This window comes from Affinirhizobium lemnae (assembly GCF_022968395.1).
Lineage (GTDB): Bacteria > Pseudomonadota > Alphaproteobacteria > Rhizobiales > Rhizobiaceae > Neorhizobium > Neorhizobium lemnae.
Genome location: NZ_JALJQZ010000005.1, coordinates 114413 through 171586, shown reverse-complemented (window position 1 = coordinate 171586; position 57174 = coordinate 114413). Strand labels below are relative to the sequence as shown.

Annotated in this window: 55 protein-coding genes (2 of these 55 only partly in view); 37 read left to right on the top strand and 18 right to left on the bottom strand. The window is 58.1% G+C overall.

From position 1 onward, the window contains the following. The 5 genes in view from coxB to MUU53_RS05245 are tightly spaced (at most 4 nt apart) and all read left to right on the top strand, a layout consistent with a single transcriptional unit that may run on beyond the window. On the top strand, window positions 1-873 hold the 3' portion of the coding sequence (coxB, locus tag MUU53_RS05265; RefSeq protein ID WP_247259947.1) for a cytochrome c oxidase subunit II. It extends 177 nt beyond the left edge of the window; only the last 873 of its 1050 coding nucleotides appear in the window; the start codon falls outside the window, past its left edge; it ends in the stop codon at window positions 871-873. Next, the gene (ctaD, locus tag MUU53_RS05260; protein WP_247259946.1) at window positions 870-3389 is read left to right on the top strand and encodes a cytochrome c oxidase subunit I; all 2520 of its coding nucleotides are present in this window, start codon (window positions 870-872) and stop codon (window positions 3387-3389) included. The genes coxB and ctaD overlap by 4 nt, the downstream gene beginning before the upstream one ends. Before the next feature lie 4 nt (window positions 3390-3393). Further along, the gene (locus tag MUU53_RS05255) at window positions 3394-3777 is read left to right on the top strand and encodes a hypothetical protein (RefSeq protein WP_247259945.1); all 384 of its coding nucleotides are present in this window, start codon (window positions 3394-3396) and stop codon (window positions 3775-3777) included. Further along, a complete protein-coding gene (locus MUU53_RS05250; protein WP_247259944.1) occupies window positions 3774-4415 on the top strand; it encodes a cytochrome c oxidase assembly protein in 642 nt (213 codons plus the stop codon). Before MUU53_RS05255 ends, MUU53_RS05250 begins: the two co-directional genes overlap by 4 nt. After that, on the top strand, window positions 4415-5464 hold the full coding sequence (locus MUU53_RS05245) for a c-type cytochrome (protein ID WP_247259943.1): 1050 nt from the start codon (window positions 4415-4417) through the stop codon (window positions 5462-5464). Before MUU53_RS05250 ends, MUU53_RS05245 begins: the two co-directional genes overlap by 1 nt. Window positions 5465-5686: 222 nt before the next feature. Here the strand turns inward: MUU53_RS05245 and MUU53_RS05240 are convergent, their stop codons facing one another. Beyond that, complete coding sequence (locus MUU53_RS05240) at window positions 5687-5953, bottom strand: hypothetical protein (RefSeq protein WP_247259942.1); 267 nt, start codon at window positions 5951-5953, stop codon at window positions 5687-5689. 119 nt (window positions 5954-6072) lie between these two features. On the opposite strand from MUU53_RS05240, the gene MUU53_RS05235 reads away from it, so the two are divergent. Beyond that, window positions 6073-6348, top strand: a complete 276-nt coding sequence (locus MUU53_RS05235; protein ID WP_247259941.1) for a hypothetical protein — start codon at window positions 6073-6075, stop codon at window positions 6346-6348. Between the two features lie 288 nt (window positions 6349-6636). Then, window positions 6637-8718, top strand: coding sequence for a glycogen debranching protein GlgX (gene glgX, locus MUU53_RS05230; RefSeq protein WP_247259940.1), 2082 nt, complete (start codon window positions 6637-6639; stop codon window positions 8716-8718). A 57-nt stretch (window positions 8719-8775) separates the two neighbouring features. Here the strand turns inward: glgX and glgA are convergent, their stop codons facing one another. Together glgA and MUU53_RS05220 are read right to left on the bottom strand one after the other, a co-directional pair. After that, window positions 8776-10242 (bottom strand): glycogen synthase GlgA, encoded by a 1467-nt coding sequence (gene glgA / locus MUU53_RS05225; RefSeq protein WP_247259939.1) that lies wholly within the window; start codon window positions 10240-10242, stop codon window positions 8776-8778. A gap of 310 nt (window positions 10243-10552) precedes the next feature. Continuing rightward, complete coding sequence (locus tag MUU53_RS05220; protein WP_247259938.1) at window positions 10553-10876, bottom strand: DUF2934 domain-containing protein; 324 nt, start codon at window positions 10874-10876, stop codon at window positions 10553-10555. A gap of 174 nt (window positions 10877-11050) precedes the next feature. On the opposite strand from MUU53_RS05220, the gene MUU53_RS05215 reads away from it, so the two are divergent. After that, window positions 11051-11272 (top strand): hypothetical protein, encoded by a 222-nt coding sequence (locus MUU53_RS05215; protein ID WP_247259937.1) that lies wholly within the window; start codon window positions 11051-11053, stop codon window positions 11270-11272. 47 nt (window positions 11273-11319) lie between these two features. On the opposite strand, the gene MUU53_RS05210 is transcribed toward MUU53_RS05215, so the two are convergent. The 3 genes from MUU53_RS05210 to MUU53_RS05200 all read right to left on the bottom strand — a co-directional run bounded on the left by MUU53_RS05210 (window position 11320) and on the right by MUU53_RS05200 (window position 12686). Continuing rightward, on the bottom strand, window positions 11320-11817 hold the full coding sequence (locus MUU53_RS05210; RefSeq protein ID WP_062555856.1) for a YciE/YciF ferroxidase family protein: 498 nt from the start codon (window positions 11815-11817) through the stop codon (window positions 11320-11322). Between the two features lie 155 nt (window positions 11818-11972). Then, window positions 11973-12149, bottom strand: coding sequence for a hypothetical protein (locus MUU53_RS05205; protein WP_247259936.1), 177 nt, complete (start codon window positions 12147-12149; stop codon window positions 11973-11975). Window positions 12150-12314: 165 nt separating this feature from the next. Continuing rightward, on the bottom strand, window positions 12315-12686 hold the full coding sequence (locus MUU53_RS05200) for a hypothetical protein (protein WP_247259935.1): 372 nt from the start codon (window positions 12684-12686) through the stop codon (window positions 12315-12317). Between the two features lie 166 nt (window positions 12687-12852). Between MUU53_RS05200 and ku (MUU53_RS05195) the strand changes: the two genes are divergently transcribed. After that, window positions 12853-13659 carry a non-homologous end joining protein Ku gene (ku, locus tag MUU53_RS05195; protein ID WP_247259934.1) on the top strand — a complete coding sequence of 269 codons (807 nt, stop codon included), beginning with the start codon at window positions 12853-12855 and terminating at the stop codon, window positions 13657-13659. A 3-nt stretch (window positions 13660-13662) separates the two neighbouring features. On the opposite strand, the gene ligD is transcribed toward ku (MUU53_RS05195), so the two are convergent. Both ligD and ku (MUU53_RS05185) read right to left on the bottom strand, forming a co-directional pair. After that, window positions 13663-16149 (bottom strand): DNA ligase D, encoded by a 2487-nt coding sequence (gene ligD, locus MUU53_RS05190; protein ID WP_247259933.1) that lies wholly within the window; start codon window positions 16147-16149, stop codon window positions 13663-13665. A 3-nt stretch (window positions 16150-16152) separates the two neighbouring features. Further along, the gene (ku, locus tag MUU53_RS05185; RefSeq protein ID WP_247259932.1) at window positions 16153-17025 is read right to left on the bottom strand and encodes a non-homologous end joining protein Ku; all 873 of its coding nucleotides are present in this window, start codon (window positions 17023-17025) and stop codon (window positions 16153-16155) included. A 193-nt stretch (window positions 17026-17218) separates the two neighbouring features. Between ku (MUU53_RS05185) and MUU53_RS05180 the strand changes: the two genes are divergently transcribed. Both MUU53_RS05180 and MUU53_RS05175 read left to right on the top strand, forming a co-directional pair. Continuing rightward, window positions 17219-17722, top strand: coding sequence for a sigma-70 family RNA polymerase sigma factor (locus MUU53_RS05180; RefSeq protein ID WP_247259931.1), 504 nt, complete (start codon window positions 17219-17221; stop codon window positions 17720-17722). Window positions 17723-17850: 128 nt separating this feature from the next. After that, window positions 17851-20199: a glucose/quinate/shikimate family membrane-bound PQQ-dependent dehydrogenase gene (locus tag MUU53_RS05175; RefSeq protein ID WP_247259930.1), complete on the top strand. Its 2349-nt coding sequence runs from the start codon at window positions 17851-17853 to the stop codon at window positions 20197-20199. 72 nt (window positions 20200-20271) lie between these two features. Here the strand turns inward: MUU53_RS05175 and MUU53_RS05170 are convergent, their stop codons facing one another. Continuing rightward, window positions 20272-20547 carry a BON domain-containing protein gene (locus tag MUU53_RS05170; RefSeq protein ID WP_247259929.1) on the bottom strand — a complete coding sequence of 92 codons (276 nt, stop codon included), beginning with the start codon at window positions 20545-20547 and terminating at the stop codon, window positions 20272-20274. A 55-nt stretch (window positions 20548-20602) separates the two neighbouring features. Next, complete coding sequence (locus tag MUU53_RS05165; protein WP_247259928.1) at window positions 20603-22144, bottom strand: PAS domain-containing sensor histidine kinase; 1542 nt, start codon at window positions 22142-22144, stop codon at window positions 20603-20605. A gap of 150 nt (window positions 22145-22294) precedes the next feature. Here MUU53_RS05165 and MUU53_RS05160 point away from each other — a divergent pair, with 150 nt between their 5' ends. The 7 genes from MUU53_RS05160 (at window position 22295) to MUU53_RS05130 (ending at window position 31256) form a co-directional block, all read left to right on the top strand. Beyond that, complete coding sequence (locus MUU53_RS05160; protein ID WP_247259927.1) at window positions 22295-22900, top strand: TetR/AcrR family transcriptional regulator; 606 nt, start codon at window positions 22295-22297, stop codon at window positions 22898-22900. A 37-nt stretch (window positions 22901-22937) separates the two neighbouring features. Further along, window positions 22938-24071 (top strand): efflux RND transporter periplasmic adaptor subunit, encoded by a 1134-nt coding sequence (locus MUU53_RS05155; RefSeq protein WP_247259926.1) that lies wholly within the window; start codon window positions 22938-22940, stop codon window positions 24069-24071. Between the two features lie 26 nt (window positions 24072-24097). Beyond that, a complete protein-coding gene (locus MUU53_RS05150) occupies window positions 24098-27247 on the top strand; it encodes an efflux RND transporter permease subunit (protein WP_165134536.1) in 3150 nt (1049 codons plus the stop codon). Window positions 27248-27456: 209 nt separating this feature from the next. Further along, complete coding sequence (gene cysP, locus MUU53_RS05145) at window positions 27457-28443, top strand: thiosulfate ABC transporter substrate-binding protein CysP (RefSeq protein WP_247259925.1); 987 nt, start codon at window positions 27457-27459, stop codon at window positions 28441-28443. Between the two features lie 76 nt (window positions 28444-28519). Further along, window positions 28520-29341: a sulfate ABC transporter permease subunit CysT gene (gene cysT / locus MUU53_RS05140; RefSeq protein WP_062555980.1), complete on the top strand. Its 822-nt coding sequence runs from the start codon at window positions 28520-28522 to the stop codon at window positions 29339-29341. 2 nt (window positions 29342-29343) lie between these two features. Next, the gene (gene cysW, locus MUU53_RS05135) at window positions 29344-30225 is read left to right on the top strand and encodes a sulfate ABC transporter permease subunit CysW (RefSeq protein WP_247259924.1); all 882 of its coding nucleotides are present in this window, start codon (window positions 29344-29346) and stop codon (window positions 30223-30225) included. A 5-nt stretch (window positions 30226-30230) separates the two neighbouring features. Next, a complete protein-coding gene (locus MUU53_RS05130) occupies window positions 30231-31256 on the top strand; it encodes a sulfate/molybdate ABC transporter ATP-binding protein (RefSeq protein WP_247259923.1) in 1026 nt (341 codons plus the stop codon). Window positions 31257-31339: 83 nt separating this feature from the next. Here MUU53_RS05130 and MUU53_RS05125 read toward each other — a convergent pair whose 3' ends face one another. Together MUU53_RS05125 and MUU53_RS05120 are read right to left on the bottom strand one after the other, a co-directional pair. Then, on the bottom strand, window positions 31340-32776 hold the full coding sequence (locus tag MUU53_RS05125) for an NAD-dependent succinate-semialdehyde dehydrogenase (protein ID WP_247259922.1): 1437 nt from the start codon (window positions 32774-32776) through the stop codon (window positions 31340-31342). A 207-nt stretch (window positions 32777-32983) separates the two neighbouring features. After that, window positions 32984-34171: an acyl-CoA dehydrogenase gene (locus MUU53_RS05120; RefSeq protein WP_247259921.1), complete on the bottom strand. Its 1188-nt coding sequence runs from the start codon at window positions 34169-34171 to the stop codon at window positions 32984-32986. Window positions 34172-34270: 99 nt separating this feature from the next. On the opposite strand from MUU53_RS05120, the gene MUU53_RS05115 reads away from it, so the two are divergent. The 16 genes from MUU53_RS05115 to MUU53_RS05040 all read left to right on the top strand — a co-directional run bounded on the left by MUU53_RS05115 (window position 34271) and on the right by MUU53_RS05040 (window position 49753). Next, a complete protein-coding gene (locus MUU53_RS05115; RefSeq protein ID WP_247259920.1) occupies window positions 34271-35188 on the top strand; it encodes a LysR family transcriptional regulator in 918 nt (305 codons plus the stop codon). Window positions 35189-35220: 32 nt separating this feature from the next. Further along, a complete protein-coding gene (locus MUU53_RS05110) occupies window positions 35221-35895 on the top strand; it encodes a phosphoribosyltransferase (RefSeq protein ID WP_247259919.1) in 675 nt (224 codons plus the stop codon). Window positions 35896-35977: 82 nt separating this feature from the next. Next, window positions 35978-37024 (top strand): dipeptidase, encoded by a 1047-nt coding sequence (locus MUU53_RS05105; RefSeq protein WP_247259918.1) that lies wholly within the window; start codon window positions 35978-35980, stop codon window positions 37022-37024. A 54-nt stretch (window positions 37025-37078) separates the two neighbouring features. Continuing rightward, on the top strand, window positions 37079-38716 hold the full coding sequence (locus MUU53_RS05100; protein WP_247259917.1) for an ABC transporter substrate-binding protein: 1638 nt from the start codon (window positions 37079-37081) through the stop codon (window positions 38714-38716). Between the two features lie 11 nt (window positions 38717-38727). Beyond that, window positions 38728-39795, top strand: coding sequence for an ABC transporter permease (locus tag MUU53_RS05095; protein ID WP_247259916.1), 1068 nt, complete (start codon window positions 38728-38730; stop codon window positions 39793-39795). Further along, a complete protein-coding gene (locus MUU53_RS05090; RefSeq protein ID WP_247259915.1) occupies window positions 39792-40724 on the top strand; it encodes an ABC transporter permease in 933 nt (310 codons plus the stop codon). The genes MUU53_RS05095 and MUU53_RS05090 overlap by 4 nt, the downstream gene beginning before the upstream one ends. Continuing rightward, window positions 40721-41554, top strand: coding sequence for an ABC transporter ATP-binding protein (locus tag MUU53_RS05085; protein ID WP_247259914.1), 834 nt, complete (start codon window positions 40721-40723; stop codon window positions 41552-41554). The genes MUU53_RS05090 and MUU53_RS05085 overlap by 4 nt, the downstream gene beginning before the upstream one ends. Further along, window positions 41551-42306 (top strand): ABC transporter ATP-binding protein, encoded by a 756-nt coding sequence (locus tag MUU53_RS05080; RefSeq protein WP_247259913.1) that lies wholly within the window; start codon window positions 41551-41553, stop codon window positions 42304-42306. Before MUU53_RS05085 ends, MUU53_RS05080 begins: the two co-directional genes overlap by 4 nt. A gap of 30 nt (window positions 42307-42336) precedes the next feature. Further along, window positions 42337-43269, top strand: a complete 933-nt coding sequence (locus tag MUU53_RS05075) for a LysR family transcriptional regulator (RefSeq protein ID WP_247259912.1) — start codon at window positions 42337-42339, stop codon at window positions 43267-43269. 133 nt (window positions 43270-43402) lie between these two features. Next, window positions 43403-44935: an ABC transporter substrate-binding protein gene (locus tag MUU53_RS05070; RefSeq protein ID WP_247259911.1), complete on the top strand. Its 1533-nt coding sequence runs from the start codon at window positions 43403-43405 to the stop codon at window positions 44933-44935. 114 nt (window positions 44936-45049) lie between these two features. Next, window positions 45050-46000 carry an ABC transporter permease gene (locus MUU53_RS05065; protein WP_247259959.1) on the top strand — a complete coding sequence of 317 codons (951 nt, stop codon included), beginning with the start codon at window positions 45050-45052 and terminating at the stop codon, window positions 45998-46000. After that, a complete protein-coding gene (locus MUU53_RS05060; RefSeq protein WP_247259910.1) occupies window positions 46000-46818 on the top strand; it encodes an ABC transporter permease in 819 nt (272 codons plus the stop codon). Before MUU53_RS05065 ends, MUU53_RS05060 begins: the two co-directional genes overlap by 1 nt. 23 nt (window positions 46819-46841) lie before the next feature. After that, window positions 46842-48236 carry an amidase gene (locus tag MUU53_RS05055; protein WP_247259909.1) on the top strand — a complete coding sequence of 465 codons (1395 nt, stop codon included), beginning with the start codon at window positions 46842-46844 and terminating at the stop codon, window positions 48234-48236. A 206-nt stretch (window positions 48237-48442) separates the two neighbouring features. Then, window positions 48443-48769, top strand: coding sequence for an ElaB/YgaM/YqjD family protein (locus MUU53_RS05050; protein ID WP_244484783.1), 327 nt, complete (start codon window positions 48443-48445; stop codon window positions 48767-48769). A 1-nt stretch (window position 48770) separates the two neighbouring features. Continuing rightward, window positions 48771-49214: a hypothetical protein gene (locus tag MUU53_RS05045; protein WP_247259908.1), complete on the top strand. Its 444-nt coding sequence runs from the start codon at window positions 48771-48773 to the stop codon at window positions 49212-49214. A gap of 26 nt (window positions 49215-49240) precedes the next feature. Further along, complete coding sequence (locus MUU53_RS05040) at window positions 49241-49753, top strand: Dps family protein (RefSeq protein ID WP_247259907.1); 513 nt, start codon at window positions 49241-49243, stop codon at window positions 49751-49753. A gap of 75 nt (window positions 49754-49828) precedes the next feature. On the opposite strand, the gene MUU53_RS05035 is transcribed toward MUU53_RS05040, so the two are convergent. Then, complete coding sequence (locus MUU53_RS05035) at window positions 49829-50587, bottom strand: Crp/Fnr family transcriptional regulator (protein WP_247259906.1); 759 nt, start codon at window positions 50585-50587, stop codon at window positions 49829-49831. On the opposite strand from MUU53_RS05035, the gene MUU53_RS05030 reads away from it, so the two are divergent. After that, on the top strand, window positions 50569-51075 hold the full coding sequence (locus MUU53_RS05030) for a response regulator (protein WP_247259905.1): 507 nt from the start codon (window positions 50569-50571) through the stop codon (window positions 51073-51075). The genes MUU53_RS05035 and MUU53_RS05030 overlap by 19 nt on opposite strands. Here the strand turns inward: MUU53_RS05030 and MUU53_RS05025 are convergent. Together MUU53_RS05025 and MUU53_RS05020 are read right to left on the bottom strand one after the other, a co-directional pair. Continuing rightward, window positions 51072-51638 carry an RNA polymerase sigma factor gene (locus tag MUU53_RS05025; protein ID WP_247259904.1) on the bottom strand — a complete coding sequence of 189 codons (567 nt, stop codon included), beginning with the start codon at window positions 51636-51638 and terminating at the stop codon, window positions 51072-51074. The genes MUU53_RS05030 and MUU53_RS05025 overlap by 4 nt on opposite strands. Beyond that, complete coding sequence (locus MUU53_RS05020; RefSeq protein ID WP_062555977.1) at window positions 51635-51817, bottom strand: NepR family anti-sigma factor; 183 nt, start codon at window positions 51815-51817, stop codon at window positions 51635-51637. Before MUU53_RS05020 ends, MUU53_RS05025 begins: the two co-directional genes overlap by 4 nt. Window positions 51818-51986: 169 nt before the next feature. Between MUU53_RS05020 and MUU53_RS05015 the strand changes: the two genes are divergently transcribed. Together MUU53_RS05015 and MUU53_RS05010 are read left to right on the top strand one after the other, a co-directional pair. Continuing rightward, window positions 51987-52781, top strand: a complete 795-nt coding sequence (locus MUU53_RS05015; protein ID WP_062555825.1) for a response regulator — start codon at window positions 51987-51989, stop codon at window positions 52779-52781. A gap of 312 nt (window positions 52782-53093) precedes the next feature. Beyond that, window positions 53094-54104, top strand: coding sequence for a sensor histidine kinase (locus MUU53_RS05010; RefSeq protein ID WP_247259903.1), 1011 nt, complete (start codon window positions 53094-53096; stop codon window positions 54102-54104). A gap of 301 nt (window positions 54105-54405) precedes the next feature. Here the strand turns inward: MUU53_RS05010 and MUU53_RS05005 are convergent, their stop codons facing one another. The 3 genes from MUU53_RS05005 to MUU53_RS04995 form a co-directional block, all read right to left on the bottom strand. Beyond that, entirely contained in the window at window positions 54406-55326 is a 921-nt protein-coding gene (locus tag MUU53_RS05005) for an ABC transporter permease (RefSeq protein ID WP_247259902.1), read from the bottom strand. Next, the gene (locus MUU53_RS05000) at window positions 55319-56329 is read right to left on the bottom strand and encodes an ABC transporter permease (RefSeq protein WP_062555822.1); all 1011 of its coding nucleotides are present in this window, start codon (window positions 56327-56329) and stop codon (window positions 55319-55321) included. The genes MUU53_RS05005 and MUU53_RS05000 overlap by 8 nt, the downstream gene beginning before the upstream one ends. Window positions 56330-56403: 74 nt before the next feature. After that, on the bottom strand, window positions 56404-57174 hold the end of the coding sequence (locus MUU53_RS04995; protein ID WP_247259901.1) for a peptide ABC transporter substrate-binding protein. It continues 933 nt past the right edge of the window; 771 of the gene's 1704 nt are visible here — the last part of the coding sequence; its start codon lies off the right edge, out of view — the gene reads right to left on this strand; the stop codon is at window positions 56404-56406.

Here is a 57174-nt window from a genome sequence, read left to right as displayed (position 1 = left end):
GTTGCAGGCGGTGGCCTCATCTGGCTCTGCGTCATGGGTGCCTTCCTGTTTGCCGGTCGTTTCAAGACGCAACCGCTGACCGAGCGCCGCGCAGGCGGCATCATCGTCTTTGGCGGCGTTGCCTTTCCCGTTGTGGTGCTGGCGGGCCTGATTGCCTATGCAGGCTGGTTGATGCCTGCCATGCGGCCCTGGTTTGCAGGCGAGGGCGAAGGGTTGCGCCGCATTGAAATCACTGCCGAGCAATATTGGTGGCGTGTCCGCTATCTCGATGACAAAGGGCAGGTGCTGCGTGAAAGCGCCAATGAAGTGTTCATGCCGGTCGATGAGCGCGTGCTGTTCGTCCTCAAGGCAAAGGACGTCATCCATTCCTTCTGGATTCCCTCGCTTGGCGGAAAGATGGATGCCATTCCGGGACGAGTGAACAATCTTCAGCTCGAAGCCACGAAGACCGGCAGCTATCGTGGCGTCTGTGCCGAGTTCTGTGGCACGGCTCATGCGCTGATGGCCTTCACCGTCGAGGTTCTGGAAAAGCAAGCGTTCGAGGACTGGCTACGGCCCAAGGCGAGCTCAACGCCGGTTTCAGCGGCCCAAACACCCGATGCCGGGGGGCTTGACGCGTTCCTCAAGAACGGGTGCGGGGCCTGCCATGCGATTGATGGCACGCAAGCGCAAGGTGCTATCGGACCCAATCTGACCGGTTTTGGAACACGGCCAACGGTTGCCGCCGGGACTTTGCCCAATACGACCGGTCACCTGATCCGCTTCATCAAGACCCCTGATCTCATCAAGCCGGGCGTCAATATGCCCTCCTACAACATGCTGCTACAGGCGGAAGTCGAGGCGATCAGCCTTTACCTGAAAGGACTGAAATGACCGGCAAGCTTGGCCCGCTCCTTCCGCAGGATCAACGCGAGGCGCAGGAGAAGCGCCTGCGCGACGTGTGGGAAACGCCCTCCGGCTGGCGCTACTGGACATCGGTCAACAATAGCGAGATCGGCCTGTGGTACGGCTGCACGGCCTTCATATTCATGCTGTTTGCAGGCGTTCTGGCGCTCTTGATCCGGCTTCAGCTTGCCGTTCCAGATAATACCTTTCTCAGCGCCAATTTTTTCAATCAGGCCTTCACCCTGCATGGCACGGTGATGATGTTCCTGTTTGCGGTGCCGATTTTCGAAGCCGTCGCGATCTTTCTTTTGCCGTCGATGCTGGGCGCGCGCGAGCTTCCATTTCCACGGCTATCCGCCTTCGGCTTCTGGAGCTTTGCGATCGGTGGTGTTTTCGTTTGTGGCTCGATCTTCTTCGGTGCTGCACCCAATAGCGGCTGGTTCATGTATCCGCCGCTTGCAACTGACAAGGAGCAGACGGGCATTGGCGCCGATATCTGGCTACTTGGGCTATCCTTCATCGAAGTGGCATCGATCGCTGCTGCCGTGGAACTGATCGTCGGCATCATGAAGTGCCGCGCTCCCGGCATGCGCGTCAACATGATGCCGCTCTTTGCCTGGTACCTGCTCATCGTGGCAGGCATGATTTTGTTTGCGTTTCCGCCACTGATTGCGGGCGACCTGCTGTTCGAGATGCAGCGCATGTTCGACTGGCCTTTCTTCGATGCGGAGCGCGGCGGTGATCCGCTTTTGTGGCAGCACCTGTTCTGGATCTTCGGCCACCCGGAAGTCTACATCATCTTCCTGCCCGCCATCGCGCTGATGGCTATGATCGTGCCGACCTTTTCGCAGCGGCCCATCGTCGGCTATTCCTGGATCGTATTGGCGGCAGTGGGCACCGGCTTCCTGAGCTTCGGGCTCTGGGTCCACCACATGTTCACCACCGGCCTGCCGCAAATTTCGCTGGCCTTCTTTTCAGCGGCATCGGAAGCGGTTGTCATCCCCACCGGCGTGCAGATCTTCGTGTTCATCGCCACCATGCTGGCGGGCCGGGTCATCTTTTCGGTGCCCATGCTGTTCGGGGCAGGCGCTCTTGCCATCTTTATCATCGGCGGCCTGACCGGCGTCATGGTGGCGCTTGTGCCTTTCGACTGGCAGGCACACGATACCTATTTCGTCGTTGCTCACCTGCACTATGTGCTCATCGGCGGCATGCTGTTCCCGGTCACGGCGGGCATCTATTACTTCTACCCCTTCTTCAACGGCAAGAAGCTCTCGGATGCCTGGGGCAAGATCGCCTTCTGGCTGATGTTCGTGGGCTTCAACGTCGCCTTCTTCCCCATGCATTTCGCTGGTCTGCGCGGCATGCCCCGGCGAGTCTTCACTTACCCCGCCGAGATGGGATGGGACTGGTTCAACCTTATCTCCACCGTCGGCGCCTTCGTCTTTGCTGCCGGCTTCCTGATCGTGGTGGCCGATGTCGTGCGGCCAAAGACCAGACAGGCGCCAGCCAAGCCCAATCCATGGAATGCGGGCACGATGGAGTGGTTGAACCAGCATGAGGAAAGCTGGGGCATTCGCTCCATTCCCATCATTAAAAGCAGGTATCCGCTGTGGGATCAGCCTGATCTGCGAAAGAATATCGAGGATGGCCGCTACTATCTGCCAGACGCGGAGACGGGCCATCGCGAAACGCTGGTGACATCGGTGCTGGATGGCGCGCCACAGCAGGTTTTGCGCGTCGGAGGGTCATCCTATGTCACCATGATCGCCGCGTTCCTGCTGGGCGGTGTCTTCATTGCACTCACCTACGAATGGTGGTGGACCACGATCATCTGCGCCATCGGTACGCTGATTGCCATTCTTTACTGGCTGTGGACGGGTACGGCGCAGATCCCGGAAGCAGAAATGCGCGATGCAGGACTTGGGGAACGCTTTCCGCTCTATGTATCCGGTCCCGCATCCGTCGGCTGGTGGGCGATGTTCATCACCATGGTGGGTGATGGCACTGCATTTGCGAGCCTGATCTTCGGCTATTTCTTCTATTGGACGATCCATGATGATTTCACGGGAGGACAGGTCGGTCCGGGCTGGCAATGGCCGCTGGCGGCAGCGGCGCTGTTCGTGATTGCCTGGGGCTGCATGCTCCTGGCGCGCTTTGCCAACACGCGCAATCTCGCCTCCACGATGCGGCTATCGATTGCTGTCTCCTTACTGCTGACGATCGCCGGTATCGCAGCCGGTCTGATGGGGCCTTACCAGCATGCCATGGAGCCGACATTGCATGTGTATCCTGCCACCGTCTGGATCCTGGCGATCTGGACCTCGACGCACGGCGCTGTGGCTCTCATCATGCAACTCTATTGTCTGGCGCGCAGCTATGCCGGCTACCTGACGGCAGACTACGATCAGGATCTCTGCAATGTGGTGCTCTATTGGCACTTCATGGTGTTTACCGCCGTAGTGACCTATCTCACCATTGGCCTCTTCCCGGAACTGAGGTGAGGCGATGAAGAGCTTCATTCCGCGCGAAGTCGAAACATTGTGGACGTTGTTCACGGCCCCTGCCGTGTGGGCGCTCCACTTTCTTGTCTGTTATGTTGCCGCCGCCATCTACTGCGCCAAACCCGGATTTCTCGGGCTTGGTTTTCTGGACCTCCGATGGCTGCTCGGCGGCCTGACATTTATCGCACTCGCCTTCATCGTGCTGGCCGGCTATCTCGCCTGGCGACAATGGGGGTTCGGCTCCGGCGATCCGCCCCATGACGAGCCAACCCGCGATGACCGCAAGCTGTTTCAGGGGTTTGCCACGCTGCTTCTCTGCGGCTTGAGCTTCGTGGCTGTGATCTATACCGCCATTCCGCTGATCTTTCTGGCGGAGTGTCAATCATGACCGTCAAGCGATCGTGCTTTGTCATCGGATTGCTGATCGTGGCGCTTGCCTGGCTTTTGCTTGCACTCGGCGACAAGACATCCTTTTCCATCCATATGATCGTACACATGGCGGTGGTCGCCGCCGCCGCACCATTCCTGGCCTATGCAATGGCGGGAGGCAGTTTCGATTTTGTATCGCGCAGCCGCGTACTAACGCCTGTCACGGCTTCCATGCTGGAACTGGTCACCGTCTGGGGGTGGCATTTGCCTGCGGCGCGTGAATGGGCCGAAGCTTCAATGCTGGCCCGCGTTTTCGAACAAGCATGCTTCCTCGCCGCCGGATTGATCCTGTGGCTTGCATGTCTTGGCGGCACCAACACCGAACGTGACAGCAAGCGGTTGGGCGGCGTTTTGGGCCTGCTTTTTACATCCATGCACATGACACTCCTGGGCGCGCTTCTGGCGTTGTCGCCGCGTCCGCTTTACGGGGCCGGTGAAGTCACCTGTTTCGGGATCGTGCTGTCTGCCGGTCAGGATCAGCAGATCGGCGGGGTCATCATGCTGATGGTTGGAGCGGCCGTCTATCTTGCCGGTGGTGTTGCGCTGCTTGGGCGCACGCTGCGTGAACCTGAACCAAACCCCCTGGGAGATCGCTAATGGTCCTTCGCTGGAAGCATGTCCTTCTTGCTTTTCTGGCTGCGGTCATCCTGGGCTTCGGGTTTGCCTGGTCAGGGCTGATGAGCGTTGGAGCGCGCAGCGGACATTGGGCGGTCACGGACTGGTTTCTCCATTGGGTGATGCGCAACTCCATCCGAACAGCCGCCCTGCAAACCGAGCCGCCGCCTTTCGATAATCCCGAAATGCTGAAACTGGCCGCCGGACATTATGAGCAGGGCTGCGCCTTCTGCCATGGGTCTCCGGCTGAGGAACGCTCCGCTGTGTCCCGCAACATGCTGCCGGAACCTCCCGACCTGAAAGAAAAAATACCTGAGTGGACGAAAGCTGAGCTGTTTCACATCGTCCAGGACGGCGTGCGTTTCACCGGAATGCCTGCGTGGCCAGCCCCGCATCGGGAAGACGAGGTGTGGTCGATGGTGGCGTTTCTCGAGCAGGTCCCGCAGATGTCAGTGGAGGATTATCGCAGTCTGGCTGGGCTGGTTGCGACTGGCGGCAGCAATGCCGTGCTGGACTGCCAGTCCTGCCACGCGCCAGAGCGACTGAACGGTAAAAGCCTGATCCCAAGCCTTGCTGGTCAATCGGAAACCTATCTGCGGGAAAGCCTGTTTGCCTATGCGGATGGTCGACGTCTGAGCGGCGTGATGCAAACGGCGGTGACCGGCCTGTCAAAGGAACAATTGGCGTCTCTCGCCAGAGACTATGCGAGCATGCAGCGTGGTAGCGTCGCAAATCATGACGCCGATCCTCGTGGAGCTGATATCGATAAGGGCCGCGAACTTGCTGAGAAGGGGCGAGCGGCAGATCGCATTCCGGCGTGTCTCACCTGCCACGAGCGGGCGGATGGTAACCCAAGTTACCCCGAGCTTTCAGGTCAGAGTGTGCCTTATCTGACCAATCAGCTACGCCTGTTCCGTCAGGCACACCGTGGAGGAACTGCTTTTGGGCACCTCATGCTTCCAGTAGCAAACAACCTGACCGACGCAGACATCGAGAATGTCAGCGCCTATTTCGCGTCGAAACAAGAATGATCCGACGCAGCACAAGACGTTCAGGCTTGCTTAAACCGGCACGATGAACATGTAGCAGGCTGCGACTGCGAAAACGAAACTGGCGGCTTCAACCCATTCGCGTGACATGACGACTTCTCCCTGACTGTGTGCCCTCAAAACGCTCCTTCCGTTTTCAGGTTCCACAGAATTGCCACAGGTGTGAAGAATGGGCCGAAACTCTGTCTGAAAAATGACAGTCGCTTAAGGATTTGCAGCCATGTGACGTGCTCTCGCCGCCTCCAGGATAGACCGCGTTTCGCGTGCCATTCCGGCCTCCAGCACCAGGCCTTCGGTCGGGATGACGCCCGGATCTTCCTCGTGATTTTTATAGCTCGCGTCATCGCGGATACTGGCGATGAAGCGATCAATGGCACGGTCCCCGCCCATGAGCGCTGCGACGAGATCTATCATCAGCTCGCGGTGCGCGTTCACTCGTCCTTCGAGTTCTTCCGGTGTCAAAGCGGTCATTCGTGGGTCCTTCGGTTGAGAATTGACTACATCGGAACGAGATAGCGCCCGGAAGGGATTTGGGAACAATGCCGTAAACAGCTGAGTTACTCTGCCAGTAATATTTTGGAGGATGCACAATGGCAGGACATGCTGCACTGGATGGAATTTCCCCGGGCAACGACATTCGGGACCGTCTCATCCTTGCGCTTTACGCTCAACTCAAGGCGGAGCGCGATACGCGTGAAGCTCTGGAATATGTCATCCGGAAGGGCGCGATCTCGCCTGAGGTTCTGGAAGCAATCGCTGCCGATCCTATCCCCGGTGCCGCTGAGGCGGATATCGCAGCGGTCGACAAGATCGTCTCCATGGACCGAACGAAGACGCAAGGCCGTCACCAAGAGGAGCGCGCATAATGAAACGGACGATTGGTGCCATAGCGCTTCTCGCCTTGCTGGCCGGATGCGATTCTGATCAGCAAAACACGCGCAGCGATACGGATCCCGTGACAACGAAAGGGCAGGGAACGGCCCCGGCTGATCGGGATCCGACCCCTCAATCGGGCACGGGCGGAGACTCCCAAAGCAATAATTAGGGCATGACGACGACACCGAAGCCATAATGCCGCCTAGATTCCGCAGGGCAAACGGGAACGAAAAACCATCTCGCGCTTTTGATTGTGCAAAGCAACAGCAGGGTGCGGTATGGACACGAAGTCACATAATTTTACGATCGAATCTGGCACTTGGCTGGAACGGGGTGCCACGTTTGACGGTCAGGGAACGAACTTTGCGCTGTTTTCAGCGCATGCGGAGCGTGTGGAGCTCTGCCTGTTCGATCCCACCGGCAAGACCGAAATCGCACGGCTGACCCTGCCCGAGAACACACATGAGATCTGGCACGGTTATGTGCCTGGCCTCAAGCCGGGCCAGCTCTATGGCTATCGTGTCCACGGCCCCTACGACCCGGAAAACGGCCACCGGTTCAACCCGAACAAGCTTCTGCTGGACCCCTATGCAAAGGAGCTCTTCGGCACGTACGAGTGGAACGACGCCCACTTTGCCTATGACATCTATCACGACGACAAGGACCTTACCTTCGACGAGCGCGACAGTGCGCCGTTCACGCCGAAGTGCCGGGTGATCGATCCCTACGCCATCGACTGGGAAGGCGATAATCGTCCGAACGTCCCCTGGCCGTCCGCGATCATTTATGAAACGCATGTGAAGGGCTTTACGCAGCTCAACCCGGCCATCCCGCAGGATCTGCGCGGCACCTATGAGGGCATGGGACACAAGGCGACGGTAGACTACATCAAAAGCCTGGGCATTACCTCTGTCGAGCTCTTGCCAGTCCATGAATTTCCGGATGACCAGCACCTTCTGGACAAGGGCCTCAATAACTTCTGGGGTTACAATTCGATCGGCTTCTTTGCGCCTGCCTCCCGTTACTATGGCCCGAAAGGCATACAGGGCTTCCGCGATATGGTGCGAAGCTTCCACGATGCCGGCATCGAGGTCATTCTGGATGTGGTCTACAACCACACGGCGGAAGGCAATGAGCTTGGACCGACGCTTTCCTTCAAAGGCATCGACAACTTCTCCTATTATCGCACCCTGCCGGACAATCACCGTTACTACATCAATGACACCGGCACCGGAAACACGGTAAACACCTCCCACCCGCGCGTATTGCAGATGATCATGGATTCGCTGCGCTACTGGGTCGAGCACATGCATGTGGACGGGTTCCGCTTCGATCTCGGGACCATTCTCGGGCGTGAGCCCGAAGGGTTCGATCAGCGCGGTGGGTTTTTTGATGCCATCACCCAATGCCCGATCCTGTCCAAAGTCAAGTTGATCGGCGAGCCGTGGGATATCGGTCCGGGCGGCTATCAGGTTGGTGGCTTTCCACCCGGCTGGGCAGAATGGAACGATAAGTATCGCGATACGACCCGCGAATACTGGAAGGGTGACCAGAATACTGCACCGGATTTCGCCGCTCGTCTGCTTGGTTCCGGCGATATCTACGACCTTAGAGGCCGCCGCCCGTGGTCGAGCGTCAACTTCCTTGCAGCGCATGACGGTTTTACGCTCAACGATCTTGTTTCCTACAACGAGAAGCACAACGACGCGAACGGCGAGGACAACAACGACGGCCACAATGACAACCGCAGCTACAACTACGGTGCGGAAGGCCCGACGGAAGATGAGGGCATCAACGCTGTCCGTGAGCGTCAGAAGCGCAACTTCCTCGCCACGCTCCTGCTTTCGCATGGCACGCCGATGCTGTTGGCGGGTGACGAATTCGGCCGAAGCCAGATGGGCAATAACAACGGCTATTGCCAGGACAGCGAGATCTCCTGGCTACAGTGGGAAGGCCTGCCCGACACGAACGAAGCCCTTCGCAAGTTCACGAAGCAGATCATCGCGCTTCGTCACAAGCAGCCGATCTTCCGCCGCGAAAGCTGGCGCGATGGAATGGAGGTGAACTGGTTCAACGCTGGCGGGGGCTACCAGCAGCCGGAGCAATGGCTGGAGGGCACAACGCTTGGTCTGCATCTTGGCCGTCGCGATCTGGAAGGACAGTCGGGCATCTGGTCGGATGTGCTGATGCTGTTCAATCCCTTTGAAGGAACAGTACCCTTCAAGATTCCGCCGCTGAACAAAGGGCGATGGATCCTCGAACTGACGACGGCTGATCCTTCCATCCGAGGGCAAGAGATCGATCAGGACGAAGACTACGAGCTGGAAGGCCGAAGCCTTGCCGTGTTCCGACGTGGATAACAGAGACAGAAAAAGCCGGGTTCACCCGTCTTTTTGATGCCATACAGCTTGGAGGTATCAGCGATATCGCCGCTGATCTGTCGTCTCCTGCCGTCGAGCCAACAGATTGTTGTAAATGGCTGCGTATTTCTCGGCGCTCCGTTCCCATGAAAAGTGCGTCTTCATGCCCTGATGCTGCAACCGCGCCCAGTTACGCGTATCTCCATATGTATCGAGCGCACGACGCAAGGCCAGCCGCAAACCATCCGTATTGACCGGATGGAACTGGAAGCCGGTTGCAACACGCGCCGAAATGGCGGCGTCGTTTGCGTCGATAATGGTTTCAGAAAGGCCGCCCGTGCGTGAAACGACCGGCACGCAGCCATAGCGAAGCGCGTAAAGCTGTGTCAGGCCACAGGGTTCAAATCGAGACGGTTGAACGATGGCATCCGACCCACCCTGGATGAGATGGGCCGTTGGCTCGTCATAGCCGGTGTGTACGGCCATCCTTCCCGGAAACCTGTCTGCAGTGCGCCTCAGAATGCGTTCGATCTCGTGATCGCCCTGGCCGAAAACGATGATCCTGCCGCCTTGGTACAGCACCTCGTCCGCCGCTTCCGCGAACATGTCCATGCCTTTTTGCCAGGTCAGCCGGGTGATGGCCGAGAAGACGGGCCCGTCGCCCTGTTCCAGTCCAAAGCGTTCCAGAAGCGGTACCCGGTTCTCGCGTTTGCGCTTCAGGCTGGTGGAATCGAAGTTCCTTGGCAGAAACGGATCCGTCGAGGGGTTCCAGATATCCATGTCAATGCCGTTCACGATGCCACGCAAGGACATCACGCGCTGATTGAGCACACCATCCAGACCCATGCCGAAGCGACTGGTCAGGATCTCCCGGGCATAGGTTGGACTGACGGTCGTAATCATGTCCGACGTTTGCAGCCCACCCTTCAGATAGCTGATATCGCCGAAATATTCGAGGCAATTGGTGTTGAACAGATGTTGGGGCAGACCCAGCGCCGGAAGACGATCGGCACCATACTGACCCTGAAAAGCGAGATTGTGGATCGTCAGAACGACGGGAACATCACATCCGGCCTCCCGCATGTAGACGGAGGTCAGCGCGCTCTGCCAGTCGTGCGTATGGACAAGATCCGGTTGCCAACCCGGAAGTGCGCCATTGGCCACCTCGGCTGCAGCCCTGGAAAGGACTGCGAAGCGCAACCAGTTGTCGTGATGATCTTCTCCCGCTCCGTTGATATAAGGACCGCCGTCACGATCATAGAGAGCAGGGCAGTCGAGGATAATTAGGTCCAGACCCTCATGCTCAGCACGAAACAATGTGGCGCGCTGGCCAAGCAGATCTTCAAAGCGTATGAGCGGGAGGAGGTCCGGCAGCTTGGCAAGAACGGAAGGGTAGCCGGGAAGCATTGTCGTCGTCTGTATTGCGCAGTTGGCAAGGGCTTTTGGGAGAGAACCAGTAACGTCCGCAAGCCCCCCGGTCTTGATTAATGGGTACATTTCGGACGTGACTGAAAGCACTCTCATCTGACCTGCATCTTTCATCCTCGTACCGGAAAAACCTTTCCTTTGGCGAAATGCTCCGCGCCTTTCGCCAAAGCTTACGGGCGCGTTCATCATGTCTTCGTCCTTCCGTCATTCATATGACGATCTGCGTACCCACCATCCCCAGCCTGAACGTGAAAGAAAGACGCCGAGTTCTGGCAATGTGAGAAAATTATAAAGCATTTCAACGGGCGCATTTTGATTGATATGTCCAGATGCAATAGAGAATCGTCCGCCGCAACGCGTGCGACGGCACAAAAACATAAACGGGGAACAGCCCACCCGAGCTAAATCAGGCGGGTTGGGATTTACGTGACCTTTTAGATTGGGTTTCTTCAACCAAAGGTTTTTCCGGCACAGCCTTCGAAACTGTCTTTGCCGCAGACTTTGTTGCGTGAGGCTTTGCTGCGGTCACAGTCTTTGACGCATCCGATTGCTTCATAGCGGATTTCGCGCTTGTCTTACGCTTTGTAGGAGCCTTTACACTGCTGTTCGTGCGGGCTTCGTACTCTGCGCAGGCTTGAGCCCAGTGCTCATCATGCTTCCCATGGGGTTGGCCATCGGCTTCCCACAGCTCGTATGCACGTTGCTTTATCCAATTTTCGGAGTCCGCCATATTCCTCTCCATTCGCCCAACACCGTTAACGTTAGCAAAATCGAATAGGTTCCACGTCCACATTGATTTTGTGCACTGCATCGAAAAGTGGCAAGCCTAAAAATTAATTTTTTAGAAAGTGGGAACTTGTGCGGACCTGGTCAGTTTGGGTGCCGGGCTTGGGAGGGCCACTCTATGGAAAAATGCTTTGATATTGTTCCACATTCTTCCGGCTGGATCTATGTGCTCGACGGGAAGGCTTCCGCTTCCTATCCATCCTATTCGCTTGCACTCAGAGCTGCGCGCCTTCATGCCCTGCGCGAAACCGATACCCTGCGCCGGATCGTCTTCCGTCGTCAGGAACTCAACGGTCAGATGATTCCAGTTATGCCGGAAGGGTATCGCCCCTTGTTCTGATGAGGCTGAAAGGTTTGGGCCGACCGAAACGGTCGGCCCAACGAGGCTCAGGCCGCTTTCTTTGCAGCCGAGTTCAGCGTGGTCTGTGCAAGCTTGCTCAGCTTTTCGTCCGTCGCACTTTCTTCCTTCAAAGTTTCGGAAAGCAGCTGCGCGGCTTCGTCAAGGCCAAGTTGTTTTGCCCAGGCACAGAGGGTGCCGTAGCGCGCAATCTCATAGTGCTCTACCGCCTGTGCAGCCGCCAGAAGTCCGGCATCCAATGCCGGTGTTCCCTTGAACTCTTCAAGGATTTCTTCGCCTTCGGAAATGATGCCTTCGATTGCATCGCAGGTTTTGCCGCGTGCCCGCTTTCCAATCAGTTCGAATACCTGTTGAAGGCGCTCGATCTGGCCATCGGTTTCCTCTTTGTGATCGAGGAAGGCCTGCTTCAATTGCTCGTTCTGGGCGCCGCGTGCCATCTTTGGAAGGGTCTTCGAGATTTTTCGCTCGGCATAGTAGATGTCTTTCAGTGTTTCATGAAAGAGGTCGTCAAGCGTCTTCGTTGCCATGTGTTTCTCTCCGCTCGTGGTTGTGGGTGCCTCAAAGCTGGCGGCCTCCTAACAGGCCGACGCAGGCCAGGTTCCACGGCTTGGGAGAGAATCTTTTTTGATGAGCTTGGGACTGCGACCTATCGAGCCGATCCACCGGAAAGATCAAGGCATCATCAGTCTTCGTTGCCGAGCTTTTCAGCAAGGGCCCGTTGCAATTCGAGTGCCAGGTCCATCAGGCGCTCCGGCACAGGCTCCTTCTCGATCTCAGTCAAAAGGTCGGCGATCTTCGGCCCGACCGTTCGCAGACGCTGCGCTTCATCCTGATTGGTATTGCCTGTCACTTTCTTCATCCTGACCTCTCGGCTTTCCAGCAAGAGATTATCAGTGATTTCTTAAGCAAGAGGGAAAGCCCCGATCCCCCATCCTTGTAAAGGTTGTGCAATGCACAGAGACACGCCCGCTGGCTTCTATGGCAGCGGGCGTTGCTCGGATGTATCGATTTGCGTTGGGACCAATCAGTGGGTCCGATCGCGGCCCGGAATGGATGTAATGGTTGCTGAAACGGGGTCGCTTGCCGGGAATGTGTCTTCCAGACCTTCGTTCAGCTGCTCTTCCTGGGCTGCCTTGGAGGGGCGATTATCTGTCGCCATAGTCGAGGATTGAGCCTGCTTTCGCTCTCCTTCAACCATTTTGTCCGGCAGGGCGTCGCTTTCGACGATCCGGCTCAGAAATTCCTTTGCCTTTGAAACAGCGTTGTTACGGTTGATTGAAGCGGTATCCGAGCGAAGAGTTACCGAGACGACGTCGCCGTTATCTCCGACGAATTCAACAGTATAGCCGGCATTTCCGCTGCCTTCCGCGATAACCTGAGTGCCAACGATGCTCATTTTCTCCGCCTTTCCGTGAAACAGATTTCGTGTGTTCGATCTGCTTCGCAAACGGATAGTCCTGTTCATTTGTTCCGTCTGCGAGATGACTGGTGGCAACGGACGGAACCGACAGCTATCCCGGCGGTTAATGTCCCGAGTTCCGGTATTCGGAGAAGGAAACGCCGTGGCGCCGCATGTTTTCTGGAAAGGCTATCTTAAACTTTCGCTCGTGACCTGCCGGGTGACGATGGCGCCAGCCGTTTCAGAAAGCGGAAAGGTGCGGTTTCATAATCTCAACGCCAAGACGCACAATCGAGTCCTTTCGCAATATGTCGACGGCGTCACCGGCAAGCCGGTCGATGACGATGATCAGGTGAAGGGGTTCGAACGGAGTGAAGACGACTATGTGCTGTTCGAGGACGAAGAGCTGGATGATGTTGGTCTCGAAAGTACTCGCACGATAGACATCGAAGCCTTCGTTCCCTCCGGTGAGATCGGCTGGATCTGGTATGACCGTCCGCATTTCCTGGCGCCGGACGACAAGGTGGGTGAGGAGGCATTCTCCGTCATCCGTGAGGCCATGGCGGCCACCGGCATGGTTGGTATTGCGCGGCTCGTGATGTACCGTCGGGAGCGCGCTGTGATGCTGGTGCCGGATGGTAAGGGCATTATTGTCTGGACGCTTCGATATGGCGATGAAGTGCGCGATGCGGACGCCTATTATCAGCTGGCACAGCCCGGAAAATCCGATGCTCAGCATTTGTCGCTCATCAAGAAACTGATCGGCGAACGCATGGAGAAGTGGGATCCTGCCATGGCGGACGATCCGATTCAGGACAAGCTGCTCGATATCATCAAGCGACGCAAAAAGAGCAAGAAGACGCGAGCTACGCCCTCGAAATCCGGTGCGAAGCGCTCCGACAACGTTGTCGACATCATGAGCGCGTTGAAGAAGAGCCTTGACGACGAGCGCCGCGCCAAGGGCAAGTGAACGCTACTTTTTGCCGGGGCGATGGTTAATCGGCGCTTCCGCCTTCCGGAAATCTGCCCAAGGGTCCTGACCGAGTGCCCTCAATCTGGCGCTCGCGTTCTCAACCGTGAAATGGGCAGGGCCCATCCCTCGGTCAAGCTCATTCCAGGCAATCGGCATGGAAACGGGCGCGCCCGGTCTGACACGGGCCGAATAGGGGGCGACGGCAGTCGCGCCACGGCCGTTTCGCAGATAGTCGATCAGGATCTTTCCCCTGCGCTTGGACTTGGTCACGGTCGAAACGTAAAGACCAGGGTTGTCGCTTGCCATGGAATCGGCAAGAGCTTTCATGGCAGCCTTTACCGTAGGCCATGTTGCTTTCGGCTTGACCGGAGCAACGATGTGGAGACCCTTGCCGCCGGATGTCTTCAGGAAACCGGTGAGGCCCATGTCCTCAAATCGCGAGCGCACTTCGCCGGCTGCTGTCATGACCGCCTGCCAGTCTGTACCCTCGCCGGGATCCAGATCGATGATCACCATGTCGGCGCGCTCCCAATCGGAAACGCTGGAGCCCCAGGGGTGGATTTCAAGCGTGCCACCCTGCACAAGCCCGAGAAGCCCATCGAGATCTCGGATGGTGATGTTTTGCTCTCCCTTTTCGTCGGCGGGATCGATCACCAGTTTCGCATTCTTTGTCATGCCCTTCCATGCATGCTTTTGGAAGAACAGAGGCTTGGTGATGCCATCCGGGCCCCGAACCAGAGACAGCGGACGATTGACGACGAAGGGTGCCATGAAAGGCCATACCTCGGCGTAGTAGTCAGCAAGACCTGCTTTGCTCACCCCGGCATCCGGCCAGTAGATGCGATCCGGATGCGTGAGCTTGACGCTGCGCTGGACGTCGCGCGTTGTGTTGTCCTTGTCCCGGTCAGGCGCTGTTTCCCGCACGACCGCGGTTGCCTCCTTGTCCTCCCGCAGGCCCCGGAACGATGCGTGCCGCAGATGGGCATCTGCCGTCCAGCCGCGAAATTCCACCTCGGCCACCAGCTTTGGCTCTACGAAGACCACATTGCGGCGTTCATCTGCGGTAAGTTTTGTTTCGAACGGCGCCCGTTCGGTCTCAAACGGTGCAAGTGTCTTGAAAAGGGAGCGCGCCGATGCGGTCAAAAAGCCGGTTCCCACCCGACCCGCATGTTGCAAGACGCCATCCTCATAGTAACCCATGACCAGAGAGCCGATGGCTGACTTCGAGACCGTGGATGGCACATAGCCTGCGATGACGAATTCCTGGCGGGCGGAGCATTTGGATTTGACCCAATCGCGTCCGCGACCGCTTTTGTACGGGGCGTTCGCGAGCTTCGAAATTATGCCTTCGAGACTCAGGCGACAGGCGTGCTTGAGAACCAGCCCGCCTTCATCCCTAAAATGTTCGCTGTAGCGCAGATTGGGAGGGCACTCGTTCAGAAGTCGTTCCAATGCCGCCTTGCGATCCACCAGCCGCGTCTTGGTCAAATCCTGTCCATCAAGATAAAGGAGATCGAACAGATGGAAGACAAAGCGTTCTGATCGTCCTTCGCTCAAGTCCTGCTGCAGCAGTGAAAAGTCCGTTGCGCCACTGCCGGATTCGACGGCCACTTCGCCATCGATGATCGCCTGACGAGCGGGGAGGCCTTGAAGCGCCTTGTTGATGTCCGTGCCAAAGCGCTCGGTCCAGTCGAGACCGGTTCTGGTCAAAAGCCTGACGACACCGTCTTTGATATGGGCCTGCAGGCGATAGCCGTCCAGTTTCACCTCGTGCAGCCAGCGTTCTCCGGACGGCGCGGATTTGACCAGTGTCGCCAGTTGAGGTTCGACAAAGTCGGGCATGGCTGCCGTCCGTGCACCTTTGATACCGACGGTTCTCTTTTCAGGTTTAGGGGCCTTTTCCGGCGCCTTCCTTGTTGGGTTTTTCGGCCGCTTGGTTTTGAGGTCAAGGCCCGACTTCACGGAGGCGGGCCTCTCCTCCAGAATGTCGGCGTCTGTCTCCGTTCGGGCAAACTCATCTTCTGCCTTGATCAGAAGCCAGTTCTCACGGCTCTCTTCCGGTTTTCCAGCCATGCGGACCAGATGCCAGCGGCCCTCCAGCTTTTCTCCGTGAAGCGCAAATTCCAGATGACCTTTTTTATAGGCCTTTTTGAGATCGCCGATCGGTTCCCATGTTCCCCGATCCCAGACAATGACCTCACCCGCACCGTACTGGCCCTCGGGAATCGTGCCTTCGAAAGTGCCGTAATCGAGCGGATGATCCTCGACATGCACTGCAAGCCGCTTTTCGCCCGGAACCAGACTTGGGCCCTTGGTGACAGCCCAGCTTTTCAGGACGCCGTCCATTTCCAGCCGGAAATCGTAATGCAGCCGCCGCGCTGCATGCTTCTGGATGACGAAGCTGTTGCCCGCTTGCTTTGCCTTCTTGCCGCGTGGCTCCGGAGAGGTCTTGAAGTCGCGCTTGTCATTGTACTGTGCAAGAGACATGGGTTAGCTCGCTTTCCGGGTCGCAGGCCGTGAAGCGCGCTTCGGTGACTTCTTATCGGATACCGCCCTGGACGCTTTGCGCTTCGGCTTCTTCTCGCTCTCCTTCAGGCCGGCGCTCATGCGAAGCGCTTCCATCAGGTTCACGACATTCGTTTCCTTGGGCTTGGGCTTCTTCGGTGGCTTGCGGCCTTCGATCTTCGCTTTCACGAGTTCCTGCAGAGCGTTCTCGTATCGATCCTCGAAGGCTTCCGGCTCGAAGCTCCCGCGCTTGGTGTTGATGATGTGCTGTGCCAGATCCAGCATTTCGCCTTCGATCTTGAACTCCTTGATGTCGGCAAATGCCTCGCTTGCAGACCGGACCTCGTAGTCGTAGTTCAGCGTTGTGGCGATCAGTCCATCGCCGTGTGGTCGAATGAGCAGCGTGCGCAGGCGTCGAAACAGCACCGTGCGTGCGAGCGCTGCCGCACTTTTAGCCTCCAGGCCATGGCGGATAAGGTCAAAAACCTCCGCCGATACCTTGTCCGCCGGAGCGAGGTAGTAGGGCCGATCGAGATAAATGGTGTCGATCTCATTGCAGGGGATGAAGGTTTCAAGGGCAAGCGTCTTGTCGCTCTCGGGCACGGCCTCGGCAATCTCGTCGGGATCAAGCAGAACATAGTCTCCGCTGGACAGTTCGTAGCCCTTCACGATGTCCTCACGCTCAACCGGCTTGCCGTTTTCGGCATCCACCATCTGCCTTTGCACACGGTGTCCGGTGCGGCGGTTAATAATGTGGAAGCTGACCCGGTCGGATGTCGAGGCTGCGGTGTAGAGAGCGACCGCACAGCTCAGATAACCAAGGGTCAGATGGCCTTTCCAGTTCGCGCGGGGTGCCACGGCTTCTTCTCCTTCAGAACGCCAGTTCAACCGCAAAGAGAGGGTTTGGTTCCGCCAGAGCGCGAGCGCTTATCAGGCGCGGGTTTTTGTACGATTTCGGACAACCTGAGATATGCTCATTTTAGCGGAACAAAATACACGGATGCGACTTTTCCCACCGCCACCCCACCAGGCTTTGGAGAGGTTTCAAACGGTGTCCGATAAACAGCTGAGTCGCGATCCTGCTCGCGCAGATATTGTCAGGCTCATTCCAGCGTTGCGCGCCTTTGCACGCACATTCTGCCGCAACCCGACGGATGCGGACGATCTTGTGCAGGAAACGCTGATGAAGGCACTTGCCAATCTGGACAAGTTCGAACGGGGTACCAAGCTGAAGTCCTGGCTTTTCACCATCATGCGAAACACGTTCTACACCCGCTCCAAGGTGCTGGGCCGGGAAGCGCCGGGACTGGAAGAATGTGTTTCCGGCGATAGCCCGATGGAAGCGACCCAGGAAGTGCAAACGCGGGCACGCGAGGTTCAGCGTGCCTTGGCGAAGCTTCCTCCGCATTACCGCGAAGTGCTGACGCTCGTCGCGATCCTGGGGGAAAGCTACGAGTCCGCTGCCGAAATCTGCAATGTCGCCGTGGGAACGGTCAAGAGCAGGCTGAACCGGGCGCGCCACCAGATCCTTCTGGAACTGGGTGAGGACGATTAACGGAGAATCTCCCTTATCCGCAGTCATCTTTGAAAAATTGGGGAACCTTTTGGCGCTACCCAAGGTTCACCGGGCGCGGGAGGTCGTTCGGCCTCATTATCTCTGCACCTTTTTTCAAGGATTTCGTTATGCCTGTTACGATCACAGCGGTCCTGTTCACATTGATCGGGATCGCGCTGGCGGCTGGCGGCGCGCAACTGCTGATGCTGGGAGGGAGTGCCTACTACCTCATCACCGGTATCGCCTTCATTGCTACCGCCATCCTGCTTTTTCTTCGCCGCGCAGAAGCCCTTTGGCTCTACGCCCTCATCATTCTCGGTTCTCTGGGCTGGGCCATTCTCGAAGTTGGCCTAGACTGGTGGCAGCTTGGTCCGCGCGGCGGCGTCATCATCGTGGCTGGCATATGGCTTCTCACGCCATGGATCCGCAGGCCGCTGGGCTTTGTGAGCCCGAACACCGGTCACCGCTATAGTGCGGGTGCCGCACCGCTTGCCGCATCGGTCGGCCTTGCGGTTCTCATTGCCGTCATTTCCATGTTTGTGAACAGCCATGACCTTTCCGGCAACTTGCCGACAGACAAGATCGCGGCTGCTCCGGCGCTGGGTGGCAATGTGCCTCCGGGCGAATGGCACCAGTATGGGCGGACGCCCTATGGGCAGCGGTACTCTCCTCTGGACCAGATAAACGTTCAAAATGTTTCCGATCTTCAGGAGGTCTGGCGCTACCAGACGGGTGACGTAAAGCTGCCTGAGGATGTGGGAGAGACGACCTATCAGGTAACCCCGCTCAAGATTGGCAATTCGCTTTATCTCTGCACGCCACACAACTGGGCGATCGCTCTTGATGCGACGACCGGCAAGCAGAAATGGAAGTATGACCCCAATGTCGGGTTGAATCCCGACCGCCAGCATCAGACCTGCCGCGGTGTGACCTATTACAAGGACCCGCAGATTGCAGCCGGTCAACCTTGTGCCGAACGCGTTTATCTGCCGACATCGGATGCGCGGCTGATTGCACTGGACGCGGCGAACGGTCAGGTCTGCCCTTCCTTTGCGGAGAACGGCGTCCTGCATCTGGAACAAAAGATGCCGCACAATCCGGCAGGCTACTACTATTCCACATCGCCTCCGGTCATCGCCGCGGGCAAGATCATCATCGGCGGTGCCGTCAACGACAACTATTCGACGGAAGAACAGTCCGGCGTCATCCGCGCTTTCGATGTCAACAGCGGCGCTCTGGTCTGGAACTGGGATTCCGGCAATCCGACGCAGACCCAGCCTTTGCCGGATGGGCAGAAATACACCACCAACTCGCCCAATAGCTGGTCGGTGTTCAGCGTGGATGAGGAACTGGGACTCGTCTACATTCCTCTTGGCAACCAGGTTCCCGACCAGCTTGGCATGAACCGTTCCGAACACGTCGAGAAATACTCGGCGGGCATTGTCGCGCTTGATATCAACACTGGCGCCGACCGCTGGATGCGGCAGTTCGTTCATCACGATCTCTGGGACATGGACGTGCCAGCCCAGCCGGTTCTGATGAACCTCAGCAAGCCGGATGGCGCCATGGTGCCAGCACTGGTCGGACCAACCAAGCAGGGCGATATCTACGTTCTCGATCGCCGCAATGGTGAGCCGATCCTGCCGGTCACGGAGCAGCCAGCACCGGGCGGTGCCATTCCGGAAGATCGCACGGCGCCGACGCAGCCGATTTCCGCGCTCAATTTCCGCCCGCCAACGCTGCAGGGCAAGGATATGTGGGGCGTCACCATGTTCGACCAGATGGTGTGCCGCATCCGGTTGAAGCAGTTGAAGTATGACGGCCAGTATACGCCGCCTTCCTTGCAGGGAACGCTGGTCTATCCCGGCAATTTCGGAACTTTTAATTGGGGTTCCGTCGCGGTCGATCCGGAACGCATGGTGATGTTCGGCATGCCGACCTACCTTGCTTTCACCTCGCAGCTGGTTCCACGGTCAGAGGTTCCACCGAAGGGTCAGGACGAGAAGGGTTCCGAGCAAGGATTGAACCGCAATGATGGCGCTCCTTATGCCGTGCGCATGGGGCCATTCCTCGGTCCGCTTGGCATTCCCTGCCAAGCTCCGCCATGGGGTTATGTCGCAGGCGCCGATCTGCGCACCGGAAAAACCGCTTACAAGCACAAGAACGGCACCGTCTACGACATGACGCCGCTTCCGTTGCCCTTCAAGGTCGGTGTTCCGGGTATTGGCGGACCGATGATCACCAAGGGCGGTATCGCCTTCCTCGGTGCCGCGGTTGATAACTACCTGCGCGCCTACAATCTCACGACGGGTGAACAGCTGTGGGAAGCGCGTCTGCCTGCAGGCGGTCAAGCAACACCCATGACCTATTCGGTTGATGACGGCCGCCAGTTCGTCGTCATGGTTGCCGGTGGCCACGGTTCGATCGGCACCAAGCCGGGCGATTACGTCATCGCCTACAGCATGCCGCGTCGCTGACACCCACGCACAAAAACAAAGCCCGCGACGATTGATTTCGTCGCGGGCTTTATCAATTGGTCGCTTCTGTAGTCAGTGTGTCTGTTCAGATACGAGTTTGTTGACGACGTCGGTGACGTTCGGGACGGAGCGAGCCACCTCTTCGGCGCGCTCGATCTGACTGTCGAGGAGCACGCGTCCAATCAAGGTTACGGTTCCGGCTTTGGTTGTGACGGAGATGTCTGCCGCATCCAGTCCGCCTGCTTCCGCAAGCGCCGCTGCCACTTGCGCCTCAAGCGCTGCTTCCGTTGGGAATTCGGTTACGACCGTTGGTGCCTTCTCGTGAAATGTCTGGGGTTTGAACACCATATTTCTGCTCCGTTGTTCGAGTTTCAAAACTCAAACGCGCAAGAGGGCTCAAGGTTCAGGACCGCGAGAAGACGCCTGCGATGGCCGTTTGCAGCTCATGCTGTGTGAAAGGCTTGTTGAGATGGGGCCGCGCCGAAAATTGTCCCGTCGGCAGTTCAGAATAGCCTGTTGCCAGAATAACGGGAATGCTCGGGTGGGCTTCCTGTACCCGATCCGCCAGCTCCACGCCGGTCATCATCGGCATGGACTGGTCGGTTATGACCATATCAATATCCTGCCGCGACTGAAGGACCTTCAGCGCTTCAGGGCCGTTGAAGGCCTCGATAACAGTGTGGCCCAGATCTTCCAGCATCATGGAGGTGTTCATCAAGACAAGTGAATCGTCATCAACGGCGAGCACGGTCAGTTTCTTGTCGAAAGGGGCAGACATACAGTTCAGGGGCTCCTCGGACTTCACAGAAACAGCAGTGGAAACAGCGACCGGAAGAATGATGTCCGCGCGGGTTCCAAAGCCGGGTTCACTGTGGAGACGCAGGAAGCCGCCCGATTGTTCCGTAAGCGCCTGAACCATGGCCAGTCCCAGGCCCGTTCCCTTGCCGATCCCTTTTGTCGTGAAGAAGGGGGTCGTTGCCTTTTGCAGTGTCTCGGCATCCATGCCTTCGCCTTCATCAATGACCGCAACGGAGACGAATTGCTGATCGCCCGTATCGTCTCGTTCCTGCCCGTCGATCTGCGCCTGTATGCGGATGATGCCACCTTGCGGCATCGCATCGCGCGCATTCACGATCAGATTGAGAAGGGCCATTTCCAGCTGGGCGGGATCAGTCCGTACTGGCGGAAGTGCTGCTTCAAGCTGCGTTTCGATACGGGTATCGGGATCGATCGACCGGCTGGCCAGATCGATCAGGCCTTCGACCAGCGGAGCAATTTCGACTTCGCGCACATGCAATTCCTGGCGTCGCGAAAAGGCCAGAAGCCGTTTGGTCAATGATGCGCCGCGTTCTGCCCCGCGCAGGGCGCTCTCCAGAAGCTGCGCAAGTTCCGGATCGTCTGGCAGGCGCTTCTTCAAAAGGTGCAGGGAGCCGAGAATAGCCGTCAGGACGTTGTTGAAATCATGGGCTATTCCTCCGGTCATCTGACCGATAGCCTCCAGTTTCTGCGCCTGAAACAGGTCCTCGCGTGCCTGAGCCAATGCAAGCTGGGCCTGATGTTTCTCACTGATGTCGCGGGTTACCTTGGCAAAGCCGATGAGATTGCCTTCATCGTCCCTGATCGCATCGATAACAATGCTGGCCCAGAAACGGCTTCCGTCCTTTCGGACCCGCCAACCCTCGTTTTCGAAACGACCCTCGCGTCTTGCTATTTCAAGACCACGCCCCGGTTCCCCGGCATCGCGATCTTCCGGCGTGTAGAAGCTGGAGAAATGACGGCCCAGGATATCGTCGGGTTCGTATCCCTTGAGGCGGCGCGCACCAGGGTTCCAGCTGGCGACGTGGCCGTCTTCATCAAGCATGTAGATTGCGTAATCGACAATGGATTCGATCAGCAGCCGATAACGATCCTGCACGTGACGGCGCGCAGTGCGGCCTTCGGCCATGTTCCATTCTCCACGATTCGCAGCCCCGACGAACTGATAGTCTGTCATAAAGTTCCGGAAGTCATTCATTCTGTCCGCCAGTTGACCAAACACCAGTAGATATTGTATGTCTGACGAAATTCAAAATTCGTCAGACATCAAACGGAAGTCATGAACGATTATTCTACAACCGCGAGCGAGATATCCCGTCAGGAGAATATCGAGCGGATTCTCGATTGCGCGGAACGGGTGTTCAAGCACTACGGCTATTCCAAAACGAATGTCGCCGACATCGCTAAGGAACTGTCGATGTCGCCGGCCAACATCTATCGGTTCTTTGCGTCGAAAGCCGATATTCACCAGGCTCTCGCTCGCCGCATGCTGGCCGCTCAGTACGATGCCTTGGCCGAGAGTGCAGGACGTGAGGCCTCTGCCGCAGACCGCTTGCGTGCGCATACGCTTCTTCAGCACCGTCTGGTGATGGAAACGATGCTTGATGAGCAGAAGGTCCATGAGATGGTGCTTGTTGCAATGGACCAACAATGGCCTGTGATCGAGGAACACCTCGCACGTGTTCGCGGCATCATCGAGGACATTATCAAGGACGGTATCGAAGCCGGCGAATTCCGCCAGCAGGACGCTCGGCTTGCGGCCGAGTGCTACATGCATGCTGGGGTCTGTCTGTGTCACCCGCAACTGGTGGCAAAGACAGCGGCACCCGATGACGTCATCACAGCTGAAGCTCTGATCGAGTTTGCGATCCAGGCGCTGCGTTAAAATCTGCTCTGAGTGAGCGTGGAGAAGGAACCGCACGATGTCGGTTGTAGAATTGGGGAAACTGGGTGTGGCGATCGTGGCTGTTGCAGCCATTCTGTCCGGCTGCACGGAAGAGAAGAAGGCTGCCGGGCAGGTCATCCGTCCGGTGAAGGTCGTTGAGGTGAAGGCCCGGCAGGCAGGGCCTTTGCTACAATATTCGGGCTCCATTCGTGCCCGCACCGAAGTGCCACTGGGCTTTAGGGTCGATGGCAAGATCAGCGAGCGTCTCGTCGATGTCGGCCAAAGGGTCAAGGCAGGACAGCCGGTCGCCCGCATCGATGTGACAGACTATGAGCTTTCGGTACGTCAGGCCGAGGCTGAACTCGCATCCGCCGAAAAGCAGGTGGAAATCTCGAAGCTAGCCCTCAAGCGTGCAGAGACCTTGCAGAGCCAGAACATTACGCCCCAATCCTCGCTGGAGCAGGCCCAGCTTGCGTCTCGTCAGGCGATTGCGCAGCGCGATGCAGCTCAATCGTCCCTCACGCAGGCGAAAAATCGCGTTGGCTACGGTGTGCTCTCGTCCGATGTCGACGGTATCGTCACGGCTGTCAATGCCGAGGCGGGTCAGGTTGTGGCGGCCGGTACGCCGGTCATCCGAGTCGCGCAGGATGGTGCCAAGGAGATCGAGGTAGCCGTGCCGGAAGCAGAAATTCGGCAGTTCTCGCCAGGCAAGTCCGTCAAGACCTCGTTTTGGGCCGATGGCAATCTGGCTCTGGAAGGCAAGGTGCGGGAAGTGGCAGGCAGTGCAGACCAGCAGTCGCGCACATTCACCGTTCGCGTCAGCCTGCCGGATGACCCGGCGCTGCGGCTGGGCATGACGGCCACTATTTCTACCGAGTTTACCGGCAGTGCCCCCGGTTTCGTGCTCCCGCTCGCGGCACTGGCGAAGAAGGACGGAAAATCGATCGTCTGGCTCGTCGATCCTGCATCCTCCAAGGTCCATCCGCACCCGGTACAGGTTGACGGATTTGCCGAAGACGGCGTGCGCATCGCCGATGGCTTGAAGGCTGGCGATCTGGTTGTCGCTGCCGGAACGCAGTTCATGCAGCCTGATCTGCAGGTCAAAATCTACGAAGGCGAAGGTCAGACAGCAGGTGGTGCATCTACCGCAGTCGCCCCTTCAAAGTCCTGATCGATCCGGGTACAGGGGATTAAGTGATGAAGGCGTTTCGCACACCCGGCTCGCCCAGGCAGCCGTTCAACCTCTCGCGCTGGGCAATCTCTCATCCCAGCATCGGTCGTTTCCTGTTCGGGATCATCATCCTGATCGGCGGCCTCGGCATCATGAACATGGGCCAGAAGGAAGACCCGGACTTCACCTTCCGTGTCATGGTCGTGCAGGCGGTCTGGCCGGGCGCTTCCATCGAGGAAATGCAGGATCAGGTCGTCAACAAGATCGAGCGCAAACTGCAGGAAACGCCGCATCTCGATTGGGTGAAATCCTACACCCGCGCCGGTTTCTCGATCACCACGCTGCAGATCAAGGGTAACACCAATTCTCAACAGGTGGCAGACGCCTTCTATCAGGTCCGCAAGAAGATTGGCGACATCGAGCAGGATCTGCCGAGCGGCGTTCTCGGGCCCTATTTCAATGATGAGTTCGGAGATACCTATGTGACCCTCCACGCCCTGACGGGCGACGGATTCAGCTATCCTGAGCTCAAGGACTTCGCGACCAAGGCCCGCGACATGCTGCTGGCGACCAAGGGCGTGGAAAAGGTTTCCATTCTTGGCGACCAGGCGGAGCGCATCTACATCGACGTATCCTCCAAGGCGCTTGCGGAGCGCAAGCTGACGCTCAACGATGTGAAAAACGCGCTGGCCGGCCAAAACAATGTCGATCCCGCAGGCAATGTACAGACGGCGACCCGTTCCGTGCGCATCACCGTGGAAGGGGGCATGCGGACGCCGGAGGATATTCGCGAACTGCGCATTCGCAGCGGTAGCCAAGTGTTTCGGTTGGGCGATATCGCCACCGTCAGCAAGGGCCTGATCTCACCCTACGACCGCAAGTTCCGTTTCAATGGCAAGGATTCGGTCCAGATCGGTGTGGTCATGCAGAATGGCTACAAGGTTACAGACGTCGGCACATGGATCGAAGAAACCTATCGCAACTTCGAAAATGCGCTTCCCTATGGCGTTGAGGTTTCGCAGGTCGCCAACCAGCCGGAGGTCGTGCATGAGGCGATCGGCGAATTCACGCAGGCGCTTCTGGAAGCGCTGGTCATTGTTCTGGTCGTCTCGCTTTTGTCCATCGGCTGGCGTTCGGGCATCGTGATTGCCATCTCCATTCCGCTGGTGCTGGCGGCGACACTCGCCATCATGTACGAGCTCGGCATCGAGCTGCAGCGTATCTCGCTCGGCGCTCTCATCATCGCGCTTGGTCTTCTCGTCGACGATGCTATGATCGTGGTCGAAATGATGGAGCGGAAGCTGGAGGAAGGGCTGGAAAAGCTCAACGCCGCCACCTTCGCCTATTCCTCCACCGCCTTTCCCATGTTGACGGGTACGCTGATCACGACCGCGGGCTTCATTCCGGTCGGCTTTGCGGATTCGACTGCGGGTGAATATGTCCGGTCTCTCTTCTACGTGGTCGGCATCGCACTCGTGACATCCTGGTTCGTTGCTGTCTATTTCACGCCCTGGCTCGGATACATGATCCTGAAGCAGCGCGCGCATGCGGGAACGCATCACGATGTCTACGACACGCGGTTTTACCGCGGGCTTCGCGCCACGGTTTCCTGGAGCGTGCGGCACCGGCTGATCGTGCTGGTGGCAACGCTTGGCGTCTTCGGCACCAGCCTCTGGTCCTTCCAGTTCATTCCGCAGAGCTTCTTCCCGCAATCCTCGCGTCCTGAAATTCTCGTCGATATGTGGCTGCCGGAAGGCACCGCCATCGAAGAGGTGGAGCGTCAGGCGAAGGCGCTGGAAGCTAAGATCATGGACGATCCTGACAAGAAATTCGTCGCGACCTTCATCGGCGAAGGGGCTCCGCGCTTCTTCTTGCCGCTGGACCAGCAGCTTCGCAACCCCAACTATGCCCAGCTTCTGGTGATGTCGAACGGTCTGGAAGAGCGTGAGCGGATGATCATCAAGCTGCGCAAGATCCTTGCGGAAGACTTCCCGTCCGTCCGCGGCAAGGTGGATCGTCTTTTCCTCGGGCCGCCGGTCGGCTGGGCCGTACAGATGCGCGTCGTCGGTCCCGACCGTGAAGAGGTGCGCAAGATTGCCGATCAGGTGAAGCAGCGCTTCCATCAGAACCCGCAACTGGGCACGATCCATGACGACTGGCTGGAGCCGGTGACGACCATGAAGCTCGTCATCGACCAGGATCGGGCGAGGGCGCTTGGCGTGACATCGCAGCGCGTCCGACAGATGCTCTATGCATCGATGTCGGGTGTGACGCTCGACCAGTTCCGTGATGGCGAAGAGACTGTCTCCATCGTCGCTCGCGAACCGGATGCCACGCGGGACCTTCTGACGGCTGTCAACTCCGTCTATATCCCCACGGACAGCGGCGCCTTCGTGCCAGTCAGCCAGATCGCCCGCATCGAGCCGGTTCAGGAAAACGGGATCGAATGGCGACGCGACCGTCTGCCGACCATCACGATCAAGGCAACGGTTCCGGACGGTGTCGAACCGAACGATCTGGCTGCGAAGATGTACAGCGGGATGGCAGATCTGCGTAAAAACCTGCCTGCCGGCTACAAGGTCGAAATCCAGGGCGGCGCAGAGGATGCAGCGGAAAGCCAGATGTCGATTGCTGCCAAGGCGCCCGTCATGCTCTTCGTGATCGTTACGCTGCTGATGATCCAGTTGCAGCATTTCGGCAAGGCCATGCTGGTGCTGGCGACCGGTCCTCTCGGAATCATCGGTGCCGCAGCGGCACTTTTGATCACCGGCGCTCCCTTCGGCTTCGTGGCGATCCTCGGTGTCATCGCACTGCTCGGCATCATCATCCGTAACTCGATCATTCTGGTGGACCAGATTGACCAGGATATTGCGTCGGGAATGGAGCGCAGTGAAGCTATCATCGGCTCGGCGGTTCGTCGCTTCCGTCCGATCATGCTGACGGCACTGGTGGCCGTGCTTGCGTTGATACCGATCTCGCGTGGGCTTTTCTGGGGACCGCTCGCCTATGCCATGATGGGCGGCATCATGGTTGCCACCGTCCTGACCATCCTCGTTCTGCCTGCTGCCTACGCCCTGTTCTTCGGACGGGACAAGGCATCCAAATCCGGCGCTGGTGATAATGACGACCAGCGCAAGGACCAGTTGTCGCTCAACCTTTCCACCGCCGCGGAGTGAGCGACTTGCGGGAAGCGGCGCACCCCTGCCGCTTCCCGCCCCCTGCCTTCGAACGGAGGCATCGCCCAAGGGCGGAATAAAGCACGCAGGGTGCCTTGAATCTGGCCAAAATTTGTCAATCGCAAAGGCGTTGAGGGTTTACCGTTCCTCGCAGGTTGCGAGGTGCATCGATAGGTTAGTGGTAACAATCGATCGCATCGGAGACTTTGATGAAACGCCTTCTCATTCTCGGCACAGCCTTGGCCGCTCTTGTCGCTGGTCCAGTCTTTGCCCAGCAGCCGACCAAGTTGTTGAACGCTTCCTACGACGTGGCGCGTGAGTTGTTCGCAGCCGAGAACGAAGCCTTCATCAAGCAGAACCCGGGCGTCAACATCGATCAGTCCCATGCGGGCACCTCCAAGCAGGCGCGCGCCATCGTGGAAGGTCTGGAAGCTGACGTCGTCACCTTCAACCAGGTGACCGACATCGACTTTCTCGTGAAGCAGGGCTTCGTTTCAAAGGACTGGCAGAAGGCGTTTCCGAACAGTGCCTCGCCGTTCTATTCCTTCCCTTCCTTCCTCGTGCGTGCCGGGAACCCCAAGAACATCAAGGATTGGAACGATCTCGCACGCGATGACGTGAAGGTGGTCTTCCCGAACCCCAAGACCTCCGGCAATGCGCGCTATACCTATCTTGCAGCCGTTGCCTATGCACGTGAAGTGTTCAAGGGTGACGAGGAAAAGGTCGAGGCTTTCGTCAAAAAGATCTTCGACAATGTTCCTGTCTTCGATACCGGAGGCCGTGCAGCCACCACCACCTTCGTCGAGCGTGAAACCGGCGATGTGCTGATCACCTTCGAGGCGGAAACGCGCGGCATTGCCAAGCAGTATGGCAAGGACAAGGTGGAGAGCGTCATTCCGTCGGTTTCGCTCCTGGCGGAATTCCCGGTCGCCGTCGTGGACAAGGTTGCCAAGAAGCGTGGCTCGGAAGAGCTGTCGAAGAAGTATCTGGACTTTCTCTACAGCGAACAGGGCCAGCGGATCGCCGCTGAGTTTGGCCACCGCGTGCTGAATGAAAAGGTTGCCGCCGAGTTCAAGAACGAGTTTCCGCAGATCCGTTTGGTGAAGGTCGACGATGTGTTTGGCGGCTGGGACAAGATCCAGAAGGAACACTTCGCTTCCGGTGCAACGCTGGACAAGCTATACCGCAGTCGCTGAATTCTCCTCCCAAGGAAGGATAGGCCCGGTGGTTGTTTAACTGCCGGGTTTGTCCGTTTATTACGGGATCTATCTTGTGAAACGCAATGTCCTGCCCGGCCTGCATCTGTCCCTGGGCATAACCCTCTTTTATGTCGGCCTGATCGTGGTCCTGCCGCTTTCGGCGCTGGTGTTCAAGGCTGCAAGCCTTGGACCAGCCGAGTACTGGTCCATTGTCTCGTCACCGCGCGCAGTGGCGAGCTACCGCGTGACTGCATTCTCTGCGCTGATTGCGACGCTGTTCAACCTCGTTTTCGGACTGGCACTTGCCTGGGTTCTGACCCGCTACCGGTTTCCCGGTCGGCGCATCATCGATGCCATGGTGGATCTGCCATTCGCCCTGCCCACGGCAGTTGCGGGCATTTCGCTGACGGCGCTTTTCTCCAGCAATGGCTGGTTCGGTTCCGTCTTGTCCGAAGCGGGGATCAAGGTGGCTTATACGCCCATCGGCATCATGATCGCCATGTGTTTTACCAGCCTGCCGTTCATCGTACGAACGGTTCAGCCGGTGCTGGAAGATCTTGATCCGGCGCTGGAAGAGGCAGCCCAATCTCTCGGCGGCTCGGACTGGACGATTTTCCGCAAGGTCATTCTGCCGCTCCTGACACCGGCGCTGCTGGCGGGGCTTTCGCTTTCCTTTGCCCGCTCGCTGGGAGAGTTCGGCGCCATCATCTTCATTGCCGGAAATCAGCCGATGTCGACGGAGATCACCGCGCTGCTGATCTTCATCCGGCTGGAAGAATATGATTATCAAGCGGCTGCGGCCATTGCGTCGGTCCTGCTCCTGACAGCTTTCGCCATGCTGGCGGTGACAAACTGGCTCCAGTCACGCGCCCTGCGCTACACGGTGAAGGGATAGAGATGAACGCTGTTGCTTCTCACAAGAAACCGCCACGCGTTGGAGATGGACCGGTTTTTCGCCGCGTGCTGATTGGTATCGTCCTTATCCTTGGGGCGCTGCTCATTCTGGCGCCTTTGCTCGTCATCGGCCATGAGGCTTTCAAACAGGGCTTCAAGGTCTATACAGCAACGCTGAGCCATCCGGATACTCGCCATGCCATCATGATGACGGTGGTGACCGCCCTCATCGCGGTGCCGATCAACACTGCCTTCGGCGTGGCAGCGGCCTGGGCCATCACCAAATTCGATTTTCGCGGCAAGCGGCTGCTGCTCGTCGTGATCGAAATTCCGTTCTCTGTTTCGCCCATCGTTGCCGGTGTCGCCTATCTCTTCGTCTATGGTCTGCAGGGTCTTTTTGGTCCCTGGCTCGATGCGCATGACATCAAGATCCTGTTCGCGCTTCCCGGCATCGTGCTGGCGTCGATGTTCGTGACGGCTCCCTTCGTTGCCCGCGAACTGATCCCGCTCATGCAGGCGCAGGGGCGTGATCTGGAAGAGGCCGCGACATCGCTCGGCGCTTCGGGCTGGCGGACATTCTTCTCGGTCACGCTTCCCAACGTCAAATGGGCGCTGCTTTATGGCGTGGTTCTCTGCAATGCGCGCGTGATGGGCGAGTTCGGCGCGGTTTCCATCGTGTCCGGAAACATTCGCGGCCAGACCAATACGCTACCGCTGCATATCGAATTGCTCTACCACGATTATCAGGCGGCGGGTGCCTTTGCCTCGGCCTCCATTCTGGCGCTTCTCGCCGTCTTCACCATCATTGCCAAGGTCGCGCTGGAGCGTCGCGGTGCCGGACGCCGCAAGACCCAAGCTACCGATGCCGCTTCGACAGGACATTGATTGCCATGGAAATTCGTCTCGATAACGTCGTCAAGACCTTCGACACCTTCCGCGCCGTGCATGGCGTGTCGCTGACAGTGCAGAGCGGCGAATTGATCGCTTTGCTCGGTCCATCCGGTTCTGGCAAGACGACGATCCTGCGCATGGTGGCGGGGCTGGAATATGCCGATGGCGGGCACATTTACTTCGGCGATCAGGATGCTACCGACATTCCGGTGCGCGATCGCGGCGTCGGTTTCGTCTTCCAGCATTACGCGCTCTTTCCGCATATGACGGTGGGGGAAAATATCGGCTTCGGCATGAGCGTTTCCAAGGTGAAGCGCAGCAAGGCGGAAATCGTAGCGCGCGTGAACCAGCTTCTGAAGCTGGTTCGCCTTGAAGGCCTCGGAGATCGCTTTCCGGCGCAGATTTCTGGCGGTCAGCGACAGCGCGTGGCACTCGCACGTGCCCTGTCCGTCGATCCCAAGGTCCTGCTGCTGGATGAGCCCTTCGGTGCGCTGGATGCCAATGTGCGCCATGACCTTCGCCGCTGGCTGCGGGAGATCCATGATGAACTGGGCATCACCACGATCTTCGTGACGCACGACCAGGAAGAGGCGCTGGATCTTGCCGATCGCGTCGTCATTCTGAAGGACGGCAAGATCGTTCAGCAAGGCACGCCGCAGGAGGTGTGCCGTGATCCTAAGAATGCCTTCGTGCTGAAATTCCTAGGGGATGCCAACCGGCTGACTGGCGAGGTGCGTGACAGGCAAGCACATGTTGCTGGCGTTGCCGTGGCTGCTGCCGAGGGCGTGGCGGATGGCCCGGCGGAAATCTATGCACGTCCCCGCGATCTCGATTGGTCTGCTGCGGGGCCGGGTGTGCCTGCAAGCGTTGCCCGGGTGCTGGACCGTCCCGGCGAGCGCCGTGTGATTGCGACAGCATCGACGGGGGAACCGCTTGAGTTCGACGTGGACGCGGAGCGGGACATTTTCGCAGGCGAGCAGGGTTTCGTGACGTTGCGGCGTGCCAAGGTATTCGCACTGGGGTAAGGAGGGCTTTTCTCGGAACCTGCAAACCAAACAAAAAGGCGCCGGTTGCCCGACGCCTTTTTGAATCACGGCTGCTGAAACGCTCAGTTCATCTGGCTGACGAAGCGGGTTTCCAGATAGGCTTCGACGGCTTCCGAACCACCTTCCGTGCCGTAGCCGGAATCCTTGATGCCACCGAACGGCACTTCCGGAATCGCAAGACCGTTGTGGTTGATGGTCAACATGCCGGCTTCCAGACGCTGGCCGAGCGCGTGTGCGGTCTTGACCGAACCGGTGAAGGCATAAGAAGCAAGGCCGAAGGGCAGGCGGTTGGATTCTTCCAGAGCCTCATCCAGCGTGGAGAACCGGTTGACGATGGCGATCGGGCCGAAGGGCTCTTCGTTCATCATCAGGGTGGAGGTCGGCACATCGGTCAGAACCGTCGGCTCGAAGAAGTGGCCCTTGTTGCCAATGCGCTTGCCGCCCGTCTTCAGAACGGCGCCCTTGGAAACGGCATCCTGAATCATGCCTTCCATGGCCGGGATGCGGCGCTCGTTGGCAAGCGGCCCCATGGTCACGTCAGCCTCGAGGCCATTGCCGACCTTCAGGTTTTCCGCATACTTCACAATGCCGTCGATGAACTGGTCGGCAACGCCATCCTGAATGAGGAAGCGGGTCGGTGCAACGCAGACCTGACCGGCATTGCGGAACTTTGCGGCTGCGGAGACTTCGATGGCTTTTTCCAGATCAGCATCGTTGAAGACGACGACCGGGGCATGACCGCCGAGTTCCATGGTCGCGCGCTTCATGTGCTTTCCGGCAAGGGCCGCCAGATGCTTGCCAACCGGCGTGGAACCCGTGAACGAGATCTTGCGAATGACCGGATGCGGGATGAGGTATTCGGAAATTTCAGCCGGGACACCATAGACCAGACCGACAACACCGGCTGGAATGCCGGCATCCGCAAAGGCGCGGATGAGTTCGGCTGGCGAAGCCGGGGTTTCTTCCGGTGCCTTGACGATGATCGAGCAGCCGACGGACACGGCAGCAGAGAGCTTGCGCACGATCTGGTTGATCGGGAAGTTCCACGGCGTGAAGGCGGCAACCGGGCCAACCGGGAACTTGATCGCCATGTTGGAAACGCCACCGAAACGGGCCGGGATGATCTGGCCATAGGTGCGGCGTGCCTCTTCGGCGAACCAGTCGATGGTATCGGCGGCGTTGTTGATTTCCGCCTTGGACTGAGCAATCGGCTTGCCCTGTTCGCGCGTCATCAGCCAGGCGATGTAATCGATCCGCTGGCGCACAATGTCGGCTGCCTTGCGCATGATCTTCGAGCGCTCGAAGGCTGACGTTTCGCGCCAGACCTTGAAGCCCTTGTCCGCAGCGTCCAGCGCCAGATCGAGGTCAGCCTTTTCCGCGTGCGCGATTTTCCCGATGATTTCCTGCGTTGCCGGATCTTCGACCGGAATCGTCTTGCCGCCGACGGCGTCGCGCCATTCGCCTGCAATGAAGAGCTTTACATCTGGATAGCTATGCATGGTGACCTCGTTTTGAGTTCAGAAAATCGCTGAAATAAGCGACAGGCGCCAAAGGGGCGGCACCCAAGCCCTGGAGGGTTTCGGACCTTCACGTAGGACAATTGGACGCCACAATCAACGCCCCTTGGCAAAAGTAATACTAATAAAAAGGGCGGCGACAGGTCTCCCTGTCTGCCGCCCCTGGCCCCCGCCATTTCAATCAGGTGATCAGAAGAACGCCTGAATGCCTGTCTGGGCACGGCCCAGGATCAGGGCGTGCACGTCGTGCGTGCCTTCATAGGTGTTGACTGTTTCCAGGTTCTGCTCGTGGCGCATGACATGATATTCGATCTGGATGCCGTTGCCGCCGTGCATGTCGCGCGCCTGGCGTGCGATATCCAGAGCCTTGCCGCAGTTGTTGCGCTTGACGATTGAAATCATTTCCGGCGCCATCTTGTGCTCGTCCATCAGGCGGCCAACGCGCAAGCTGGCCTGAAGCCCAAGCGAGATCTCGGTCTGCATGTCGGCAAGCTTCTTCTGGTAAAGCTGCGTGCCAGCCAGCGGCTTGCCAAACTGTTTGCGATCCAGACCATACTGACGTGCGCGCAGCCAGCAGTCTTCGGCAGCCCCCAGAACGCCCCAGGAAATGCCATAGCGTGCACGGTTAAGGCAGCCGAACGGACCCTTGAGGCCGGATACGTTTGGCAAGAGCGCGTCTTCCGAGACCTCGACGCCATCCATTACGATCTCGCCGGTGATCGATGCACGCAGCGAAAGCTTGCCGCCGATCTTTGGCGCGGAAAGACCCTTCATGCCCTTTTCAAGCACGAAGCCGCGGATCTCGTTGTTGTGCGCTTCAGACTTGGCCCAGACGACGAAAACATCGGCGATCGGTGCGTTGGAAATCCACATCTTGGAGCCGCGCAGACGGTATCCGCCTTTGATCTTTTCCGCGCGGGTCTTCATGCCGCCCGGATCGGAACCGGCATCCGGCTCGGTCAGGCCGAAACAGCCGATCAGTTCGCCGGAAACGAGACTGGGCAGATACTTCTTCTTCTGCTCATCCGAACCATAGGCGTAGATCGGGTAGATCACCAGCGAAGACTGCACACTCATCATGGAACGGTAGCCGCTATCGATGCGCTCGACTTCGCGGGCAACCAGACCATAGGCAACATAAGATGCGTTGGCGGCGCCGTATTCTTCCGGCAGGGTCACACCCAGAAGGCCTGTCTGTCCCATCAGGCGGAAGAGTTCCGGCTCGGTTGTTTCGGAGAGGTAGGCTTCCTGAATGCGTGGCAGCAGTTCGGCCTTGCCGAAGGCTGCAGCCGCATCGCGGATCATTCGCTCATCTTCCGTCAACTGGTCGTCCAGCAGGAAGGGATCAGCCCAATTGAATGCGGTGCGGTCGCTCATCGTCAAAACCTCCAGAAAAATGTGGGTGCATAATGAGCAGGCGCGGGATCGGCGTAAAGCGCCGTTTACTCACGTTGATATGAGCTATAGGAATAGGCCATGACCAATCTCAGTCGCAGGCTTCTTCCGTCCACCAGTGCACTGGCCGCATTCGAATCCGTTGCGCGGCTCGGGAGCTTTTCTTCCGCCGCAGACGAGCTTTCCTTGACGCAAGGCGCCATCAGCAGGCAGATTTCAGGTCTCGAAGACCAGCTTGGCATTCTGTTGTTCGAGCGCAGCAGCCGTGGTGTGCAGTTGACGGAAGCAGGCCGCGCCTATGCCAAGGCCATTGGCGCCGCGCTTGCGCAGATCCGCACTGCCTCGCTTCAGGCCATGACGAAACGGCATGGCGACACGTTGAACCTTGCCATGCTGCCGACCTTCGGAACGCGGTGGCTCTTGCCGCGAATACCGCGCTTTGTCAGCGCCCATCCGGAAATCACGCTGAATTTTGCCACCCGCATCGGTATCTTCGATTTCGAGCAGGATGGTCTGGACGTGGCAATCCATATCGGTCAGCCGAACTGGCCCGGAGCAGAATGCACCTTCCTGATGGACGAGATGGTTGCGCCCGTTTGCAGCCCCGACTTCCTTCGGCAAAACCCGGTTTCGAAGCCGGAAGATCTTGCGGGTCTGCCGCTGCTGCACATGGCTTCGCGGCCTGGCGCCTGGACACATTTCTTCGAGGCTGTCGGCGTGCAGGGCGTTCCCGCGCCGGGCATGCGGTTCGAACAGTTTGCCAGTGTGGCGCAAGCCTGCAGCGCAGGACTAGGCGTGGCGTTGATGCCGCTCTTTCTCATAGAGGCGGAACTGCAGGCAGGAACACTGGTAGAAGCCTTCCCTCAGCAGGTCCGAAGCCCAAGCTCCTATTATCTCGTCGCACCGGTTACCCGAATGGACCTGAAGCCTGTGGCGCTGTTTCGGGCATGGCTGATCGAAGAGGTCGGACACTGGCGCAACGAGCCCTTCTACGCGTGAAGGCATATCCCGAGAGATGAGAGAATGACGTCATGAAACCGCACGAGTTCTGGCAGACCATTCATCCGGCTGGCGCGTTTCCGGAAATCGGTCCCCATCAAGACTTCTATCCCGCGCGACTAAAGGACGGGCGGCAGTTACGTCTTCCGATCCGCCCCTTGTCGGACGGCGTGCATGCGCTTGCATCGCTCATTATCAACCAGGCCTCCTTCGAAGTGATCGATGTGCTGGCGGGTCAATTGGCAGACAAGTTGAGAGACGGTGACATCGAGGTCGTCGTAGGGCTTCCGACACTCGGTCTGACGCTTGCTGCGGAAGTCGCCCGCAAACTCGGCCATGCCCGTTATGTGCCCTGTGGGAATTCGCGCAAATTCTGGTACCGGGATGAGCTTTCCGTTCCGATTTCCTCCATCACAACGCCTGATCAGGTGAAGAGGCTTTACCTCGATCCTCGTATGGTGCCGCTGATCGAAGGACGCCGTATTGCTCTGATCGACGATGTCCTGTCCAGCGGAACCTCCATCGCAGCAGGGCTTGCGCTTCTGCAAAAGACCGGTTGCGAACCGGTTGCCATTGGTGCGGCCATGCTGCAGACGCGGCGCTGGGAAGAGGTGCTGAATGCACTCGATGCCCAGTGGACATCGCGTGTTCGCGGTGTTTTGCAAACGCCATTTCTTCGGCGGGTCGCCAACGACGCCTGGATGTAGCCTGCTACTTTTCGCCTTGCGGTCTGCCGCGAAGGATCTAGGATCGCCGCATTCTCGCTCATCTGCATAATCGGAAATGACAATGGAATTAGTCTTCGACGGCCACAACGATGTTCTCTTGCGGCTATGGCGCAACATGCGCAACGGCGCCGATCCTGTCCGTGAATTCATGCAGGGCACGAGAGAGGGGCATATCGATGGCCCCCGCGCGAAAGCGGGTGGTTTGGCCGGTGGACTCTGCGCGATCTACATTCCCTCGGGCGATTTGATTTTGCAGGAGCCGGACGGGCAGGGGCACTATGTCACCCCGCTTGCGGCCCCTTTGGCTCGCCAGCCGTCGCTCGATATTGCCATGGAAAAATTTGCCGTCGCGCTGCAGCTTGATCGCGCCAATGCCTGGCGGATCTGCCGCACGGTGCCGGAAATCCGGGCTGCGATGGACGACGGAATCTTCGCCTGCGTCATGCATATGGAGGGCTGTGAGGCGATCGGTGCCGATCTGGCCGCTCTCGACGTGTTCCATGCGGCGGGCCTGCGCTCGCTGGGACCCGTCTGGAGCCGCCACAACATCTTTGGTCATGGTGTGCCGTTTGCCTATCCCATGTCACCGGATACGGCGCCGGGTCTGACCAATGCAGGCTTTGCTCTGGTGAAGGAATGCGATCGTCTGGGCATCGTCATCGATCTCGCCCACATCACCGAGAAAGGTTTCTGGGATGTGGAGAAGACCTCTGAAAAGCCGCTCGTTGCCAGCCATTCCAATGTTCATGCTCTGACTGAGGTGGCCCGTAACCTGACCGACAAGCAGATGGACGCCATCCGCGAGCGAAAAGGTCTGGTCGGCCTCAACTATGCCGTGACGATGCTGCGGCCGGATGCGCGCGACGATGCCGACACCTCGCTGGATCTCATGGTCAAGCACATTGACTACATGGTCGAGCGCATGGGCATTGATTGCGTGGCGCTTGGTTCAGACTTCGACGGAGCCACTGTTCCACAGGAAATCAATGATGCGGCGGGCAATCAGAAACTGGTTGCGGCCCTCAGAAACGCGGGATACGGTCAGTACGAACTAATAAAGCTTTGCCGTGAAAACTGGTTCAGGATCTTTGCGGAAACCTGGGCTTGAGAGACGGTTAAGTGATTTAAAAAACAATGTTTTAAAGAAATGGGGAACCAGACCATGAACGAGTTCAACCGAAGCCTCCGCCTCCTTGGCACCAGCGCTGCCCTCTCTGTCATGATGCTGTCTGCGCCGCAGGCTTTTGCCGCAACGCCAGCCGATACGCTGGTTGTCGGCTTTGCCATAGACGACATCATCACGCTTGATCCAGGCGAGGCTTTCGAGCTTTCCACAGCCGAAGTGACCGCCAACACTTACGAAAAGCTGGTGATGCTCGATCCGAACGATACATCCAAGGTTGTCGGTCAGCTTGCAGAAAGCTGGAAGATTTCCGACGATGGTCTGACCTATACGTTCAAGCTGAAGCCGAACCTAAAGTTTGCGTCCGGCAATCCGATCACGGCAGAGGACGTGGCCTATTCGTTCGAGCGCGCCGTGAAGCTCGACAAGTCGCCAGCCTTCCTGCTGACGCAGTTCGGTTTGAAGGGTGACAATGTCGCCGAAAAGGCGAAGGCTGCCGATGCCTCGACCTTCGTTCTGACAGTCGACAAGCCCTACGCGCCGAGCTTTGTCCTGAACGTTCTGACGGCCACGGTTGCCTCGGTCGTTGACAAGAAGGTTGTTGCTGCCAAGGCCAAGCCGGTTACGGTAACCGCTGAAGCCAAATGGGATAATGATTTTGGCAACGAGTTCCTGAAGACCGGCTATGCCGGCTCTGGCCCGTTCAAGGTGCTGACCTGGAAGGCGAACGAAGCCGTCGTTCTTGAAGCTAATCCGAATTTTCAGGGCGCAAAGCCCAAGCTGAAGCGTGTCATCTACCGCTACATGAAGGAAAGCGCCTCGCAGCGTCTCGCTCTTGAAAACGGCGATATCGATATCGCCCGTAACCTCGAGCCAAATGATCTGAAGGCGATTGCGTCCAAGTCCACGCTGGCCCAGACGTCTGCTCCAAAGGGCACCGTCTATTACATCGGTCTGAACCAGAAGAACCCGAACCTTGCCAAGCCGGAAGTGGTTGAAGCGTTCAAGTATCTGATGGATTACGATGCGATCGGCGCGACGCTGATCAACGGCATCGGCAAGATCCACCAGACCTTCCTGCCGGAAGGCCAGCTGGGTGCAATCTCTGAAAATCCCTACAAGCTGGATGTTGCCAAGGCCAAGGAACTGCTGGCCAAGGCTGGCCTGAAAGACGGCTTCAAGGTGACGATGGATGTGCGCAATACGCAGCCCGTAACCGGTATTGCGGAAGCCTATCAGCAGACCCTGGCGCAGGCAGGCGTAAAGCTGGAAATCATTCCGGGTGATGGTAAGCAAACACTAACCAAGTACCGCGCTCGCCAGCACGATATGTATATCGGCCAGTGGGGTTCGGACTATTTCGATCCGAACTCGAATGCCGAAACCTTCACGGCCAATCCGGACAATTCGGATGCGGGCAAGAACAAGACGCTCGCATGGCGCAATGCCTGGGATGTGCCGGAACTGACGAAGCAGACGCAGGCTGCACTTCTGGAGAAGGACAGCGCAAAGCGCGCCGAGATCTACCAGAAGCTTCAGAAGGAAGTTCTGGCCAAGGGTCCGTTCGTCATCATCTTCCAGCAGGTGGAAGTGGCGGGCTATTCGGCCAAGCTGAAGGGCTTCAAGCTCGGTCCGAGCTTTGACACCAACTTCGTCCACAACATCTCGAAGGACTAAGGGCCGGTTCCTTGACACTTCCCGAGACGAGCGGAGCGACGCGGCCACGGCGGCGTCGCAACAACCGCAGGTCATGGGCCGTCCTGCGTTTCGCGGTGACGGTTCTGACCACTTTCCTCGGCCTGTTGGCCGTTACCTTTTTCATCGGTCGCGTGGTGCCCATCGATCCGGCGCTCGCCATTGTCGGTGATCGTGCGCCGGCGCATGTGGTGGAGCGAGTTCGCGAGGAACTTGGGCTGAACCTGCCGCTCTGGCAGCAGTTTTTCATCTACCTGAAACAGGTTCTGTCCGGTGATTTCGGCACCTCGGTGCTGACCAGCAATCCGGTGCTGGAGGACATCAAGCGTGTGTTTCCGGCGACCATGGAGCTCGCAACCGTTGGCACCCTGATCGGCGCTCTGTTCGGCGTGCCGCTTGGTGTTCTGGCGGCAGTAAAGCGCGGCAGCATTGTCGATCAGGTGGTGCGTGTCGTAGGGCTTATCGGCTATTCGGTGCCGGTCTTCTGGCTCGCGCTCCTGGCGTTGCTCTTCTTCTACGCGAAGCTGAACTGGGTTGCCTATCCGGGGCGTATCGACGTGGTGTACGAATACACGTTTGTTTCTACGACCGGCTTCTACCTGTTCGATGCCATCATGCAGGGCGAGTGGGAAGTTTTCCGGGATCTTTTCCGGCACATCATCCTGCCATCTGCACTGCTGGGATATTTTTCGCTGGCCTATATCAGCCGCATGACGCGCTCCTTCATGCTGAACGAGCTGGCGCAGGAATATGTCGTTGCGGCTCGGGCGAAGGGGCTTTCGGAAACCCGCATCATTTGGTTCCACGCGCTGCGCAATGCCGCCGTGCCGCTGATTACGGTCATCGCGCTTTCCTATGCAGGCCTGCTGGAAGGGTCGGTTCTGACGGAGACGATCTTCTCCTGGCCGGGACTGGGCCTCTACATCACCAACTCGCTGCAGAACGCGGATATCAACGCCGTGCTGGGTGGCACGCTTGTTGTGGGCGCCGTGTTCGTGACCATCAATCTGTTGTCCGATCTGCTGTACCGGACGCTCGATCCGAGGACGCGCAGCCGATGACGAGCCTTGAGACCACATTGAAACCGTATAGCCGCGAATGGCTGCTTTCCGACCGCCCGACAACCCGCAGGCAGGCGCAGCTTGGTCGCGCCTATGTCGTCTGGCGCCGGTTTTCGGAAAACCGGCTGGCGCTGCTTGGCCTCTTCATCATCATCGCGCTGATCGTGGTGGCGGCCCTGGCGGATGTCATTTCGCCGCATAATCCGGTGGTCGGTGACCTGCGCAATTCACGCCTGCTGCCGCCGGGTTCGGAAGGCTTTCTTCTGGGAACCGACGACCAGGGACGCGATATTCTTTCGCGCCTCATTCATGGTTCGCGGCTGACGTTGATGGTCGTGGTGCTGGTCGCTGTGATTGCCGCACCCATCGGTCTGCTGGTGGGAACGGTTGCCGGTTATGCCGGTGGCTGGATCGATGCCGTTCTCATGCGCATCACCGACATTTTCCTCGCCTTTCCGAAGCTCGTTCTGGCGCTGGCTCTGGTCGCGGCTCTCGGACCGGGAATCGAGAATGCCATTCTGGCAATTGCCGTGACCTCCTGGCCGCCTTACGCCCGCATTGCGCGCGCCGAGACACTGACCTTCCGCAATTCGGAATTCATTTCGGCGGTCAAGCTGATGGGAGCCTCGCCCTTCCGCATCGTGCTTCGGCACGTCATGCCGCTCTGCACATCCTCGCTGATCGTACGTGTGACGCTGGATATGGCAGGCATTATTCTGACGGCCGCCGGTCTTGGGTTCCTCGGCCTCGGTGCACAGCCGCCGCTGCCGGAATGGGGTGCGATGATTGCCTCTGGCCGTCGCTTCATTCTCGACCAGTGGTGGGTTGCGGCCATGCCGGGCTTTGCCATCCTTATCGTCAGCCTTGGTTTCAACTTGCTGGGCGATGGCTTGCGCGATGCACTCGACCCGAAGGAGGCCGGACAATGAGCCCGCTTCTGACCGTGGAGAATTTGCGCGTGAGCTTTCCAACGCGCACCGGCGAAGTGAATGCCGTGCGTGGCGTATCCTTCACGCTTGGACGGGAAAGACTTGGTATCGTCGGCGAATCCGGCTCCGGCAAATCGCAGACCGGTCGCGCCATCATGGGCCTGACGCCGGGACATGCAAAGATCACTGCCGACAGGCTGAACTTCGACGGTGTCGACCTTCTATCCGCCTCCAAACGTCAGCGGCGCGATATGCGCGGCAAGCGCATGGCGATGATCCTGCAGGATCCGAAATATTCGCTAAATCCCGTCATGCCCATCGGCAAGCAGATCATCGAAACGCTGCGGACGCATGAAAGTGTGTCTGGTCGCCAGGCCCGGGATCGGGCGCTTGCCATGCTGGAGGCGGTGCAGATCCGCGATCCCGAACGTGTATTCGATCTTTATCCGCATGAAGTCTCCGGCGGTATGGGTCAGCGCATCATGATTGCCATGATGCTGGTCTGCGGTCCCGAGTTGCTGATTGCGGACGAACCGACATCCGCGCTCGACGTGACTGTGCAGCTGGAGGTGCTCGGCATTCTGGACAAGCTTGTGGCCGAGCGCGGCATGGGTCTGATTTTCGTCAGCCATGATCTGAGGCTGGTGTCCTCCTTCTGCGATCGCGTGCTGGTGATGTATGCTGGCCGCGTGGTGGAGGAGTTGCCATCTGCCAATCTGGCAGCGGCGCAGCATCCCTACACGCGGGGACTGTTGAACTGCCTGCCCACGATCGGCAGCCATAGGCATCCGCTTCCGGTGCTGGAGCGACAGGCGGAGTGGACGCAATGACCGGTACGGCACTTTCCGTTCGCGACATAGTGGTGACATTCGACGAGTTTGTCGCGCTCAACCATGTGACCATGAATGTGAACGAGGGCGAATCTTTCGGGATCGTTGGAGAATCCGGTTCGGGCAAATCGACACTGCTGCGCGCCGTTGCGGGATTGAATGTGTTCGAATCCGGCAGCCTGACGGTTGCTGGTCGCAGCTATTCCGGTTCCCGCCGGGACAAGGAATTCTATCGTACGGTCCAGATGGTGTTTCAGGATCCCTATGGTTCGCTGCATCCGCGCCAGACAGTCGATCGGCTGTTGCTGGAGCCGCTTGCGATCCATGGCTTTTCCGACGTCGATGCCCGCATTGCCCGCGCATTGGATGAGGTGGGGCTCGGCTCCGGCTTCCGGTTCCGCTATTCGCACCAGCTTTCGGGCGGCCAGCGCCAGCGCATTGCCATTGCCCGTGCGCTGATCCTGGAGCCGAAGATCCTGCTTCTGGATGAGCCGACTTCGGCGCTCGATGCCTCCATCCAGGCCGAAATCCTCAACCTGCTGGAGCAGGCGCGCAAGGACCGGAACCTCACCTTCATCATGGTCAGCCACGATCTTGGCGTCATCAGCCATATGTGCGAGCGGCTGGCGGTGATGAAAAAGGGTGAGGTCGTGGAAACAGTTTCTGTCGAGGCTCTGGAAAAGCGCGAGTTTTCGCAAGAGTATACGCGCCAGCTGTTGGTGGCGAGCGAAGGCTTCCGCCGGACGGCTTAAAGCGAGCGCACTCACTTTTGGCGGATGTCCATGCAGCTTCGGGCCCTGATGTATTTCGATGAGGTGGTGCGCACCAATTCCATGCGCGCCGCCGCAGAAAATCTGAATGTGGCGGCAACCGCCGTCAGTCGTCAGATCGAAAATCTCGAACATTATTTCGGCACGCCGCTGGTTGAACGCAGCAGTCGGGGCATCCGTCTGACGGCGGCGGGTGAACTGCTTGCGGCTCGCGCAGGCAAGACATTGCGGGAGCTGGAGCATGTGCATCAGCTGATCGATGACCTCCAGGGGCTCCAGCGTGGGCGGGTGGTGATCTATGCCAACGGGGCTGCGGTCGCGAACCTGCTTGCGCCCGTGCTTGCGCAATTCAGCCTGAAATATCCCAATCTGCGGTTCGAGGTGGCTATCACGACGGCCAGACAGGCCATCGAGGCACTATCGAGCGCCGAGGCCGATCTTGTCGTCACCCTGTTTGCGCCCAAGCTGACAGGGGTCAAGGTGCGGCTTCGTTCGGAAGTGGCCTATGATCTCATCACCTCTGCCAGGCACGCGGCTGCTGGAATGACCGAAATCTCGCTCAAGGATGTGGCTGCGCTCCCTCTGGCGCTGCCCGACAAGAGCTTCGGTGCTCGTCAGGCCTTCGAGGAGCAGTTTGCCAAGGTCGGTGTCGAACTCGACCCGGTTTTCGTCACTGGATCATTGGAGATGTTGAAGGAACTGGTCTTGCGCGAAGCGGCGGTGACGCTTCTGCCGAGGCTGACCATTACGCGCGAAATCGAAATGGGGCTTCTGTCCGCCATTCCGATTTCCGGCGGGCGGGCGGTGAAGACGGCGATTGAGCTCTGCGTCGCGCCTGATCGCCAGCTTTCCTTTGCCGCCGCCAAGCTGGTGGATTTCATCGAGGCTTTTATGCGCGGAGCGGAACCCCGCAAGGCAGGTCAGAAAGCGAAGAGAGATGTGTAGCGATTTCGGCTACACAGAGCACACAAAATTCGCCATTGTGTGTGCGCCTGCGAAATGACAGTATTTTCGCATAAACAGCTCTGCTGCCGCGCTTGAAACGGCGGATGGAGCAAGATCCAGGGGATTTTCAAGCATGTCACGCCTCACGCTTTCCACCTCAACCGGCTTTTCGCGCCGAACCTTCGTCGTTCTTTCATTGGCGGCTGGCGTCGCCCTGGGCGCGCTTGGTTCCGCGCAGGCGGCTCCCAAAACCTCGCTGTCGCTTGGAATGTCGGTGGAGCCATCGGGCCTTGATCCGACGGCTGCCGCACCGGTTGCCATCGGTCAGGTGACGTGGCAGAACATCTTTGAAGGGCTGACGACCATCGACAAGGATGGCAAGGTGCAGCCGCAACTGGCCGAAAGCTGGGTCATTTCGCCGGATGGGCTGAATTATACATTCAAGCTGCGCCAGGGCGTTACTTTCCATAATGGCGAAGTGTTCGATTCCGCCGTTGCAAAATTCTCGATCGATCGCGCGCGGGCTTCCGATTCCGTCAATCCGCAGAAGCGCTATTTCGCCTCGGTCGATAGCGTCGAGACGCCGGATGCAGCGACGCTGGTGGTGAAGCTGAAGAGCCTGACGGGCAATTTCCTCTACTGGCTGGGCTGGCCGTCCTCGGTCATGGTTGCGCCGAAAAGTGCGGCCGACAACAAGACGAACCCGATCGGCACTGGTCCGTTCAAGTTCGTCAGCTGGGCCAAGGGCTCTCAGGTCGAACTGGCAAAGAACCCGGATTACTGGGACAAGGCAGGCACTGCCAAGCTGGAGAAGGTTACCTTCCGCTTCATAGCCGATGCGCAGGCGCAGGCTGCGGCTCTGAAATCCGGTGATCTGGATGCCTTTCCAGAATTTGCAGCACCCGAACTGATGGCAAGCTTCGAGGGTGACAGCAAGCTGACCACCGTGATCGGCAATACGGAGCTGAAGGTCGTGGCTGGCATGAACAATGCCAAGAAGCCTTTCGATGACAAGCGCGTGCGCCAGGCCCTCATGATGGCGGTAGACCGACAGGCGCTGATCGATGGGGCGTGGTCCGGCTTCGGCACGGCCATCGGCAGCCATTATACGCCGAACGATCGTGGCTTCGTGGATTTGACGAAGACCTACCCTTACGATCCGGAAAAGGCACGCAAGCTTCTGGCAGAAGCCGGCTTCGCCAGCGGACTGAGCTTCACGATCAAGGCGCCGCAAATGGCCTATGCGCAACGCAGTTCGCAGATGTTGCAGGCCATGTTTGCCGATGTGGGGGTAACGCTGAACATCGAAACCACCGAGTTTCCGGCAAAATGGGTGGCCGATGTGTTCAAGGGCGGCAACTACGACATGACCATCGTGGCACATGCCGAACCGATGGACATCGATATCTATGCGCGTGACCCCTACTACTTCAATTACAAGAACCCGGCCTTCAACGAGGTTCTGAAAAAAGTAGACGCCACCGCCGATGCCAGCGAACAGGCGAAACTCTATGGCGAGGCGCAGAAGATCCTGGCAGAGGATGTGCCGGCCCTCTACCTCTTCGTGATGCCGAAGCTTGGCGTGTGGAACAAGAACCTCAAGGGGCTCTGGGAAAACGAACCGATCCCATCCAACGTGCTGGCCCAGGTTGAATGGTCGCAGTAACCGGCTGAGAGGCGGCGGAACGTCAGCAGAGTTTCTGCCGCTTTCAAAATCCATTGCATGCCTGAAACAGGCGTTTCATCCTTCGCTTTCCCGGAAAGCCTGAAGGGACAGGATATGGTTGCCCTCATCGTCCGCCGCATCGCCGGTCTTGTGGTTACTCTTCTGATCGTCTCGGCGCTGATTTTTCTCGTCATGGATCTTCTGCCAGGCGACCCGGCGTCTGTCATGCTGGGAACCTCGGCCACGCCGGAAACGCTGGCTGCGCTTCAGAAACAGATGGGCCTCGATCAGCCGCTTCTGGTGCGCTACGGGATCTGGCTGGGGCAGGCCCTACGCGGCGATTTCGGAACGTCCTACACCTACAGCGTTCCGGTCGCGGGTTTGATTGCGGAACGGTTGGCGGTGACGGTGCCGCTGGCCCTGCTTGCGGTATTTCTCTCCGTCAGCCTTGCACTGCCGCTTGGCGTCATCTCTGCGGGAAAGCGCAACAGTGGGCTGGACTATATCGTGGGCGTTGTCTCGCAACTCTTCATCGCCGTTCCGGGCTTTTGGGTCGGCCTGTTGTTGATCCTCCTCTTTTCAGTTTCGCTCGGCTGGATGCCCGCGGGCGGATTTCCGGGCTGGAGTGCGGGTTTCTGGATATCCCTCAAGGCGCTTCTGTTGCCTGCCATCGCGCTCGCTCTGCCGCAGGCGGGCGTGCTGACACGGGTTACCCGCACCTCCGTTCTTGAGGTCATGTCCGAGGATTATGTTCGCACTGCCCGCTCCAAAGGCTTGTCGGAAAGGACTGCGCTCTGGCTGCATGCAGTGCCGAACGCCATGGTGCCTGTCGTCACCATTCTGGGACTGCAATTCACCTTTCTCATTGCGGGGGCCGTGCTGGTGGAAAACGTGTTCAACCTGCCGGGTCTTGGGCGGCTTGCCTATCAGGCGCTTTCCCAGCGAGACGTGGTGGTGATGCAGAATGTGATCCTGTTCTTCGCCGGTCTGGTGATCGTCATGAACTTCCTCGTCGACATGCTCTATCTCTTCATCGACCCGCGATTGCGGGCAGGAGCGCGCTGATGCGACAGATCCTGCGCCGCCCGACGCTTCTCGCCGGTCTCATTATCACGGCTTTGCTCGTCTTTATCGCACTGCTGTCACTTGTCTGGACGCCGTTTGCGCCCACGAAGATGCAGATCGTGCACAAACTGAAGCCGCCGCTGGCGCACGGTCTTTTGGGCACGGACCAGTTCGGGCGCGACATGGCATCCATGCTGATGGTGGGAGCCTGGAACTCGCTTTCGACCTCGTTCCTTGCAGTGGCGATCGGAGCGACGCTCGGCACCCTGGTGGGGGTTACGGTCGCTGCGATCCGGGGGCTGACGGAAACGGTGGTGATGCGCGCCTGCGACATCATCTTTTCCATTCCGCCGATTCTTTCAGCCATGCTGTTCGGTGCCTTCATCGGGGCAGGGCGGTTCACGGCGATCATTGCGATTGCGGTCTTCATGGTTCCCGTGTTTGCCCGTGTCACCTTGAGCGCTGCGCGGCAGATCTGGACGCGTGACTATGTCATGGCCGCCGTCAGCATGGGGCGCAATCGCGCCAAGATCACCTATGTGCATGTGCTGCCGAACATCACCAACCAGATCCTGGTTCAAGTCACCATCCAGCTCGGTCTTGCGATCCTGACGGAAGCGGGCCTCAGTTTTCTGGGTCTGGGTATGCCGCCACCGACGCCCACCTGGGGCCGCATGCTTTCGGATTCGCAGACCTTCATGGGGCAGGCGCCATGGCTTGCGCTTCTTCCCGGTAGCGCCATTGCGCTGGCGGTGCTCGGCCTCAACATGCTGGGCGATGGCCTTCGTGATCTTCTCGACCCGCGCGACAATGTTTGACGAAACAGTGAAAAGACAATGCCATGAATGAATTGCTGAGCCTGACCATCCGGCAGATCCGCGAGCTCTATGCCGCCAGGAAACTCTCTCCGCTGGAATACTGGCAGGCGGTGGAAGAGCGCATCGAAGCCTTCGAGCCCCATGTTCAGGCGCTTTATCTCTATAATCCCGAGAGTGCGCGGGCGCAGGCTTCTGCCGCCACGCAGCGTTGGGCGAGCGGCGAGACCCTCGGTGTACTGGACGGAATTCCGGTCACATTGAAGGAGTTGATTGCCACGAAAGGCGATCCGGTTCCGCTTGGCACAAAGGCAGTCGATCTCGTTCCGGCAGCGGAAGACGCGCCAATTGCTGCCCGCTGCCGGGAAGATGGCGCGGTGATTTTCGCCAAGACCACGTGTCCGGATTATGGAATGCTGTCTTCGGGCCTTTCCAGCTTTCATCCCTTGAGCCGAAATCCCTGGGATCTGTCGAAGAACCCCGGCGGATCCAGCGCCGGTGCGGCCTCTGCCGGTGCCGCCTCCTTCGGTCCTTTGCATATCGGGACCGATATAGGTGGATCGGTACGCTTGCCTGCGGGCTGGACAGGTCTTTTCGGCTTCAAGCCTAGCCATGGCCGTATTCCGGTCGATCCCTATTATGTCGGGCGTTGTGCGGGGCCGATGACCCGTTGCGTTGAAGATTCCGCCATTGCGATGGAGCCGCTTTCGCGCCCCGACTGGCGCGACGGTACATCCCTTCCGCCCAATGATTTCAACTGGCTGGATTTCGACATCGATCTCAAGGGCCTGAAGATCGGCCTGATGCTGGATGCCGGCACCGGGATTGGTGTGGAAGAAGAGGTGAAGGATGCCATCATTGCTGCCGCACGCCTGTTCGAGCAGACAGGCGCGGAGATCATACCGGTCAGTCCTGTCCTGACGCGGGCCATGCTGGACGGCCTGGACAAATTCTGGCGTTCCCGCTTCTGGGGCGATATCGAGACCATGAGTGCGGAAAAGCACGCCGAGATCCTGCCCTACATTTTTGAATGGGCGAAGGGCGGCGCCGCGGTATCCGGTGTGGAGGCCGTGCGCGGTTTCAACCAGACCATGGAAATGCGCAAGACCTGCGGGCGTCTGTTTACCACTGTCGACGCCGTAATCTCGCCGACAAACCCGATCGTCTCCTATCCGGCGGAATGGGCGTCACCCACCAATGATCCGGCGCTGCCGTTCGAGCATATCGCCTTTACCGTGCCATGGAACATGTCCGAGCAGCCGGCATCCTCTATCAATTGCGGTTTCTCCAGGAGCGGCATGCCAATCGGAATGCAGATCGTCGGCCCACGTTTCGCCGATCAGTTTGTTCTTCGTTTGTCGAAGGCGTTCGAGATCATGAGTGGGGGTGTCACCCGTTGGCCAGAGCCGCCCGCCGCCTGACAGTCTTCCATCTGCGAAGATCATAAGCCTTGAGCGATTGACATCGCTCAAGGCTTTTTTGTTCCCGGTCGGTTAAGGAACAAATTGCAGAGATCGGCGTTGACGGCATGAAAACGAGAGCCTGCGGGGTGCTCGTCGCAGTGGGGGACGATTGGCGCCAGAGCCGATCTGCTTTCCGGGTCTTATTCAATTATCAGGAGATGATGATGTCCATGAATTCACCGAATGATTTCACGCGTACCGGTTCTGAAGGCGATATCGAAAAGCAGCTCCAGCAACTTCGCGAAGACCTTGCGGCCCTTGCCCGTTCCGTGGCCGCTGCCGGATCCAACAAGGCTGATGACCTGAAGTACAAGGCGCGTCGTGCCTCGAATGAGGCCATGGATGCTTCGGCACAGGCTCTTGATTCTGCCCGTGCGCAGTTTCAGTCGATCGAAAAGGATATCGAGCGCCAGATCCGCACAAAGCCGCTTCAGTCTGTGGCAATCGCTGCCGGCATCGGCTTCCTGTTCGCGCTTCTGTCGCGTCGCTAACATGGGTGCACTTGCGCCTCTTCTGGCCTCGCTGTTGACGTCGGATGTGCGAGGTTTCGCCCAGCGGACCAAGCGCAATGTCATTCTCTATGCCATTGCTGCGCTCTTTGCACTGACGGCCTATGGAACCGGCATTGCAGCGCTTGCAGTTTATCTCTCTCGCAAGGTCGGCCCGGTAACTGCCCTTGCATCGGTTGCAGGTGGGGCACTGCTCATCGTCCTGATTATTCTTCTGGCGGTGTCCATCAAGAACAAGGCCGATGAAAAGCGTCGTCGCGAGGCAGCCGCAGGCAGCCGGGCCATGATGTTGACAGCGGCGGTCTCAGCGCTGCCGCTGCTGGTGAAATCGAAACCGCTTATGGCCGCCGCCATATCGGGCGGTGTGGGCCTCATCGCATTGAAGCTTCTGGGCGGTGGAAACGATCCATCGAACCCAAGCGCTTAAACAAGCTCAAACAGAGGAGCCATGACATGGCAAACGCATCTGCAGTTCTTAAACCCAAGTCCCACGACGAAGAGATCAATATTGGGCTCGAGTCGAAATACCGGGCGCAGGCTGCAAAGAGCCTGTCCGATATTCTGGCTGCTACCTATCGGCTGACGATCAAGAGCCATGTTTACCACTGGAACGTTGTTGGCCCTCTGTTCAAGCCGCTGCACGAATTGACGGAAGAGCACTATAACGCGCTGTTCAAGGCTTCGGACATCATCGCGGAACGGATCCGCGCGCTTGGACACCTTGCTCCGGCAACGCTGGGCGAAGCAGCCCAGTTTGCGCCAAAGGCGAACGAAGTTGGCAAGCTGACGGCCGTGGACATGGTCAACGACCTCGTCGCCGACCATGAGGCTGCCGTCAAGGTCATGCGTGACACGGCGGAAAAGGCTGACGAAGCCGGCGATGTGGTGACCGCAGACATGCTGACCGACCGCCTGACATTCCATGAAAAAGCACTCTGGATGCTGCGGGCAATCGTCGCGGAATAACGCGATATTCCTTGATTCGAAGGCGCCCCGGTTTCGGGGCGTTTTTCGTTTGGGAAGTCTGTCTGATGAAGCAAGTCAGATGAATGGGCGCATGCCTTCGACAGATGGTTGCCAGCCTGCAATATCGAAGAGCTTGCCGCGCTCCAGAACCTCCGAACCGCGATCCAGCCAGCGCACGACACCCGCATCCGACAGACGCCTCAATGTCTTGTTCGTGTGGACGAGCGACAGTCCCAGTGTATCGGCAACATGCTGCTGGGTCAGGGGCAGAACCTTCGGCCCTTCTTCGGGGAAAACGCCGGTGGCCTGAGCCCGGTGATCCAGGAAGGCGAGAAGATAGGCCGCGCGCTCCAGAGCCGTGCGGCGCCCGACGGAGAGAAGATGTTCATCCAGTATGGATTCCTCGCGCGAGGCAATCCAGGTGAGGTCATAGGCCAGCGACGGATGGTTCTGGAAGAGAGCGGTCAGACGTTCGCGCTCGAAGACACAAAGGGTCATCTTCGTCAGCGCCTCGACCGAATGCAGCATTTCCGACATCAGATTGCCTTGCAGGCCAATCAGGTCCCCGGGCAGCACGTAGTTCAGGACCTGCCGACGCCCATCCTCCAGGATCTTGTAACGGAAGCCCCATCCTGCGAGAGCCGTGTAGAGTTGTGGGTGGCGCTGGCCTTCGTCAATGATTGTCGTTCCCGGTTCGAGGAGAAGTTCCGCAATCTTGAAGGAGGACACGAACCCAAGTTCGGTCGAATCAAAATCACGGAATGTCTCCCGAGCACGTAACGGACAGAGTTCACAGGGGATGCGGACAGCAGCGAATGATTTGCTTTGAGCCATGGCGGACCGATTTTTGGCATGGGAAAAAGACAATAGAAGAAAAACTGAGTGCTGCTATGTCTTTTTTAAATGACCCACCGTTCCATGAATGTTCTATGGCTTTCCTTGGTTTCACCATCCGGGACATTCGCGTGCGCCTTCTGGTCATCGATACACACTATCTGGTGGCTATGGAAGCCGAGCAGGTTCTAGGAGAGGCATTCGGGTGCTGCGTCACGATTGCCATGCCGCGCGATGTCGACACCTTGCTTAAGGAAGGGGCGTTCGATGTCATGTTGATTGACATCGATTTCGTAACGGAGGTTCTATGGGGGAGAATCCAGCGCCTGCGGGAGGCGGGCGCTGGATTTGTTTTTACGTCCGTGGACAGCCGTCACCGTTCAGGAGTTCCGGGATTTCAAGGAATTCCTGTTATGTTGAAACCGTTCGATGATGAGAGATTGGTAGCGGTGGTGCAGGACGTTTATGCTGCCGCGAAGCGGTTCTAGCTTCCGAAAGCTCTTGCTGTGATTGCGGCATCGCCGGGATCGGGACCGAAATCGCCTTCGCCGGAAACACCCAGAATTTCCTGAAGCCTTGCGCGGGCACGAGAAACGCGGCTTTTGATCGTGCCGACGGCACAGCCGCAGATCGTCGCCGCTTCTTCATAGGCAAAGCCTGCAGCACCCACCAGAATGATGGCTTCACGCTGATCGTCGGGCAAAGTATCCAGCGCCTTGCGGAAGTCCTGCAGATCCAGACGGCCATACTGTTCAGGATGCACTGAGAACCGCTCGCTGAACAGGCCGTCGCTATCCTGAACTTCACGTCCACGCTTGCGCATCTGGCTGTAAAATTCGTTGCGAAGTATCGTGAACAGCCAGGCGCGCATGTTTGTGCCCGCCGTGAAACTCTTCTGGTTTCCCCAGGCCTTCATGATAGTATCTTGCACCAGGTCATCAGCCTTGTCGTGACGGCCCGTCAGTGAGACCGCAAAAGCACGAAGATTTGGCAAGGATGCCAAAAGGTCTCGCTTAAAAGCGCGATCGTCATTTTCTTGATCCGTGATCATTTCGCATTCACCGATTTTGCACTCTTTTCAGCCTCTTCGAGACGTTCCAAGAGATCGAGAAAGCGATCCGGAATGCCTTCTTCCTGAACCGCATCATAAAATTCCCGCAATTTGCGCGAAATCGAAGCGTTCGGTAGCATGGCGCCCGGCCGGAAGTTGCTCGATTGTGGTGTGTTCATCTTTTCTTTGTTTCTGGTTTCGTCTTCACTCATCACGCAGGCAGCCTATTGCAGTATCGTCAATTGAGAATGCGCTCGAATAAAAAAAGTTCCCTGAAGACGGAACTTTTTTTCTAGGTTACCGTTGATACCACGTTCATTGCCCACTGGGCATCAGGGGAGATTCTGAATGTCACTTACCACTCGCGTTGCGTCCCACCTTCCTTATCTGCGCCGTTACGCCCGCGCCGTAACAGGCTCGCAGACCTCGGGAGACGCATATGTCGCGGCGGTCCTGGAAGCTTTGATTGCCGATATTTCCATCTTTCCGGAAAGTTCAAAGGACCGCGTTTCGCTGTATAAACTTTTCGTCGCAATCTTTGGTTCCACTGCAATCGAGATCCGTCCAATCGAGTCGCCCTTCGCGTGGGAGCAGCGTGCCGTTGCCAATCTTGCGTCGCTTCCATCGCAGGCGCGACACGCCTTCCTCCTAATTTCTGTCGAGGGTTTCACCTTGGAGGAAACGGCGGAAATATTGGACGTCGACGTCAATGAGGTTACGCGCCTGCTGGATGAGGCATCGCGCGAGATCTCGCGTCAGGTTGCGACCGATATTATGATCATCGAAGACGAGCCGCTCATTGCTCTCGATATCGAGCAGATGGTGCAGGATCTTGGCCACCGCGTGACTGGCATTGCCCGCACGCACAAGGAAGCCGTTGCTCTTTTCCAGAGTTCGAGCCCGAAAATGGTTTTGGCCGACATTCAGCTGGCAGACGGCAGTTCTGGTATCGATGCCGTGAATGAAATTCTGAAATCCTCCAGCGTCCCAGTCATCTTTATTACCGCGTTTCCGGAGCGCCTGCTGACAGGCGAGCGGCCGGAGCCCGCCTTCTTGGTGACGAAGCCGTTCAACCCTGACATGGTCAAAGCTTTGATCAGCCAAGCGCTCTTCTTCAATGAGGCTGTCAAGGCTGCTGCTTGAACAGACGGCCATTGATACATAGCACTGATATGACTGTTCTGTTTGGAACCAAGGCGATGGTTGAGCGTTCAGCCGTCGACCCCTAAACGGATGCCTTCGGCAGTTGTGACTTGGGCCAAGCTTTAGACTTCGACTACAGATTGCTGAGTGGTCTGGCCCGGATAGCCGTCCGACCGTTCGGTTTAAGAGAGCAGAAATTAATTGCGTATCGGCTTGAGACCGGCCGTGTTGCCGCCTATAAGGGGCACAGCACGGCCGAATATGCAAGAGTGCGTATATGTCAGGTATCGCAGATAAGAGCGGAGCACGTAATTGTCGCATCAGCTGACATGGCAACAGGCTGGTGAAAGCGGTGAGGCGTTACGCGATTTTTTCATGCCCGCTCTCCTGGATCTCGGTGCGAGCGTCACGATCCAGGATCTCCAGCGTCGTTACATTTTTGTCACCAACCTGCCGGATGCCTGGTCGCAGGCGCTGACCGATACACCAACCGATACCAGTTTGTTTGGTGAGGAAATTGCTGCGAAGTTGAAGCTGCTGAAAGATGGCATCACTGAACATGGCCAGAAGGGGCATATGGAGTTCACCGTGAACTCCGACGAAGTTTACGAGTTCAGGGTTCAGGCAGTGTTCAGGCCACGGGGTGGCATGCATCTCGTAACCACGATTATTGATCGTTCGGAGGAGCGCCATCGGGAGCGACTTCTGCGGGCGCTGCTGCGCGAAGTCAGTCATCGCTCGAAAAACCTGCTGGCGATTATTCAAAGCATCGCGTTGCAGACGGCACGCTATTCCGTAACGTTGGATGTATTTCTCAACAAGTTTCGGGGGCGGCTCTATTCGCTTTCGCAGTCGCAGGATCTCATTACGGATTCGAGCTGGCGAGGCGCATTTTTCTATGAACTGGTGCAGCAGCAGACTGAGAAATACCTTCCTGAGAACGCGCATCTGATCAAGGTTAGTGGCGATAATGTCCTCTTGAGTCCGAATGCATCCCTGCACCTTGGTCTGGCCCTGCATGAACTGATCGTCAATGCGGTTAGTCATGGATCCTTTTCGAAGAGCGGCCAAGCCATTCAGGTGACCTGTCAGCGTGTGCAGGCGAATGGTCAGGATTCACTTGAAATACGCTGGGAGGAAGGACTGCCCAATTCGGTTCGTCATATCGAGGGCAGGGACGGCGGCAGCCTGAAGGCGAATTTCGGCAGTACCGTTCTGGAGCGCGTCGTGCCTGCTTCCGTCAACGGCAAGGCGCGCTATGCTATCACGCTGGATCGTATCAGCTACAGCCTCGTTTTTCCATTGGAACACGCGTCGGAATAATTTCCCGATCGTTATCGAGACACCGCAGGCGTGGCGCCTTTGGTATCACTGTCGGTTTTGCATTCCGCACAAAAAGAAACGGTCTTGGTTTCCTTTTACAGAAGCCAAGACCGTTGGGTCTCTTCGAGGGGGATGAAGAGATATCCGGAAGCTTGAAGGGCGGGGGACGGGGGCGCTTCCAGATACACCAACAACGGATCAGCCTCCGCAAGGTTCCGCCCGTTCCAAAAAAAATCAAAAAAGATTTCTGTGTGCTGGATGGACGATGCCCCGGATGATCAGGGCATCGTTTGGCTCTATATCAGCGGGCCTGGGTTCTGGGATCGAGTGCGTCCCGTACAGCGTCGCCAATGTAGTTGACGCTAAGAACGGTCAGTGAGATCGCGAGCCCCGGCCAGAAGACGCGCGACGGCGTCAGCTGCAGGAAGTTCGCCCCGTCAAACAGAAGACGGCCCCATGTCGGGAAGTCCGATGGAAATCCGAGACCGAGGAACGACAGAGCAGACTCTGTGATGATCGCAGCCGCGATCCCAAGCGTTGCCGACACCATGATCGAGCTGAGCACATTTGGCAGGATGTGACGCAGCACGATGCGATGTTCCCTCATGCCACTGCTTTTCGCCGCCACGATGAACTCCTGGCTCTTCACCGCCAGAACATCGCCGCGAACGATACGGGCAGTGTGCATCCAGCTTGTGACGCCGATGACGAAGACGATCAAGATGAAAATGCCGGTCTCCGGACCGAATGCTGCACGAAGAGTATCGCGAAACAGCATGATGATGACGAGCAGGAGCGGCAGTAGCGGCAGCGCCAGGAACAGGTCCGTCAGGCGCATCAAGGGGCCATCGAGCTTGCGGAAATAACCCGACAGCACGCCGACCAAAGTGCCAAGCAGCAGGGCCAGCAACATGGCGGTCAAGCCCACGGCCAGCGAGATCTGTCCACCAGCCATGACCTGTGCCAGCATATCATGGCCAAGGTTGTCAGTGCCGAACGGGTGCTTCCAGGAAGGGCCCTGATTCTTCGCGCGGATGTCGATCTTGTTCGGATCAATCGTGTGGATGAATGGACCGACATAGACGATCAGGACGATGAGGGCGAAGACCACCAGCCCTGCGACGCCACCTTTATGCTTGCGAAACTTTCTCCAGAACAGGATCGAGGGCGTTTCGATCTCCGGCTTGGCGGTTACAGGCTGGTCAATGACGGCATCAGTCATAGCGGATCCTCGGATCAAGGATGCCGTAAAGAACATCGGCAATCAGGTTAAAGAGGACGATCAGGACCGCAAAGATGAACGTCAGGGTTTGTACGAGCGGAATATCGGCGCCCTGAACTGCCGTGATCAGCAGTTGTCCGAGCCCGTTCACACGGAAGATCTGCTCGGTGATGATGGCGCCGGAGAAAATTGTCGGGACACCCAGCGCAATGACCGTAACCACCGGGATCAAGCTGTTGCGCAGGACGTGCACAAGAAGGACCGCCTTTTCCTTCACGCCTTTCGCACGCGCCGTGCGCACGTAATCCTGGCTGAGATTGTCCAGCATGGAGGCGCGAACGAAGCGAGCAATCTGGGAGGCGTTATAGAGCGCCAGAACCGTGACCGGCAGAACCATCTGCTTGACCTGCTGGACGAAGCTCGACCAGTCGTTGACGACCAGATTGGTGTCGTAGATCGACGGAAACCATTGCAGGTAGGACGAGAAGATGACGATCAGCACGACGCCGGTAAAGAAGGTTGGCACCGAATAGCCGACCATGGTTACGAAGGTGCCGATCTGGTCAAAGATCGAATACTGGCGATAGGCGGAAATGACGCCGACTGGTATCGCTATCAGCACACCGAACAGATAGGCCATGCCGACGACCCAGAGGGTTTGCGGCATGCGTTGTACGATGAGGTCGACGACCGGGCTGCGGGTCGCCCAGGAGAGCACGCGCATCCGCTCGCCATCGCCAACGGTGATGCCGGTCATCTGTTCGAAGATGTTGAGCGGCTCGTTGATGAAGAACTGCTTCAACCACAAGAGATAGCGGATGAGGAAAGGCTGATCGAGACCCATCGAGGCGCGGATCTGCTCGCGCACTTCCGGCGGTATGGTGAGCGGCAGGTCGCCGAGCGGATCATTGGGCGCAAGATCAAGCAGCGCAAAAATGACGAAACTTATGACAAGCAGCGTCGGCACGGCAAACATAAGTCGCCGGATCGTATAGGTAAACATATGGCGGTCTCCAGACGCTTTTGGAGCAAGGAAAAGCGGGCCTCGCCATTTGGGGGAGGCCCGCTTTCACTCAGTTACTTCTTGCGAGACCAGTCTGCGGCATTCCAGAGTTCGGAATCCCAAGCATTCATCTTCACGCCGCTCAATTTGACCGAGTGGGACGAAATCTGGCCGCGATGGATGAGCGGAATATGGGCGCCCTCGGCGGTCAGCATGTCGTTGGCCTTCTTGGCAAGTTCGGCGCGCTTGCCGAGATCAGCCGTCTTGGAAAGCTCGGCAATGATTTTGTCGTATTCCGGGTTGCAGTAACGCGGAATGTTCTGGCCCTGCCAGCCGTTGGCCGGAGACGGGATCTTGTTGCAGAGCCACTCTGCCAGATACTTCTCCGGATCAGTTCCATCGAAATTGTTCGTGTACATTTCCACGTCGGCATAGAACTTCTGGAAGGTATCCGGGCTTGCCGGGTCGCCGCCGAAGAAGACGGAGGCCGAGACATTGCGCAGTTCTGATGCAACGCCGATCTGCTGCCACCAATCCTTGACGAGCGCCTGGGTGCCCTGGCGGACCGAGTTGGTAGAGGTCTGGTAGAGGAAGGAAAGCTTCACGCCGTCCTTGGCACGAATGCCGTCTGCGCCCTTCTTCCAGCCAGCCTGATCGAGAAGTTTGTTTGCGCCTTCGATGTCCTGCTTCAGGCACCAGTCGTTGGCGGTCGAGACGTAGGCATCGGGAGCCGGAACGATGTTGCAGGTCGGCTTGCCAGCTTCGCCATAACCGGCTTCATCGATGATGTCACGGTCGATGGCGATTGAGAGCGCCTTGCGAACCGCCGGATCGGAGAGTGCGGG

Coding starts and splice junctions, on each gene's coding strand:
- cysW (WP_247259924.1), top strand. CDS start 29,344: ATGAACGCTGTTGCTTCTCACAAGAAACCGCCACGCGTTGGAGATGGA.
- MUU53_RS05030 (WP_247259905.1), top strand. CDS start 50,569: ATGATTTGCTTTGAGCCATGGCGGACCGATTTTTGGCATGGGAAAAAG.
- MUU53_RS05020 (WP_062555977.1), bottom strand. CDS start 51,817: ATGAACACACCACAATCGAGCAACTTCCGGCCGGGCGCCATGCTACCG.
- MUU53_RS05250 (WP_247259944.1), top strand. CDS start 3,774: ATGACCGTCAAGCGATCGTGCTTTGTCATCGGATTGCTGATCGTGGCG.
- MUU53_RS05200 (WP_247259935.1), bottom strand. CDS start 12,686: ATGAGCATCGTTGGCACTCAGGTTATCGCGGAAGGCAGCGGAAATGCC.
- MUU53_RS05105 (WP_247259918.1), top strand. CDS start 35,978: ATGGAATTAGTCTTCGACGGCCACAACGATGTTCTCTTGCGGCTATGG.
- MUU53_RS05060 (WP_247259910.1), top strand. CDS start 46,000: ATGCGACAGATCCTGCGCCGCCCGACGCTTCTCGCCGGTCTCATTATC.
- cysP (WP_247259925.1), top strand. CDS start 27,457: ATGAAACGCCTTCTCATTCTCGGCACAGCCTTGGCCGCTCTTGTCGCT.
- MUU53_RS05240 (WP_247259942.1), bottom strand. CDS start 5,953: ATGACCGCTTTGACACCGGAAGAACTCGAAGGACGAGTGAACGCGCAC.
- MUU53_RS05220 (WP_247259938.1), bottom strand. CDS start 10,876: ATGGCGGACTCCGAAAATTGGATAAAGCAACGTGCATACGAGCTGTGG.
- MUU53_RS05040 (WP_247259907.1), top strand. CDS start 49,241: ATGGCAAACGCATCTGCAGTTCTTAAACCCAAGTCCCACGACGAAGAG.
- MUU53_RS05215 (WP_247259937.1), top strand. CDS start 11,051: ATGGAAAAATGCTTTGATATTGTTCCACATTCTTCCGGCTGGATCTAT.
- MUU53_RS05210 (WP_062555856.1), bottom strand. CDS start 11,817: ATGGCAACGAAGACGCTTGACGACCTCTTTCATGAAACACTGAAAGAC.
- MUU53_RS05025 (WP_247259904.1), bottom strand. CDS start 51,638: ATGATCACGGATCAAGAAAATGACGATCGCGCTTTTAAGCGAGACCTT.
- MUU53_RS05170 (WP_247259929.1), bottom strand. CDS start 20,547: ATGGTGTTCAAACCCCAGACATTTCACGAGAAGGCACCAACGGTCGTA.
- MUU53_RS05065 (WP_247259959.1), top strand. CDS start 45,050: ATGGTTGCCCTCATCGTCCGCCGCATCGCCGGTCTTGTGGTTACTCTT.
- MUU53_RS05075 (WP_247259912.1), top strand. CDS start 42,337: ATGCAGCTTCGGGCCCTGATGTATTTCGATGAGGTGGTGCGCACCAAT.
- MUU53_RS05045 (WP_247259908.1), top strand. CDS start 48,771: ATGGGTGCACTTGCGCCTCTTCTGGCCTCGCTGTTGACGTCGGATGTG.
- ligD (WP_247259933.1), bottom strand. CDS start 16,149: ATGTCTCTTGCACAGTACAATGACAAGCGCGACTTCAAGACCTCTCCG.
- MUU53_RS05235 (WP_247259941.1), top strand. CDS start 6,073: ATGGCAGGACATGCTGCACTGGATGGAATTTCCCCGGGCAACGACATT.
- MUU53_RS05255 (WP_247259945.1), top strand. CDS start 3,394: ATGAAGAGCTTCATTCCGCGCGAAGTCGAAACATTGTGGACGTTGTTC.
- MUU53_RS05080 (WP_247259913.1), top strand. CDS start 41,551: ATGACCGGTACGGCACTTTCCGTTCGCGACATAGTGGTGACATTCGAC.
- MUU53_RS05115 (WP_247259920.1), top strand. CDS start 34,271: ATGACCAATCTCAGTCGCAGGCTTCTTCCGTCCACCAGTGCACTGGCC.
- MUU53_RS05155 (WP_247259926.1), top strand. CDS start 22,938: ATGTCGGTTGTAGAATTGGGGAAACTGGGTGTGGCGATCGTGGCTGTT.
- MUU53_RS05160 (WP_247259927.1), top strand. CDS start 22,295: ATGAACGATTATTCTACAACCGCGAGCGAGATATCCCGTCAGGAGAAT.
- MUU53_RS05100 (WP_247259917.1), top strand. CDS start 37,079: ATGAACGAGTTCAACCGAAGCCTCCGCCTCCTTGGCACCAGCGCTGCC.
- MUU53_RS05050 (WP_244484783.1), top strand. CDS start 48,443: ATGTCCATGAATTCACCGAATGATTTCACGCGTACCGGTTCTGAAGGC.
- MUU53_RS05245 (WP_247259943.1), top strand. CDS start 4,415: ATGGTCCTTCGCTGGAAGCATGTCCTTCTTGCTTTTCTGGCTGCGGTC.
- ctaD (WP_247259946.1), top strand. CDS start 870: ATGACCGGCAAGCTTGGCCCGCTCCTTCCGCAGGATCAACGCGAGGCG.
- MUU53_RS05165 (WP_247259928.1), bottom strand. CDS start 22,144: ATGGCCGAAGGCCGCACTGCGCGCCGTCACGTGCAGGATCGTTATCGG.
- MUU53_RS05125 (WP_247259922.1), bottom strand. CDS start 32,776: ATGCATAGCTATCCAGATGTAAAGCTCTTCATTGCAGGCGAATGGCGC.
- MUU53_RS05005 (WP_247259902.1), bottom strand. CDS start 55,326: ATGACTGATGCCGTCATTGACCAGCCTGTAACCGCCAAGCCGGAGATC.
- MUU53_RS05055 (WP_247259909.1), top strand. CDS start 46,842: ATGAATGAATTGCTGAGCCTGACCATCCGGCAGATCCGCGAGCTCTAT.
- MUU53_RS05120 (WP_247259921.1), bottom strand. CDS start 34,171: ATGAGCGACCGCACCGCATTCAATTGGGCTGATCCCTTCCTGCTGGAC.
- MUU53_RS05035 (WP_247259906.1), bottom strand. CDS start 50,587: ATGGCTCAAAGCAAATCATTCGCTGCTGTCCGCATCCCCTGTGAACTC.
- glgA (WP_247259939.1), bottom strand. CDS start 10,242: ATGAGAGTGCTTTCAGTCACGTCCGAAATGTACCCATTAATCAAGACC.
- MUU53_RS05085 (WP_247259914.1), top strand. CDS start 40,721: ATGAGCCCGCTTCTGACCGTGGAGAATTTGCGCGTGAGCTTTCCAACG.
- MUU53_RS05090 (WP_247259915.1), top strand. CDS start 39,792: ATGACGAGCCTTGAGACCACATTGAAACCGTATAGCCGCGAATGGCTG.
- MUU53_RS05110 (WP_247259919.1), top strand. CDS start 35,221: ATGAAACCGCACGAGTTCTGGCAGACCATTCATCCGGCTGGCGCGTTT.
- MUU53_RS05150 (WP_165134536.1), top strand. CDS start 24,098: ATGAAGGCGTTTCGCACACCCGGCTCGCCCAGGCAGCCGTTCAACCTC.
- MUU53_RS05015 (WP_062555825.1), top strand. CDS start 51,987: ATGTCACTTACCACTCGCGTTGCGTCCCACCTTCCTTATCTGCGCCGT.
- MUU53_RS05175 (WP_247259930.1), top strand. CDS start 17,851: ATGCCTGTTACGATCACAGCGGTCCTGTTCACATTGATCGGGATCGCG.
- MUU53_RS05000 (WP_062555822.1), bottom strand. CDS start 56,329: ATGTTTACCTATACGATCCGGCGACTTATGTTTGCCGTGCCGACGCTG.
- glgX (WP_247259940.1), top strand. CDS start 6,637: ATGGACACGAAGTCACATAATTTTACGATCGAATCTGGCACTTGGCTG.
- MUU53_RS05070 (WP_247259911.1), top strand. CDS start 43,403: ATGTCACGCCTCACGCTTTCCACCTCAACCGGCTTTTCGCGCCGAACC.
- MUU53_RS05205 (WP_247259936.1), bottom strand. CDS start 12,149: ATGAAGAAAGTGACAGGCAATACCAATCAGGATGAAGCGCAGCGTCTG.
- MUU53_RS05130 (WP_247259923.1), top strand. CDS start 30,231: ATGGAAATTCGTCTCGATAACGTCGTCAAGACCTTCGACACCTTCCGC.